Source organism: Actinoallomurus purpureus (assembly GCF_024055795.1).
Taxonomy (GTDB): domain Bacteria; phylum Actinomycetota; class Actinomycetes; order Streptosporangiales; family Streptosporangiaceae; genus Actinoallomurus; species Actinoallomurus purpureus.
On record NZ_JAMXMY010000009.1, the window covers coordinates 114242 to 171912 of the forward strand.

The following is a 57671-nucleotide window of genomic DNA, read 5'->3' on the forward strand; positions in this document are numbered from 1 at the left end:
GCCGCCGCCGATCACGTAAGCGCCTGGAGCCGTGCCTCGGCCGCCGAGGACCTCGGCGTCCTGCACGCCTGTGCTTCCGGTGATTCGGACCGAGAGGCGGCGGTCGACCGTCTCGGCCAGGCGCATGAGACCTACCAGGAGGTCGGTGCGCTGCGTGATGCGGCGCGCGTCCGCGCTCGCCTGCGCGGAATCGGCGTACGACGCCGCCACTGGACCCAGGCCGAACGCCCGGCCTCTGGACGGGAGAGCCTCACCGACTCCGAACGCGACGTGGCCATCCTCGCCGCCCAGGCACTGACCAACCCCGAGATCGCCGCCCGGATGTTCATCGCACGAGACACCGTGAAGTTCCACCTCAGGCAGGTCTTCCGCAAGCTGGGCATCGCCTCCCGAGTCGAACTCGCCCGCCTCCTCGCCGAACAACACAGCGCGTAAGTGCCGACGTGTGACGGCCCACGTGAGCGGCTGACGACCTTTCGTCAGAGCACGTACACAATGTGGTCTACTTGCCGGATACGTTGCCTCAAAGCACGGATACCCTCGTTCGCGGTGATGTCGTCGACCTGATCGACGGTGATGTCGGGATCGTCATAGGCCGCCGCGAGGGCCTGCTTTTCCCGGCCGACGGCCGCGACGGTGCCGCCCGCCTGTTGCATCCACAGTGTCACTGTCCGTGCCATACCGGGGCAACGGCCGATGACGAAAACCGGGGCTGGCATGTCACATGCTCCATTCGATCGCGGCAGACGTAGGAGTCGGCGTCCTGCCCGAGCGGCTGAAAAGACTTTTCGAGGAGTCATCAGGGAACGAGGATGAGACGGATCGGGTCGCCCGTCTTGTTCTCTAGCCGGTGGATCGCGTCGGTGGCGTCGGCCAGTGGGATGTGGTCGGTGATGGAGGGAGCCAGGTCGAGGCGGCCGTTGGAGGCCAGCCGCACGAGTTCGTAGATGTGCTCGGGCAGCGAACCATAGTGGCCGAAAACCTGCTTCTTCAGGTAGTTGAACTGCAGGCCTTCGCTGATGGTGAGCGGGTGGGGAGTGATGCCCACCAGGACCAGGGCGCCCTGCTGTCCCAGCACCGCGGCGGCCTGCTCGCGTGCGATGGGTGCACCGGCGCAGTCGAACGCGTAGTCCAGGCCCCGCCCGGCCGTGGCCTCGAGGACCTGCTCGGCGAAGTCGTCGGCGGCCGGGTCCAGAGCGAGGTCCGCACCGAAGGCCACGGCCCGCTTCCGTGCGCCGGGCAGCGGATCGACGGCGATGATCGGGGCGGCGCCGGCCAGGCGTGCGACGCGGACACTGTGCGCGCCCACTCCGCCCACGCCCCAGACGCCCACGGACTGGGCGGGCCGCACTCCCGCGGTGGACACGATGGCGGCGTAGGGGGTGGAGACCGCGTCGGGGATGATCGACGCTTGGTCGAAGGGAAGGTCGTCGGGGATGGGGACGACGGTGTCCTCGCGGGCGATGGCGTACTGGGCCCAGCCGCCGTCGTAGTCGATGCCGCGGGTACGGACCTGGGCGCAGGGGCGGCGGCGCGCGCAGTCGGCGCACTGTTCACAGCTCTGCCCGGCTTCCAGGGCGACGCGGGCGCCCGTGGTCAGGCCCCGCCTGAGGCCGGGGCCGAGCGTGTGGATCACGCCGGAGACCTCGTGGCCGATGGTCACCGCGTCAGAGGTCGCGAACAGCGGGGAGAGGGTGCCGTCGATGAGGTGGAGGTCCGACAGGCACACGCCGGCGGCCCTCACCTCGATGAGCACCTCGCCCGGGCCGGGCACTGGGATCGGGACCTCCTCCACGACGAATTTCTTCGCGGCGAGGTGGAAACGTCCGGCGAGCATGGTGTCCACGGTGATCTGCTTTCTGTGAGTAGTGATCCTTGGCGGTTCGAGGCGATGGGCGCCAGGCAGGCCCCGGAGTGCGTGACCGGGGCTGGGACCGTACGGCCGCCGATGTGCGCCGTACGGCCGATGAACGTCTGTCAGGCGAAGACGTCCTGCTGGTAGCGGCCGGCCGACTCGAGTCGGGCGAGCCACTGCCGGGCGGCCTCGTCGTCGCTGCCGGTGTGGCTGCGGTAGACGGCGGCGAGGGCTTCGCGGACGGCCGGCGCCATGTGGCGGCCGTCCCCGCAGGCGTAGATGAACGCGCCGTCCTCGATGGCCTGCCACACGGTGGCGGAGGCGGCGGTGACGGCGTCCTGGACGAAACGGGCCGGGTGATCGAGGACCGCGGAGAAGGCGGTGTGCACCTGGGCGATCCCGGCCTGCTCCCACTCCCGCATCTCCTCCCGGTAGAACCAGTCATGCTCCGGGTGGCGGCAGCCGACGAAGACCTGGGACGGCCCGACCTGTGCGCCGTTCGCCTGCTGCCAGGCACGCTCCTCTAGGAAACCGCGCAGCGGCGCGATGCCCGTGCCGGGACCGATGAGGATGAGCGGCGTGGCGGGGTCGGCGGGCAGGGCGAAGGCCGGAGAGGGGACGCGCACGTAGCCGTAGAACACTTCTCCGGGCTCGAGCCGCCCCAGGTACCGCGAGCACAGCCCGCGGTACCGACCGTCGCCGGACAGCGCGGGCCCTTCGACAACGCCGACGGTCAGCCGCACCTGGCGAGGATGGGCCAACGAGGAGGAGGAGATGGAGTAGAAGCGCGGGCGGATGGGCCCCATCATCTCCAGGAAGACCGCCAGTGGCAGTTCGACGGCGGGGAAGCGCTCTAGCAGGGTGAGCACCGAGACCCGCTTGCCGAGGATCTCCGTCCGGTATCGCTGCTCGGCCTCCTCGGCGTCGGCCGTATAGGCCTCCAGCCGCGATCGGGTCCGCGGGCATGCGGTGTGCTCCACCAGGATGCCCATCTGGGACCGGGTGGCCACGTCCTGCAGTTCCAGGAACTCGGTCAGCAGCAGTCCGGCGGTGACGGGTACGCCCACCGGCAGGTGCGTCCTGCCGCCCGCGCCCGGCTGGTCCACGCGGAGCACCTGGTCGCGGTCGACGCCGAGCCGGTCGAGAGCGCGGGCCACAAGCGCCGGGTCGTTCTTGGCGAAGACGGCCAGGTGGTTGCCGGTGGTGTAGCCGACGCCGTCGGGCAGTTCGACGGTGATGGACCTCGCGGACGGGCGCGGCGGCTCGATCCGGAAGTCCCACAGTCCGGTCGGGTCGCCGACGAGCTCCTCGTTGGCCACCACGGTCAGCGGGTAGGCGTGCTCGGAGACGATCGCGGGACGCACGTCCGCCTCGGTGAGGAGCCGGACCTGGTAGCGCGGGGCGCCGTCGTCCGTGGTGTCGGCGGCGTACTCCTCGGCCAGGGTCGCCCACAGGGTGCTCATCCAGGCGGAGGCCATGCCGTCGAAGTCGCCCGATGCGTCGACCTCGCCGCGGTCGATCAAAGGAGTGGCCCCGGCGGCCCGCAGCCCCTCCTCGACCCGGCGGGGGAAGGCCTGGTAGGTAGCCGCCCACTGGGTGTTGCCCACCCCCAGGACCGCGAACCGCACGCCGGACAGCGAGTCCTCGGGCAGCCCGGCGGCGATCAGGTCATCGAAGCGCTGCGCGTTGTCCGGGGCCTTGCCGTTGTAGCTGGCGGTGACGGCGATGAGCAGGCCCTCGGTGGGCAGGGCACCGGCCAGGTCGTTCAAGGTCGTCAGCGTGGTGTGGAAGCCCGAGCGGCCCGCGCGGTCGGCGATCGTGTGCGCCAGGTCCTCGGAGCTGCCCAGGTTGGAACCGTACGCGACAGTGAGCCCCACCCCGACGCCGCTGACCGCGGCCTCCTGCCGCTCGCCGTCGATCAGCTCGGCCGGGGTGTCCGGGACGACGTGGCGCTCGTGTTCCCGGCGCGGGCGGACCCGGACGGTGAAGTCCTTCGGCTTGAACGTCAGGGCCTCCTTGACGTCCATCCGATAGTCGGTGTGGTCGGCGAACGTGAACTTCTGCAGGAGTAGCGCGAGGGCCAGGCGGGCCTCGGTGAGCGCGAACTGCCGGCCGATACAGGCGCGGGCACCGGTGCCGAACGGGAAGTAGGCGTACGGGTGATGCCCGGCCTTGTTCTCCGGCAGCCAGCGGTCGATGTCGAACTCGTCCGGCCGTTCCCATGCCGTGGGGTGGACGTGCAGCCGCCGGAACAGCAGGTTGACCTTCTGTCCCTTCTTCACCGGGTAGCGGCCGCCGATGACGGTGTCCTCGATCGCCACCTTGCTGATCAGCGGGATGGGCGACCACAGGCGCAGTGTCTCGTCCAGGATGCGCGGGATGACGTCCAGCTTCGTGATCGTCTCGTAGTCCGGGACGCTGTCTCCCGGCAGCATCCGGTCCACCTCGGCGTACGCCTGGGCGAGCACGTGCGGGTTGCGCAGCAGCGAGTACAGGGCGAACGACAACAGGCCGCTGGTGGTCTCGTGACCGGCGATGAGGAACGTCAGCGTCTGGTCGCGGATATTGCCGTCGTCCAGCCGGTTGCCGGTGACCGGGTCGGAGGCCTCCATCATCAGGCTGAGCAGGTCCCGCTCACCGCTGGTGGCCCCCTGGCGGCGCTCCTTGATCACGCCGTCGACCAGGTCCCGCATCGTCGCGATGCTCTCCCGGTAGGCCCTGTCGTCGGTGTGCCGCAGCCGGGTGACCAGCGGCACCTCCTGCGAGCGCCGCATCGCCTCGGTCAGCGCGTTCTGCATCGCCGTCAGGAACGGGTGCAGTTCCTCGCTGCGGAAGGAGTTGAACCGGTAGCCGAACCCCGACAGGGAGATCGTGTCCAGCGTCAGCCGGGTGAAGTCGTCGGCCACCGTCACGGGCCGTCCATCGGCGCGCTGCCATTTGCCCGCCAGCTCCTGGGCGATCTCCAGCATCTGCGAGAAGTACGACTTCATGGCCCGCTGGCTGAACGCCGGCATCAGGATCCGGTGCGCCTCGCCCCACACCGGCTCGTCGTCGTTGGCGGTGAACAGCCCGGCACCGGTGAAGTCCCGGATCTGGGACAGCGGCGGGCGGATGAACTTGCCGAAGCGGGTCTCGTCACAGACCTCGGCGACCAGGTCCGGGTCGTAGACGAAGACCTGCTCCCGGCCGGCGATGTCCATGCTGAAGATGCCCTCCGGGTACCGGCGGGCCACCTCGGCGAAGTACTGGACGGGGCCGTCCGCGGGGATCTGCAGCGTGTTGCCGACGACCGGCGCGCCGCGTGGGCTCCGTATGGGGCGAATGTCGGTCATGGGTCACTCCTCGATGGCGAGTCCTGATGCGTTCGGTCCGCCTCCGCTGTGCCGACGGACGGTAGGAAGGCCGCCGGGATGATGGCACCCCAGCTTCCATACGCTGTATGGAACGACTTCAGTGCTACCATACAACGTATGGAAAGTCCAAGAAAGGCCCCCCGGGGGACGAGGAAGAGGGATGTGCCTCTCACCAAGGACGGCATCTACGCCGCGGCGCTCCGGCTCATCGACGCCGACGGAGTCGAGGCGCTCACCATGCGCAAGCTCGCCGCCGTGCTGGACGCGAACCCGATGTCGCTGTACCACCACGTGAAGAACAAGGACGCCCTCCTGCGCGGCGTCGCCGAGCATGTCGGGTCGCAGTTCCGCACGCCGGAGCAGGAGGACCTCCCCTGGCAGGGCCGGCTGCGTCAACTGGCGCTGGACTTCCGCGCGTTGGCGCACCACCATCCCAAGCTGATGAGGTACTCCTTTGCGCGTCCCGACTACATCCAGCCGGACGACCCGTTCTGGCAGGGACTGACCGACATCCTGGCCGCCGCCGAAGTGCCGGTCTTGCAGATCTCACAGGTGGGTGCCGTCGTGTCCGCGGTGTTCACCGGGTTGCTGGTCAGTGAAGTGACCGGAGCACTACAGCGATGGACCACCCTGCCCCCGGTGCCCGCCGGCCCTGACGCGGAAGAGGCACCCGTGCCGCCGGAGGCCGTGGTGGACGCTATGTTCGGCTGTGCGCTCGACGCCGCGATCGCCGGCGTGGAGAGCCATATCGCACGGGCCTGCGCCAGGACCGAAGAGGTGCCAGGCTGAAGCCGACGGGCCGGCCGCCGGCTTCGGTCAGAACAGCACCCCGGTGAGGAGGGTGGCCACCGCCATCAGGGCGACTGCGGCGCCGGTCTCCGTGACCGCGATGAGCAGACCCAGGTATTTGCGGCTGACGATCTGGGACAAGCTGATCAGGCTGTTCTCGTGGTGCTTCACGGCGGCGGCCCGATCGGCGAGTACCTCCCGTACGCCCGCCGGGCTGAGCCGGGCGTACAGCCGGATGTAGCCGATGTGCGGACAGATGACGGTGAGTAGCGTGAGGGTGGCGGCTGCGAGCATCAATCCGGCCACGCTCAGCAGGATGCGGGCCAGGCCAGGGCCATGACCGACCTTGGTCGCGATGAACGCGAGGCCCGCCATCGTGAGCGTGGTCAGGGTCGCGCACTTGGCGTCGACGCGCGCGAGCTCGCCCCGCACGGCCGTCAGCTCGGCGCTGAGCAGCGATTCGGCATCGGTCGGCGTTTCGATGCCGACCGGTGTATCGGCCATGGTCGGCCCCCTTCTCGTCGTCGATCTGTGTGTCCAGAGGCCAGCCATACCCTGTATGGAACCGTACCATACGATGTATGGCCAGCACTCGACACGGCCGAGAGATGCCCGTCTCACCGAAGAGGGCATCCCCACGGGGGCTGCCCTTCGTCCAGGAGGCGGTGCCGGTCACCGAGCTTCCAGACTTGGTCACGTGGAGGACGACCTCGTCGCCGCGGACCTTGCCGGTGTTCTTCACCCCGACCGCGAGGCACGGCTCACCGCCTGCTTCAGCGGCGCAGGAGTCGAGTATTTCCGCGGTCGGCGATGCCCCCGATCAGATCAGCTCGAGCCGACCGGCGAGGCGCTCGAAGGTGGCCGGTCGCATCATGCCTGTCCCCGGGTCCCCGTTCACTCGGGTGCACACTCCGCAGTGCGATCCGGAAGTGGGCCGTCACGGATCGCACACGTGTGCGGTCAACGGCGGCTTTGAGGTTCTGCCTACGTAGCCGGGGAAGGGTCCGATGAGTGGTTTTTGTTTCGCTCCTCGGGGGCCGGAGATCAGCCGGCACGGGGGTGAGCTGCCATGGCGGGTGTCTGCAAGGCGCGGTTCGCGAGGAATCTACCTGTCGAACTGACGAGTTTCGTGGACCGGAGGGGCGAGGCGGCCGCGGTCAAGCGGTTGCTTCGGCGCCATCGGATGGTGACCTTGACCGGTGGGCCGGGCGTGGGGAAGACCCGGTTGGCGTTGTGGGTGGCCAAGCAGATGCCCGACGTCTTTCTCGATGGCGTATGGCTGGTGGAGTTGGGCGCGCTCGATGACGCGCGGTTCCTGGGGCAGGCGGTCGCTGATGCGGTGGGGATGCCGGGCGAATCGGAGCCTGCCATGTGGGACGGGTTGACGCTGTTCCTGGCGGATAAGGACTTGTTGCTGGTGCTGGACGGTTGCGAGCATCTGGTGGACGCTTGCGCACGGTTGGTGACCGGCCTGTTGTCGGCTGCGCCGGGCCTGCGGGTCTTGGTGACCAGCCGGCAAGCGCTGGGAATCGCCGGTGAATGGCTGATGGAAGTGGCGCCGTTGCCGGTACCGTCAGAAGGTCGGCGATCGTCGCCGGCCCGCAACGACGCGGTGCGATTGTTCAACCAGCGAGCCGCGATCGCACGGCCGGGGTTCACCCTCACCAAGGCCAATGGTGCGGCGGTGGCTGAGGTATGCCGGCGGCTGGAAGGCATCCCGCTGGCAATCGAGCTGGCCGCGGTACGGGTGCGAGCGATGCCGGTCGAGGGAATCTTGGCCCGGCTGACGGAACACCCGTTGAAGACTTTGGGTGCGGGTGCGCAGGCGGCCATGCCGCGGCTGCAAACGATGTGGGCGGCGATCGATTGGAGCTTCCGCCTGTGCTCGCCGCCAGAGCAGCGGCTGTGGATGCGGGCGTCGGTGTTCAGCGGCGGGTTCGAACTCGACGATGCCGAGCACGTCTGTTCCGGCGCCGGGATCGACGCCGCGCAGGTGGTGGAACTCGTCGCCGGTTTGGTGGACAAGTCCGTACTGACCTGCTCGATGATCGAGGGGCTCGCCCGCTACCGGATGCTGGAGCCGATCAGAGAGTACGGCACCGAGCACCTGGCCCGTTCCGGCGAGATCACGCTCGTGCGGATGTGTCATCGGGATCACTTTGCCGAACTCGCCCGCCGGGCGGAGCAGCAGTTCCTGACTCCGGAAGAGCTGGAGGGGTTCGATCGGCTCGCACGCGAACACGCCAATGCGCGCGCGGCATTGGAGATCTGCATGACCGAGCCCGGACAAGCACGGGCCGGGCTGGAGATGGCCGGCAACCTTCAGACGTATTTCACCATGTCGGCCCACCATCATGAGGGACGTTACTGGCTCGATCGTGCCCTGTCGTTGAACCCTGAACCCAGCCCGGCACGGACCAAGGCCCTACAAGCCGACGCATGGCTGGCTCTCCTGCTGGCCGAATGGCAGACGGCGCGGTCGCTGATCGACGAATCCCTCGCCTTGGCCGAACGCTTGGAGGACGTTTCCGCCCAGACCCGTGGCAGCCTGTTTCGCGGCATCCTCGCGCTCGGCTGCGGCGACGTACACCGCGCGGTGGCGCTCCTGGAGGACGTCCTGCCACGGCTGTGGGCGCTCGATGACCGCGTGGGCGCGTGGAACACGCTGCGTTATCTGATGGACGGTACCGCGCTGCTCGGCGACGCCGGCCGTTGCCGTGTCTTCGGCGAGCAGTGCCTGGAGATGGCTGACAGAGCCGGCGCATCGGTCACCCGCGCACACGCCCTGGGACTTCATGGCGTCACCCAGTGGCTCACCGGTGACCATGAGCGAGGGACCCGTCTGATCCGGGAAAGGCTCGCAGCAACCGTGCCGCCCATCGACCGGTGGGGCATCGCGCACTGCCTGGAAGTCCTCGCCTGGAACGCCGCGGCCGAGAACAACCCAGAACGCGCCGCACGGCTGCTTGGCTGCGCCCACGCGATCTGGCGGTTCACCGCCGAACCCCCGACCAAACGGCACCTGACAGTCCACCACGGGATCTGCAACCGGCAGACCCGAGCGGCGCTGGGAGAGCAGACGTTCGGCAAACTCTTCGACGAGGGCACCAGGTTTCCCATCGACCAGGCCATCGCTTATGCGCTCACCCACGAGTCGCGAACACCGGACGTCCATGAGGAGCCGAAATCGTGACCGCCGGTACCCTGCTGGAACCCATAGCCGAGACGGTGTCGGTCCGGGAGGCTCTCGACTATGGACCACCAGGTTGTGGAGTTCTCTACTACGAGTAGGAGCCCGCCGGAGCCGTGTGAGTGCCGAATATTGCGTCACCTCATGCGACCTGGGCGTATTCGTGGAGGAGGCCGCCGAGCCGGTCTCGTCGGATGACCTTGATGTCGGCGTCGGCGGGATCAGGCAGTGCCTGCAGCGGGCTGGCCTGGTTCAGGGCGCGGTGTGGACGATGGGTGTTGAAATGGGCCTCGTACGCGGTGAGGACCTTGCGCAGGTGGCGTTCGTTGATGATGAGGATTCGGTCGAGGAGTTCGCGGCGTACGCTGCCCACCCACCGTTCCATGATCGCGTTCATCCGAGGTGCCTGCGGAGCAGTGAGTATCACGCGGATGCCCTCGGCTTTGAACACCTCATCGAACAGTCCGGTGAACTTGCTGTCCCGGTCTCTGATCAAGAAGCGGAAGTGGCCGGCCCGATCGCCCAGGTCGAGCATTAGGTTGCAGGCTTGCTGAGCCACCCAGTCGGCCGTCGGGTTCGCCGTGACTCCCAGCACGTGGACACGACGCGTGGCGTGCTCCACGACGGCGAAGCAGTACAGGCGGGCGAGTGCGATCGTCTCTACGCTGAAGAAGTCGCAGGCCAAGATTCCGGATGCCTGGGCTTTGAGGAACTGTGCCCAGGTCGGGTCACCGCGCCGGGGTGCGGGATCGAGCCCGGCCTTCTTCAAGATCGCCCAGACGGTGGCCGGGGAAACCTTCCGGCCCAGACCGGCGATCTCGCCGGCGATCCGGCGGTATCCCCGGGCCGGGTTCTCTGTCGCCAACCGCAGGACCAGGGTCTGGATCGTGGGCCGGGTGGGTGGTCGTCCCGGCCCGCGCTTGGGGTAGGTCCAGCGTCGTTTCACCAGGTCGGCGTGCCAGCGCAGGAGCGTCCGCGGGGTGACGAACAGGTGGTGCCGGCGGTGCCGGGGCAGTAGCCGCGCGAGCGCGGAAAGGATCGCCCGGTCCGCCCACGATGGCCGGGGAGCGGCGACCTGGCGGCGAAGGACCGCGAGCTGATGCCGTAAGGCCAAGATCTCTACGTCCTTCGACGCCTGTGATCGGGCGAGCAGCGCGATCCACCCGAACACACGCAAGGCGATCAGGTACAACAGCCGCAGAGCCATCCAGTGATCCTGCCGGAGCCGGGCAGCTGAGCGCGTCGAAACCCCAGATCAGGCCCGGTGACACGATATTCGGCACCCACACCCTGCCGATCGCGTGTTTTACCAAGATCACGGCACGCGAGCAGCCATGGAGCAACCACGGTCGCCAAACCGGCCCTAAACGGACACTGGGCGTTCCCGGTGGAACCGAGAACACCCAGGTCAGGACGGGTGCGCCGCCAGGGACTTGAACCCCGAACCCGCGGATTAAGAGGCCGCTCTCGTGTCGGATCAGTGCTCTCACGGTGTCCGGAACGCGGCGCCCGGCCTACCCACCGCGCGGTGGGTGGCGTGCCGTCTGATGCCGATCGTCAAAGGTTCGAGCCGCCAGTGGCGTCGATCCAGTCCGCGGTGACCCAGCGGGCGTCGTCCGAGGCGAGGAAGGCGACCACGTCCGCGATGTCCTCTGGCAGGCCGACGCGGCCGAAGGCCGAGCGGGCCGCCGCGGCCTCCTTCCCGCCCGGTGCCGCCAGCAACGCGGCGGTGCTGTCCGTCTCCACGACGCCCGGGGCCACGGTGTTCACCGTGATGCCGCGTGCGCCGAGTTCGGCGGCGAGGGTGCGGCCGAGGACGTCCACGGCGCCCTTGGTCAGCGCGTACGTGACGAATCGTGGCATCGCGACGCGGGTCGCGATGGAGGAGATGTTGATGATCCTGCCGCCCTCGCGCAGCACCGGCAGGGCCCGCTGGATGATGAAGAACGGCGCGCGGATGTTCACCGCCACGACCCGGTCGAACTCCTCTGGCGTCGTGCCCTCCAGGCCGCTGAACGAGACCTCCGCCGCGTTGTTCACCAGGATGTCGAGGCCGTCGAACTCCTCTTCGACGCGGCCCAGCAGGACCTCCGCCGCGTCCGGGGCGCTCAGCTCCGAGCGTACGGCGAAGGCCCGGTCTTCCCCGATCGCCGCCACGACATCCTTGGCCGCCGCCTCGTCACGACCGTAGTGGACCGCCACCCGGGCACCGTCCCGTCCCAGGCGGAGGGCGATCGCCCGGCCGATTCCCCTGCTCCCACCCGTCACCAGCGCGGTCTTGCCCGCAAGATTAGTCATGACCCGAAAAGTATCTTTTGCGGCGTCCGCTGCGCAGCTGTCTCGTTCACGTCCGCTGAGGCTGCGGTGTGTCAGGAGAGGAAAGCGGATGAGCTGCGCCGGCCCGATGCCTGGCTGGAGCGCAGGGCGACCGCCCGGAGGAGGGCATCCCGGCATGCCTCGATGGCAGGGTGCCGGCTGCGGCCGCGGCGTACGGCGGTGAAGAGGCGGCGTGCGCGCTGACCGCGGGGCAGCTGCCGCAGCGTGACGGTTGGGGGCTGTCCGCTCCAGACGAGGTCGGGAAGGAAGGCGGCGGCGTGTCCCTGCTCGACAAGGCGAAGGTGGAGCAAGAGGTCGGTGGTCTCGAACCGTACGTCGGGTTCGAAACCGGCGTTGCGGCACAGGGTCATGGCCCAGTGCCGCGCGGCTGTGCCTTCGGGTTCCATCACCCAGGGGTGGTCCGCGAGTGAGCGCAGCGCCGCCATCGGGCCGTCGGCCGGTTCGGGCAGTGCGAGGTGAAGGGGGTCGTTGAGCAGGTCTTCCTGGTCGAGTCCGGCGGGCCGCGGGTTGGGGTTACCGGGGTATTCCTCGGCGAGGACCAGGTCGAAGTCGCGGGCTTGCAGGGCGGGCAGGGCCTTTTCCGGTTCCATGTGAGTGACGTGGACGCGCAGGTGCGGGTGCAGTTCACGCAGCAGGCCGAGCGCGGTCGGGACCAGGGCCAGGGCGGCCGTCTGGAACGAGGCGATGCGCAGTGTGCCGGTCAGATCGGTCAGGGAGGCCGAGATCTCCGCCTCCGCCCGCTCCAGGCGTTCGAAAATCGCTTCGGTGTGGGCGACGAGGATCTCGGCCTGCTCGGTCAGCCGCACCCGCCGCCCGACCGGTTCCAGCAGCCGGACGCCGACTTCGGCTTCCAACTGCGAGAGCTGCTGGGAGACGGAAGAGGGAGCGTAGGACAGGGCTGCGGCGACGGCCGCCAGCGTGCCGCGGTGCTTGAGTTCGCGCAGCAGGCGCAGTCGGTGCAGGTCGAACATCGGCAGATCGCTTTCCTCACCGTCGCGAAACAACGGTCGGTTTCTCCGAAGATTATAGGTCGAAAACATCCGCTAGACCGATCGTAGGAGGGCATCGCACTCTGAACGTGTGTCTGAGAACGTGTCCTCCCTCCGTGCGCTGCCGTGGTTTGCGCGGCCCAGCGCCCGTACCTGGAGATGTGCATCCGCGCCCGTCGAGGTGCGGGGCTTCCACGCCGCGCTGCCCGACTACTCGCCCACACCGTTGACCGAACTCCCCCTGCTGGCTGGGGAGTTGGGGGTTGGCCGGGTCTTCGTCAAGGACGAGTCATGCCGTCTGGGGCTGCCCGCGTTCAAGGCGCTGGGTGCGTCCTGGGCGGTCCACCGCGCAGTTTCCGAGCGGGCCGTGAGCGGCAAAGAACCGGGCCCGGTCACCTTGGTGACCGCCACCGACGGCAACCACGGCCGGGCGGTGGCCCGCATGGCGCGCCTGCTCGGGCAGCACGCCCACATTTTCGTTCCGCAGGGTGTACACCCGCAGGCCGTGGCGGCCATCGTCGCCGAGCAGGCGCAGGTCACCGAGATCGCGGGGTCGTACGACGAGGCCGTACGCCTGGCGGCCAGGGCGGCTGCCGCGCCGGACGCGGTCCTGGTCCAGGACACCGCCTGGCCGGGCTATGAGCAGATCCCGGGTTGGATCGTCGAGGGCTACTCCACCCTCTGCGCCGAGATCGACGAGCAGCTGACGGCCGAAGGAGTCGTCGAAGGACCTGACCTCGTGTCCATACCGGTGGGCGTAGGGTCACTGGCCCAGGCCGTCGTCACCCACTACCGCAGCCGCCCGTCCGGGCGGGCTCCGGCGCTGTTGTCAGTGGAGCCGGAGGCCGCGGCTTGCGTCCTCAAAAGCCTCACCCTCGGTGAACCCGTCAGCGTCACCACCGGTGAGACCATCATGGCCGGGCTGAACTGCGGTACCCCGTCCAGCATCGCCTGGCCTTGCCTGCAAGGCGGGCTGGACGCCGCTGTCGCCATCCCCGACGCGGACAGCACCCGGGCGGCCGCCCACCTCGCCGCTCTCGATGTCTCCTCGGGTCCCTGCGGAGCCGCGGCGCTCGCCGGTCTCCGCGCGGTGCTCACCGGCGTGGGCTCCGAAGAACGCCGAACGGCGCTGGGGCTGGAGGTGACCTCGGTGGTCGTGCTGCTGAGCACCGAGGGCCCGGCCGCCAACCCGCACTCCACAGTGGATCGCTGAAGTCCGGATCTCTGAAAGACCCCTTTCGCGACCGCCCCCCGTTGCCGGGCACACACCACCACTCCGCAACCGCTCCACCGTTTCCGACCAGTCCTGGGAGACAGGCCATGACGAGCCCCACCTCCGACACGATCACCGTCAACGGCGACCGCCTGTGGCAGTCCTTGATGGACCTCGCCGAAATCGGCGCGTACGACGACGAGCGCACCGGCCTACGCGGTGTCAACCGCCTCGCCCTGACCGACGTCGACGCGGCCGGCCGTCGCTGGGTCATCGCGTGGATGGAACAGGCCGGTCTGGCTGTCCGCATCGACCGGATGGGCAACATCTACGGCCGACGCGAGGGCAGCGACCCGGCCGCGGCCCCGGTCCTGACCGGCTCGCACATCGACAGCGTCGCCACCGCCGGCGCCTTCGACGGTTGCCTCGGCGTCCTGGGCGGCATCGAAGTCGTCCGCACCCTCAACGAACGCGGCATCACCACCCGCCGCCCCCTCGAGGTGGGCATCTTCACTGAGGAGGAAGGTGTCCGCTTCGGCACCGACATGCTCGGCAGCGCCGTCGCCGCCGGCCGCCTCACCCTGGAGTACGCCCACGCCCTGACCGACCGTGACGGCCTCACCCTCGGCGGCGAACTCGCCCGCACCGGCTTCGACGGCCCCGCCGACGTCGGCCTCACCCCGCCGCACGCGTACGTCGAATGCCACATCGAACAGGGCCCCGTCCTCGCTGAGAACGGGGCCCAAGTCGGCGTCGTCACCGGCGTTCAAGGCATCTCCTGGCAGGAGATCACCATCCACGGCCGGGCCGCTCATGCCGGCACCACCCCCACCCACCTGCGCGCCGACGCAGGGCTCGCGGCCGCGCAGATCATCGTCCACCTGCGGGCCCTGGTCGACTCCGGCGCCTACGGCGACCTGCGCGCCACAGTCGGCCATCTCATCGTCCACCCGGACCTGACCAACATCGTCCCGGCCCGCGCCGAACTGACCGTCGACCTGCGCAACCCCGACGACGTCCAGATGGCCCGCGCCGAGGAGGCCCTCGCCGCGTTCCTGCGCGACCTGGAGGGCAGTCAGCCGGGCCTTTCGTTGACGACCCGGCGTATGGCCAAGACCGCCTACGTCCCCTTCGACGAAGGGGTGCAGAAGGTCGTCGCGCAGGCCGCCGACGACCACGGCCTGGCGCACATCTCCCTGCTCTCCGGCGCCGGCCACGACGCCCAGGAGATCGCCGCGCTCTGCCCCACCGCCATGATCTTCGTACGCGGCGAGTACGACGGCATCAGCCACAACCCCCGCGAATACTCCACCCCCGAGGCATGCGCCCACGGCGTCGACGTCCTGGCCACCACCCTCCTGCGCCTCGCAAACCAGGACTGACCGCTCACGGCCACACCACGTCCCACTTGGCGTGCCCACCGCGCCCGCCCCTGTCTCCCGGGAGCGGCGTCAGAACTTCGGAAGGCCTCTCCATGCTCCCCGAGACTCCCTCGACCGCAGCGGCTCCCGATCCCCTGGACCCCGAACCCGGCCGCCTGCTGGCCCGGCTGATCGCCATCGACTCCGTCAACCCGGACCTCGTAGCCGGCGGGGCCGGCGAGACCGTCATCGCCGACTTCTGCAGCGAATGGCTGGCCGCCCGCGGCTTCGAGGTACACAGCTTGGAAAAGCGCCCCGGCCGGCCCTCGCTCGTCGCGATCGCCCGCGGCACCGGCGGCGGCCGGTCACTCATGCTCAACGGCCACCTCGACACGGTCGGCATGGCTGACTACGACGGCGACCCGCTCGACCCGCAGATCCGCGATGGCAAGATGTTCGGCCGCGGAGCCTTCGACATGAAAGGCGGTATCGCGGCCATGATGGTCGCCGCCGCCCGCGCCACCGCCTGCGGCCCGCTGCGAGGCGATGTCATCCTCGCCTGCGTCGCAGACGAGGAGAACGGCAGCTCCGGCACCGAGGAAGTGCTGGAGTCCTTCACCGCCGACGCGGCGATCGTCACCGAGCCGAGCCATCTCGAAGTCACCCTCGCCCACAAGGGCTTCGCCTGGTTCGACATGCGGATCGAGGGCCGCGCGGCCCATGGTTCGCGGCCCGAGCTCGGCATCGACGCCATCGCCAAAGCCGGGCACTTCCTGGTCGCGCTGGAGGAACTGGGACAGCGCCTCGCGCAGGGCCCGGCACACCCCCTCCTGGGCACCGGCACGGTGCACGCCTCCGTCATCCACGGCGGCCGGGAGCCCTCCACCTACCCGGCGTACTGCCACATCACCCTCGAGCGCCGCACCGTCCCCGGTGAGAGTGCCGACAGCGTCGAGCGGGAACTGACCGCCGTGCTCGACCGCCTTGCCGCCACGGTCCCCGACTTCCGCTACCGGCTGACCCGCGGCCTGCACCGCGAGCCCTTCGAGGCCGATCCGGAGGCACTGATCTTCCGCACCCTGACCCGCCACGCGCAAAAGGCTCTCGGACGCCCACCCGTGGTGCGCGCCGAGCCCTTCTGGACCGACTGCGCCCTCCTGGACCGCGCGGGCATCCCCTGCCTGCTCTTCGGCGTCGACGGCGCAGGTGCCCACGCCGCCACCGAGTACGTCGACCTCGCCTCGCTGGACCGCCTCACCGACATCCTCACCGGCACCATCGCGGACTTCTGCTCCTGAGCCCCCGTACCGGACCCGGACCGGTACGGAACGAAACGGGCATCACCATGACCATCCGGACCTCTTCGTTGATCTCGTGATCTTGTCGGGTGATTATTCGAACGCTGGCGGCGGGGTAGGCGCGTGATACCAGTTGGTGACTGTCTGTTTATGTTCTATTGCACGGAGTAATCGACGGGTGTAGGTTCCCTAGGTGTTGGGCGGTACCGCACTCCACGAAAGGGAGTGATCCACCATGTCCATACCAACGAATGGCCTGAGCGACTTGCCCGTCGAGTCCATCGACGTGCTGCCCGCCGACACCATCGAGGTGCTGGAAGCCGGTCACGGTATGACCGAGATCGCCGCCTCCAGCGTTTCCTCCGCGCCTAGCTGCATCAAGGCCGAGTTCGACGACCCGATCTGACCGATTCACCGCGACGGGGACGCCCGGCCTGTGTGCCGGACGTCCCCGGGCGCGGGCTGGGCAATGACGCAGCCGCGGCGCTTTCTTGCGGTTGTGGCAACAGTCCAAAGGACCACAACGTGAAAGGGAGTGATCCACCATGTCCATACCAACGAATGGCCTGGGCGACTTGCCCGTCGAGTCCATCGACGTGCTGCCCGCCGACACCGTCGAGGTGCTGGAAGCCGGTCACGGTATGACCGAGATCGCCGCCTCCTCCTCCACCTCGAGCTTTGGAAGCTGCCTCAAGGCCGAGTTCGACGACCCGATCTGACCGATTCACCGCGACGGGGACGCCCGGCTGTGCGCCGGACGTCCCCGGGCGTGGAGGGTGGGGCTGGGTAATGGCGTCGGTGGCCGCTTTGTCGTGGTTGCGGGGAGAGATTGATGCGTCCGCGTTTGCTGGACGATGTGCGTTTTGTGGAATCCGATGATGGTGTTTACGTCTGCGGTGACCAAGGGGCGTGCACAATTACGGGGCGCCATAGTTATGTGTGGCTGTCTCGGCTGGTGCCGTACCTGACGGGAGAGCGCACGCTCGGGGAGCTGACCGAGTCGTTGTCGGCCGAGCGGCGGGCGCTGGTGGAGCGGCTGGTCGGGTTGCTGGCCGAGCAGCGTTTCGTGGTGGACGCTCGGGCTGATGAGCCGCACGCGCTCAGCGCGGAGGAGTCGGCCGTCTATGCGGCGGAGATCGCGTTCATTCGGTATGGCTTTGATTCGGCGGAGCATCGTTTTGAGCGGTTGCGACGGGCGCGGATCGTGGTGGTCGCAACCGGCCCTGCCGGTCCGGTCCCGGTGGCGCTGGTAGAGGCGGGGTTGGGGTCGGGCTGGCGGGACGTTCGCACGGTCGTCGCCGCGGATCTGTCGGCGGCGATCGAACGGTGCCGCCGGGACGGCGCGCAGACCGTGCGGGCTGCCGCGGGCATTCCCGATGACGCCGACGTCGTCCTGCACGTTCACAGTGGTGAGGCCGTGGATGACCTGTTGGAGGTCGCCCGGGTCTGCGAGCGAGGCGACATCGCGCTCGGGCAGATCTGGGTCCGCGAAGACGAGGCGTGGACAACGCCGGTCTCCGACGTTGAGGCCGCCTCATACTGGCGTCGGCTGACGGGCCTGCCGCACGATCCGGACGGCGAGGGCGTGGACTGGCTGACCGGTCCGGTGCCGGCGGTGGTGGCGGCGCAGGCGGCGTTGTCGTGTTTTGAGTATCTGACCGGGATGACGAGTCCGCCCGTACAGCCGGCCATGATCCGCGTCGATTTGCGTACTTTGGACACCCGGCGGCACCGCGTGTACCCGTTTGTCCAGGCCAGCGATTCGGGCGGGAGGAACAAGCCCGGTTCCTTGGTGTCCGGGAAGCGGCTTGAGGCCGAGGAACTACGCGAACGCGCGTCGAGCCATGTCAATCCGCGCGTCGGAGTTCTCGGGGGATTGGACGAGGGTGACCTGGTGCAGACGCCGCTGTCGATGTGCCGGGCGACCGTCTCCGACCCGCGCGGTGTCCTGCCGTCCTGGGCGCCGGCACCGCGGGTGGTCGGCTGGGGACCGGACCGGCAGACGGCACGGTTGCGGGCGCTACTGGCCGGGCTGGCCACCTACCAGGCCCTCGCGGAAGAGGAGCGGCCTGTGGTGCCGTACAGGGCGCCGATCGGGGTCGCCGCAGGTCTGTCGTGGTCTCAGGCGGTGGCGGCCGGGCTGGCCCAGCATTGTGAAGCGTTCCTGTGTCGGTCCGGCGATGGCGCCTTCCCGATCGTGCCCGCGCTGGCCGACCCGGAGGTAGGACGCCTGGTGGGATTGCTGGAGGCGGCGGGCGAGCGGCCGGAGATCCGTGACCTGACCACCGAACTCGGCGTGCCCGCCTACGCCGCCGGGAACGCGAGACCGGCGTGCGGGGCGAGCCCGGTGGCCGCGATGCGCCGGGCGCTGGAGCGGCTGCTGCTGGCCTGGCAGGCACGCACTGAACGCGGGCCGTGCTACGCCGACCCGGTCTCGTACTGGGGCGACGAGGAGGAGGCCGAGGCTGCCGTGGAGGTGTTCACCAGGGCGCTGGCCGACGTCGGGCGGGCGCCCGCGATCTCTGTGCTCGGCCGGGATCGTGAGGTGGCCCGGCTGCTGCCGTACGTGGTCCGAGTGGATTGCGATGAGTGAGGTCCTCGCCACCCGGCCGGCCCCTACGCCGCCGGTGTGTGGTTCCGGTGGACTGCGGGCGGCTCTGGAGGGCGTACCGGTGCCGGATGGTGTGTTCGTCGTCGCCACCGACACCGAGGACGCCGAGACGTATGCGATGGCGCGGGCGTATGCGCGTGAGCATGGGTTCGCGTGGTTGCCGGTGCGGGCCGATACCGGGTGGGTGCTGATCGGTCCGGCCGTACGGCCGGGGGTGCCGGGCTGTCCGACCTGCCTGTGGCGGCGCCGTGACGCGAACCGGCCGGATGCGGCGGCGCGGCGGGTGCTGGCCGAGCGGTACGGATCCGGGCTCGGCGGCGGGCCCCTGATGCCGGTGCTGTGCGAGGTGGTGGCAGCGCTGGTGCGCGACGAGGTGACCGAGGGCTTTCGGCGGACCGATGGTGGCCTGCTGCGGGTGTCGGCGCGGACCGCGGCGGTCACCTCGCACCGGCTGATGGCCGACCCACTGTGCCCGGACTGCGGGAACCGGCCGCAGGACCGGCCGGCGCGGCTGCGGCTGGGTTCGGTGCCCAAGCCAGACCCTGCGGTCTTCCGTAGCGGGCCGTTGCCGGTCGAGCTGGAAAGACATTTCGTCGACGCTGAGGTCGGGTTGATCGGATCGATGGGGATGGAGCGGCAGGGGGATCTGCCGACCGTGGTCGCCCGGCTCGCCCCCGGCCGCAAGGGTGATACGGCCCGCCACGGGTATGGTCGGGGCTTTGACGTGGGTTCGGCTCGGCGCACGGCGATCGCCGAGGCGCTGGAACGCTACGCGAGTGCGCGCCCACGGGGCCGTCGCCCTGTCGTGCGGGCGCCGTACGCCGACATCGCCGACCGCGCGCTGGATCCGCGCACCCTGGGCCTGTATCCCGATGCCTGGTACGAGGAGCCCGGCTTCGACTACGTCCGATTCGATCCCGATCGGGACGCGCGGTGGGTGTGGGGCTACTCCTTCGGCACCGACCGGGCGATCCTGGTGCCATTGACGGTCGCCTACCACAATGCCGCCACCAGGGCCGAGCCTGGTCCGACGTCTGAGACCTCCAACGGCGCCGCGCTCGGTGGCTGCCTGGCTGAGGCGATCTTCTACGGGCTGTTGGAGGTCGCCGAACGCGACGCGTTCCTGATGACCTGGTACGCCCGCCTACCCGTGCCGAAGATCGACCTGGACACCGCCGCCGATCGGCGGATCCGGGTGCTTGCGGCGAAGGCGCGCTACGACGCCGGGTATGAGCTGATGGCCTTCGCGATGCCGATGGAACAACGCGTCCCCGCGATCTGGGCCATGGCCCTCGACCGGACCGGACATCCGGGCCGCCCGCACGCCCTGTGCGCGGCCGGCGCCCATCCCGACCCCGAGCAGGCACTGCGTACCGCCCTGTTCGAGCTGCTGCCGTCGGTCACGGGACTGGGCGACCGCTACGACGAACAAGACTCCGCGGCCATGCTGGCCGACTCCGATCAGGTGCGGGAACTGGAGGATCACCGGCAGCTCTACTGCCATCCCGGCGCCGGTCACCGGCTGGCGTTCCTGCCCGCGCAGACGCCCGGGCGGCCCCTGGGAGAGCTCCTCGAGGGCTGGCCGCAGCACGACGACCTCACCGACGACCTCGCCGAACTGGTCGGCCGGTACCTGACCGCCGGCCTGGACGTGATCGCGATCGAGACCACCTGCCCCGAGCTGCGGGCCGGCGGCTTCGCCGCCGCCAAGGTCTTGGTACCGGGCACCCTGCCGATGACCTTCGGTCACCGCTACCGCCGCACCCATGGCCTGTCCCGCCTGCTGACCGTACCCCGCCTGCTCGGCCACCACGACCGCGACCTGCGCCCCGACCAGCTCAATCCGTTCCCGCATCCGTTCCCATGAAGAAAGCGCGACCAATGAATCCGCAGCCCGGCAAGGCGCCCGCGGCGCCGACGAGCCGCCCGGACACGCTCGCCGATGTCCACGCCGCCGCGCCGGGGACGGCCACGCGCCGGTATCTGCGGGCGATCGATGAACGCGTGGCGCGGCCGATCGACTGGAGAGCCGCCCCGGCCCGCTTCAAGCACTACCCGCATGCCCCACGCATCGTCCTGGACGATGGCCGGTGGCCCGGTGAGCTGCTGCGCGGCCTGCTCGGACTGACCCGCATCATCTGGAATCACTCCCACGATGAGATCGGCGAGCCCGTGCCGGGCCGCAGGCACGTGACCATCGGTCGGCCGGCGCCGTCCGGCGGGGACCTGTATCCGATCGAGGCCTACCCGGCGACCGCCCGGGGGCTGTGCCACTATGACGTGGCCCACCACGGGCTGGAGAGCATAGGAGAGGGCGACCACCGCCCTGCCTTCACCCGGCTCCTGGCCCGTTCACCGGCCGCCACCCCGGGCATGGTGCTGGCGCTGACCGCGGTGTTCTGGCGCAACGGCTTCAAATACGACGACTTCGCCTACCGGCTGGCCTGCCAGGAGGTCGGGATACTGGCCGCCCAGGCGCTCGCGCTGGCCGACCCGCTCGGCCTGGACGTCACTATTCACATCGACTTCGACGGCCAGGCGGCCGACCGGCTGCTAGGCCTCGACACCGCCGCCGAGAGCACCCTGGCCATCCTCACCATCTCCGAACGCCATGCCTCCGGCCATCCCGCCGTCCTCGCCCGCGACGGCCGCACGGCCGAACCCGCCGCGTTCACCGGCACTGGAACGGCGACCGTTGCACAGATCACCGAGGCGGCTGATGGGCGCGGGGAAAAGCGCGGCCGGGCCGGTACCCAAGCCGTCCGTCCGGCCGACCCGCCGCCCTCGGTCAGCGAACGTCTGCCGTACCTGGCCGCCTTGCACGCCGCCACCCTGCGGCCACGTCCCATTCCTGGCGGCCCCAGCGGCGATCCAGCGCCGCCTCCGCCGCAGGGGCCTGTCGTGGAACTCCCCCCGGCCGAGCCGGTACGCGCCGCGGACGGCATCGCCCACCGGGCGTCCGCCCTGAACGGGTTCCAGCCGAGGCCACTGGCCTTGCGGGAACTGGCACGGATCCTGGCCGCCACCGCCGCCGGATACCCCGGCGACCTACCTGCCACCCCGCACGGGCCACAGGCCACCGCGCTGTATGTGCTGGCGCGGCGCGTCACCGGGCTGGCCCCCGGCCTCTACCGCTACCGGGCTGACGGACACGCCCTCCTCAAGGCCGCCGGCCCGCAGGCGCTCACTGACATCGCTGGCGGCCCGCTCCGCGCCAACACCCGTGCCGCGCTGCGTACCGCCGCCGCGGTACTCATTCCGGCCGGTGACCCACTGGCCGGAGCCGCGCGGTTCGGTGACCTGTGGTACCGGCTCCAGCAGGCCGAAGCCGGACTGGTCATCCACCGCGCCACTCTGACCGCCGCCGCCCTCGGCCTGACCGCCCGCATCCACTCCGATGGCACCAACCCCGCCACCGACACCGCACTGGGCCTGACCATGACCCCGTGGCGATCCCTGAGCTTCATCCTCATCGGGTTCCCCCGCACCAGCCGGCCGACGCTGACCACACCGGCCAGGCGTCTCGCCGGTCAGCGCAAGGGGTGACGCGAATGTTGCCGGGGGCACGAAGTGGCTGAGGTGTTCGGCGTTAGGGTCGCCGGGCTATCGGTCCAGGGGCTGGACGGGCTGCGGTTCGATCGGACCTGGGCGCTGGCCGATGAGCTGATCGAAGAAGATGCCTGGCTTGCCACCGAGGGTGAGGCACTGTCAGGCGTGCTGTACGAGCTGATCGGCTGCGGTATCCGGCCGGAGGACAAGCCGTTTCTGGTCGGGTTGCGGCGCGCGGTGCATGCGGGCCGCCGCCCGGACCGGCCGCAACGGGTACTGGCCGGTCTACCGGACGAGGTCGCCGTCCGGATCGTTGCGTGGCTGGTACGGCTGGAACGACGCGACGAACTCCACCGCCAGATCCCCGGCGTGCTGGTCGATGAGCTGGCGGCCAAGACCACCGCACTGCGGGATTTGGCCGCCGAGGAAGGATTCCGGCGCGGCCTGGCCCACTCAAGTCCGGTGCTCTGCACGGAGCTGGGCAAATGGATCGCCGACCCTGCGACGCCCCCGCGGCGCCAGGTGCTGGCCCGGCTGGCCCGCTACGTCGCACGGGCGGCCACCAAGACCAGCCCGTACGCCACGTTCACCATCAGCGGCCTGGGCCGCTGGAGTGCCGGCGGCCAGGCTGTGCGAACACCACGTGAGCTGAGCGGGCAGGCCGTCGCCGAATTCGACCTGGCAACGGTGTGGCGCCTGTGGGAAGCCCTCGCCACCCGGCCCGCCCTGCACCAAGCCGTCACCGTGCGCGCCAACCCGAGCCTGACCGAAGAGGACGGGCGGCTGTGGTTCCTGGGCGCCGGACCAAGTGAGGCGGTCACGAGTGTGCCCGCCACCCCTGCCGTGCGCGAACTGCTCACCCGTGCGGCGCAGCACCCGTGTCCCCGGCTCGGCGCGCTCGAGGAGGCCGCGGACTCACCCGCCCTCGTGGACCGACTCATCCAGATCGGAGCGCTGGAGCGGCGCCGCCCATTTCCCGACCAGGCGGCCGACCCGCTCGCCGAACTGCTCGCCTGGATCGAGGCGACCCTGCCGGCCGAATCACCCGACCGGCCCTGGCTGCCCGCCTGGCTGCGGTCACTGCACCAAACCGTCGCGAACCTCCCCGGCGCCGCTGCCCCAGACGCGCACCGCGACGGCCTGGCCGCGATCGGTGAACTGACCCGCGGCCTGCTGGAGCGCCTGGGCGACAACGCCGGGCCTGCCGCCCGGAACCTGTGCCTGGAGACCGCCGTCTCCGGACATGACCTGGCCGTATGCGGGCGTGACGCATGGCGGCCGGTGCTGGAGGACCTGCAGGTGCTGCGCCGGTTCCTGGGCCTGTTCGACTCAGACCTGGCGCTCAAACTGACGACCGCGCAGTTCTTCTGCGACAGCTACGGCCCCGAGCAGACGGTTCCCTTCCTGCGCCTCTACCGCCACGCCCACACCCAGGCGCCCGCTCTGCGCGCCCTCCTGCATTATGAGTCCATCCCGGACACCGCGCGGCTGCGTGAAGTCCAGCGGTTGCGCCGGCAAGCACGGCAGATGCTGCGCGACGCGCCCGAGAACCAGCGCGGGACGATCACCGTCCAGCCAGAGCTGGTGGGCAAGGTCGCCTCCGCCTGGCCGCCCTACATCCGCCCGCCGGGGTCGATCTCCTGTTACGGACAAGCCGTTCTGCACGGCTCGGGAGGCTCGGGCGGACTGGAGTTGGTACTCAACACGGTCTACTCCGGCTACGGCCGCCACACGGGCCGGATCCGGCACCTCCTTGGCCGCGCCGGAGCCACCCCCCCGCCCGGCCCGGCCTACTCGGTCGCCGAAACCGCGGGCGCCTTCGGCACCAACCTCAACCTGCGCCCGCCCGGTGCCGCCATCGGCATTGACTACCCATTCACCGTCACACCGGACCGACTCCGCCTCGCCGACCTGTACGTACGCTACGACCCGCGCAGCGGGCGGCTGATCCTGATCGACTCGTGCGGCCGCGAGATCCGGCCCGCTCACCTGGGCATGACCAGCGAACTGGTGCTGCCGCCCGCCTGGGCGTTTGCGATCCGGGTCTTCGGCGAACCGCCGGTGGCCCTGCCGCCGCTACAGGGAGGCGGTCATGGTGAGGGGCCGGTGCACCGCCGACCACGGCTTCTGATGGGCTCGGTCATCCTGACCCGCGCCCGCTGGCAGATGCGCGCGGGCGAGTTCCCCCGCCCCGGCAAGGGTGAGGCCGAGGCCACCTATCTGGTCCGCGTGGCCCGATGGCTGGACCAGCACCAGATCCCCCGGCGTTTCTTCGCCCGGATCACCCCCGCCGCCGGCCCCGACCCGCGCGACAAGAACCGCAAACCGCTGTACGTCGACGCCGCCAATCACTTCCTGCTCACCTCCTTCGCCCGCTCCACCCCCGGCCCCGACGACGTGCTCGTGCTCGAGGAAGCCCTGCCAGACCCGGCCGACGCCCCCGCCTACGGCCCACACGCCCACGTCACGGAGTACGTCTTCGAAATCGCCGGAGACCCCGCGTGACCGCGCCGGCACCCGAAATGCCTCCCCGAAAGCGCCGCACCGGCTGGATCAGCGCACACATCTTCCACGCCGGTGACCTGGACGCGCTCATCACCCAAATGGTCGCGCCACTGGTGACGGATCTGAACCCGGACGGCTTCTTCTTCCTGCGTTACTGGGAAGGCGGCCCGCACCTGCGGCTGCGCCTGCTCGGCTCCCACCCGGACCAGGCCCGCCACGTCAAGCACGAGCTGACCCGGCGAGCTCGCGAACACCTGAACGCCCACCCGTCCTCTCGAACCCTCACCCCCGCCCAATACGAGGCAATGGGCTCCCAGCAAGCCCGCGCAGAGCGGCTGCCTGCCCACGACGGGCGCCTCCACCCCAATGACACGGTCGAGTTCATCGCCTACCGGCCCGAACACCACGCCTTCGGCAACCCCGCCTGCATGGCAGCGGTCGAACGGCACTTCACCGAATCCAGCCGCCTCGCCCTCGACACGCTTTCCGGCCATCCCGGTCCAGGACGCCGCGCGGCGATCGCACTGGCCGCCCTCACCCTCACCCTGGCCGCCTGCCAGGCCGACCCCCGGCGCATGCGGCTCGACCCGCCGCCAGCGATACGAGACATTTACGACGCCCGCCGCGAAGACCTGCGCCGACAGACCCGCCACCTGTGGACGGCCGCCCCCGGCGGACCTCTGGGCACCTGGTCTCATTCCATCCATACGCTGCGCCGCGCCCTGACCGACGCCGGTTGCGCACCCGAAGACGCCGACTCGCCGCTGGGCTTCCTCGCCCACGCCGCGCCCCCCGAGCACCGGCCGGTCGCCGAGGTGCTGCTGCGCTGCACCCACCTGCTCAACAACCGAATCGGCCTCACCCCCACCGCGGAGAACCGCGTGGGCATGCTGACCGCCCACATCCTGCACGACCTGTCCGCGATCGGAGACATCACATGACCACTCAGAACGCGACCACGCCGGAGACGGCCGCGCGGCGCGCCGGGCCGGTCTGGCACTCGGCACACATCTACTACCACGAACCCGACAAGACCGACCTGCTGCTGGATGCGATCCGCCCGCTGATGTACCGCCTGCGTGACGTGGCCCCGGCCGCGCACGTCCTACGGCACTGGCGCCGGGGCCCGCACCTGCGCCTCAACATCCGCGCCGACCCGCACACCTGGACCCGCACCATCCAGCCCGCCATCGACCACGAAATCGGCGACTACCTCGCCACCCACCCCTCCACCGCGCGACTGGATGAACGGGCACTGCTGGCCCAGCACAAACTGCTCGCCGACCTCGAACAAGAACACGGCCCGCTGACGCCCTGGTTTCCCGACAACAGCATCCAGTACGCCCCCTTCGACGACCGCCTGCACGTCCTGGGCGACGTCGAGGCGGTCGACCTGCTGACCGGCTTCTACACCGACAGCACCCCGCTGCTGTTCCAAATGCTCGAACACCTACGCTCCGGCCACGACACCGTCGAGTTGCTCGGCCTGGGCCTGATGCTGGCCAACTCCATCACGGCGATGCCGCCCATCACCCGCAGCTTCATCTCATACCGCTCCCACGCCGAAGGCTTCATCGCCCAATGCGCCGACGCCGACGCGACCCGCGCCCGCTTCGACACCGACTACCAGGCGCATCGCACCCAGCTCATCGACCGGGCCCGCGCCGTCATCGCCACCCTCGAAGACCCTGCCGCGCCCCCCGTCCCGTTCGCCCGCGAATGGGCCAACCTCATCGCCTGCTACCGAGACCGCGCCACCCCGCTGATCGCCGAGGGCAAGCTCATCCAGCCGCTCGTCTTTGACCAGAACAAGGCCGCCGAGTGGCCGAGCGAGTTTCACCGCATGATGTTCGGCAACCGCGCCTACCACCGCGCGGCATTTGAAGACCCCGAGTTCAGCCGCTACCGGCTGCTCATCAACTACACCTACCTGCAGATCAACCGGCTCGGCCTCACCCCGCCCCAGCGATTCCGGCTCTGCCACCTGGCCGCGAACGCCGTTGAAGAAGTCTGCGACGACAACGCCATCGCCGCCATCCGCGCCTACGTGACCGCCCATCCCAACCAGCCGGAGCAGACATGAGCAGCCCGGTGTCACGCCGCAGCCTGTTCAACTCATCTGAGCGGCAAGGCATGGAGGGCTCGGTGCCGGGCGGGATCGAGCAGAGCGCGGGTGATCTGAGCGGACGCTGCGCGATCCCGCAGAACTCATCCTGAACCCCAACGCGTCGAGCGAGCAGGAGCAGTGGCCCTGCGGCACGTCAGACGCATCAGCAGTCTCAAGACCACCGACACAAGGACGGTGCACCAGTGAACGAAGAACATGCGGTAGCCCGGACAGCGCTGATCACCGCCGCCGCACGCGCCGTCGAGTCCAACCGGCCCGACCCGCTCTTCACCGACGACCTCGCCGCCGCACTCGCCGGTCCCGAAGGTTTCACGCTCCTGGAACGCTACGAACACTCCCTCGGCCGCCGCGACACCTACCTGCCCGCCCGCACCCGCCATTTCGACGACCTGATCACCCACACCGTCCACGCCGAGAACATCGGCCAGGTGGCCTTGCTCGGCGCCGGCCTTGACACCCGCGCATACCGACTCGACTGGCCCCAGGGCGTCGTCGTCTTCGAAATCGACCGAGGCGAACTCCTCGAGGACAAGAACACCACCCTCACCGGTCTTGACGCACACCCGCGGTGTGACCGCAGAACCGTCCCCGCCGACCTGACCGGCGACTGGACCGGCCAGCTCCGCGCCTGTGGCTACCAACCCACCGCACCCTGCCTCTGGATCGCCGAAGGACTCCTCGTCTACCTCGACCCCAGAGCAGCCGAACACCTGCTCGCCACTCTCTCCCACATCAGCGCCCCCGGCAGCCGCCTCGCCGCCGACCTGGTCAGCAAAGCCATGGTGACCAGCATGACCCAGGTCGCAGACGCCGTCACCGAGACCGCCCAAGCCCAGTGGCGCTTTGGCGTGGACGAACCCGAACCGCTATTCGCCCGCTGCGGCTGGACAATCGAGCAACTGACAGCCCCCCACGGCTGGGAAGCCCAGGACGGCACCCCACCACCCGCCGTCTTCGCCACAGCCCGAAGCGCCGTAGGACGAACGCACATTCCGCCAACACGCGCACCGCTATCCGAGGCCCAAAGCCCCCGTTGACCCTCTCACCGGCACCTGCTGTCGGCGTACTCCTTGGCGTGCAGAGCTGGGTACGGATCTACGTGCAAAGCTGTTGAGCCGTCATGCTGGGCGAGTTCGATTCGATCCTTGTGCCTTGGGGGTTTGATGCGTGCAGGCGTCGTGGTCACCGCGCACCCCGGCGTGGAGGACCTCGCCGTGCGGGCCGAGGAGTTGGGCTTGCACAGCTTCTGGGTCAACGACACCCCGATGGTCCACGGCGACCCCTTCGTCGCCCTGGGACTGTGTGCGAAGGCCACCAGCCGCATCAGGCTCGGCATCGGCGTGACCTCACCGGCGCTGCGCTCGGCCCCGGCCGCCGCCAGCGGGCTCGCCAGCCTCAAAGTTGTTCAACTCGGCTGTTCGCAGGGTGCGTGAGGCCACGTACTTTGGGCCCGCAGGGCGGACCATCCGCAGTCCGGGCTGGTCGATCGCCTCCACATAAGCCGTGCCGGTTTCCTCACCCATCCCCCTGCGCTGCGGAGGTGCGCCCGGCGCGGCGGCGCCGATGTTCTGGCGCACCTCCGCGGGCTGTCGGCGATCGATGGTCAGGCGGGTGCGTTGAGGATGTTGTTGGTGAAGTGGCGGCCCCAGTGCGGGCGGCTGCCGTCGAGGTCGTACACGTCGTATTCCTCGGCGAGATCCCAGGATGTCAATACCTGTCCGCTCTTGCGTTCGACGTGGGGGTCGGTGGCCAGGGCGGTGATGACGCGGCCGATATAGCGAGGGGTTTCCGAGGCCAGGAAGTGCGGGTCGCGCTCGCCGGCGTCGCGCCAGTTGGCCTCGGAGACGCCGAACCCGTCGAGCATGGCTTCCGAGCGCAGGAATCCGGGGGTGACGGCGAGGGCGGTGATGCCGTGCGGGCGCAGTTCCTCGGCCTGGGCCAGTGCCAGGCGATTGACGGCGGTCTTGACCAGGTCGTAGGCCAGGTTCCCGCGGTAGTGGGCGCCGTCGCCGTCGGTCACCTCGACGATGAGGCCGCCGGGGTGTTCCAGCATGAGTGGTACCGCATGCTGGCTGGTGATCAGGTGCGTGAGTACGGCGCGTTCCCACAACGTCTGGACCTTGGCCAAGTCAAGCTGCCAGAACGGGGTTCCCCACTCGGTGAGCGGGTCCCCGCCCCACACATCGTTGACCAGCACGTTCAGGCGACCGTGATCGGCGCGAACCCGCTCGATGACGGCGGCGACGTCCTCGGGGCGGGTGTGGTCGCAGCGGATGGCGATGCCGGTGCCGCCGGCGTCGGTGACCAGCTCGGCGGTGTCCTCGATCGTCTCTACGCGGTTTAGGTCGGATCGGGCGGTGCGGGTGGAGCGGCCGGTGACGTAGACGGTGGCGCCGGCGGTGCCGAGTTCGACGGCGATGCCGCGCCCGGCGCCGCGGGTGGCGCCGGCGACGAGGGCGATCTGTCCGATGAGCGGTGGCGTCATTGGTGGTGTCTCCTTCGCAGATCAGGTGGGTCAGAAGCCGAGCGGCTCGTCGACGAGCACCACGCGGATGCGCCCTTCTTCGATGTCGCCGTGCAGCGTCAAGACCTTGTGGACGGTGCTGCCCATGCCGTAGGCCGAGCGGGCGCGGGCGTCCTCCAGCGGCAGGCTGTACTCGTGGACGCGCCGCATGGCGGTGTCGAGGTCAGGGACGATTTTCTGGGCGCCAATGATGAACAGCACGTTCTGGGCGCCGTAGGCCATTGAGGCCAGCTGGCTGCCGCTTGCGGAGGCGATGACAAGATCTCCGTCGTGGGTCAGCGCGTGGACGCTGCCGACCACCCACTGCGGGGCGGCGCCGAGGCGGCGCATCTCGCTCATCTGGGTCGTGGGGTCCATCGCCATCAGCTGTGGTCGGGTCGCGGTGTAGCGGCTGGATCTTTCGATCTCCTGGGACAGGCCGATCGCGTCGGCGGTCACCGAAGACGCGGTGAACACCTCAGCGCCGTCGGGCAGCAGGTCCAGCGCCGCCTGCCGTGCCGCGGCCGCATCGGGCACGCGGCGGACGTGGTAACCGCGGGCTTGCAGCCCTGCGGCCGCAGCCGCGACGGCAGCCTCGTCCGCAGGGGCCGCATAGGCGGTGTTGGGAGTCGCGGTCGTCATAGTCATCTCCTCTATCGGGGTCAGGCGACATAGTAAACGATTATTCGTTTAGTATGTTCCCATGACGATTGGACGGCCGCGAACGGTGAGCGACGAGCAGGTCCTCGCAGGCGCCGCGCGCGTGATCGCGCGTGTGGGTCCCGCACGGTTGACGCTGGCTGAGGTGGGCCGTGAGGTCGGATTGTCGGCGGCTACCGTGGTGCAGCGCTTCGGGTCCAAACGCGGAGTCCTGCTGGCGGTGGCCCGTCACGGGGCCGATACCTTGCCCCGCCAGGTGGCCGCGGCTCAAGACGCGAGTGCTCCCGCCGTGGCTCTGATCGATGTGCTCGCCGGCATCGCCGGTACCATGCGCAGCTCGGAGGAGTTCGCCAACCACCTGGCGTTCCTGCTGCTGGACCTCGCTGATCCGCAGTTCCAGCGGATCAGCCGCGACTACACCGCCGCTGTGGAGCGCGCCATCGGAGACGTCCTGACTGCCAGCCAAGCCGCCGGTGAGCTCATCTCAGGTGATCTCAGCCGACTACCGCGGGCGATTCACGCCGCCTACAACGGGGCGCTCGTCACCTGGGGCCTGGCCGGCAGTGGCAGCCCAGCCGAGCACGTCCGCGACCAGCTGACCCTGCTTCTCGGCCCACACCTCGAACCCACACGCCCAGCCCAGCGACCGCCGGCGCGATGACGACCACCACTCCCGGCGCCAGCCCGCAGCCGGAGGCGGCCGGCCGGCGACAACACCGCACCGCCACATCGACTCGGCCCCTGCACGTGCTGCGGGCGGCCAGCGTGTTGGGCGGGTTCGCGCAGTCCCTCGCTGGCACAGCCGGGTCGCTACTCGCCGGCGAGATCACCGGCTCCGACGCTGTGACCGGTCTGCCGTCGGCGCTGCTAGTGACTGGCTCCGCCCTCGCGGCCCTGCTTCTTTCAGGATTGGCGCGCCGCCGCGGTCGCCGCGCCGCGCTGAGCACCGGCGCGGCCCTGGCGGTCGCCGGATGCCTCGTGGTGACCGTCGCCGCCGTGTCCGCGAGCCTGCCACTGGTCCTGGCGGGCAGCCTGCTGCTCGGCGCGGGCAACACCGCGGTGATGCTGGGCCGGTACGCCGCCGCAGACCTCGCCTCCCCGACCCGACGCGGCCGGGCCATGGCGTCCGTACTGGCCGCGACCACTATTGGGGCGGTCGCCGGACCGAACCTGCTCGCGCCAGCAAGCAGCCTGGCCACCTGGTTCGGGCTCCCCCCGCTGGGCGGACCGTACCTGATCGCGGCGATTGGCTTCGCGGCGGCGACAGGCACACTCGCGATTGGGTTGCCCACCCCGGACTCCGCCGTCGGGGACGCGCCTGCCCCTGGCGTCGCCCCTGCTGTTCCCGTCGTGCTCAGCCGCCACCGCGTTGTGGGGCTGGCCGTCCTCGCGCTGGCCAACCTCGTGATGGTCGCAGTCATGACAATGGCACCGGTCCAGCTGCACCACCTCGGTAGCGGTCTCGGCGCCATCGGACTCGTCGTCAGCCTGCACGTTGCCGGCATGTTCGCGCCCTCGCCGCTCAGCGGACGGCTCACAGACCGCGCCGGCGGCCAGCGTGCGGCCTATCTGCGCCGCAACGGTTCTCGTCACCGGCGCCGGGCTAGCCGCAGCCGCCGCGGGCTCCCCACCTATCCTCGCCGCGGCGATGCTGCTGCTGGGGGTGGGATGGAACCTCGCCCTGATCGCCGGCAGCGCCCTGCTCACCAACGGCGTCCCCACCCGGCAGCGTCCACGACTGGAAGGGTACGGCGAGGTCGGCATGGGCATCGCCGCCGCTGGAGGCGGAGTCATCTGCGGACCCGTCATGGACACGGGCGGCTACTCCTCTCTCGCCCTCTCCGGAGCTGCCGTAGCCACCCTCATCCTCCCGATCGCCTGGAACTGGTCGACCCGACGGGCAACCCAATGAGCCACAATCCCAAGCAGCCCCTCCGATAACGAGCCGTCGACCAATCCGGACCACTCAGGCCAACTCGACCCGGACATCCACCGAGATCCAGAAACAACAGGCCAGATTCAACGAGACAACGATCGCCCTCAATCCCACCGAAGTTGGCCACCTACCAGCTCACGACCCCGACCTCCGGCCAACTTCAACGGGAACGGACACCCGGCGCACCCTGGGCATGCGGCCGACCACGGCAGCCACGCTGGAGAACTTCACCGCCGCACTGCAGGACCTGTGCGCCGGACGCTCGACCGAGTACCGCGAAGGTGACCGGGGCCGCGACATCCGGTTCCTGCACGCCGGGGCGCACGTGAACACCGCCGACCCGATCGAGTTCGTCGTGGCCGCGCTGGGCGGACCGAAGGCCGCCGCCGTCGCCGGCCGCCGCGGCACCGGCCGCCGCGGCACCGGCCTCATCTCCTTCGGCCTGCTGGACCCCGCCGCGTGGCAGGCGTTGCACGACGCCCGCCGCATGCCCCGCGACCCCGACTCCCGGGCGAACTCTTATGTGGTCACCGCGCTGCACATACTCGACGAGGACGAGGACCCTCACGGCGACGCGGCCCGGGACGCGACGGGCCACCTTGTCCTGTCGCTGCTGGCCTTCGCCGCCGACACACCCGCCTTCGTCGAGCAACTCGGCCCCGCCGAACGCGAGGCGGTGCGGCGACTCCTCGACCGGCGCGGCACCACCGCCACCGCGCCGGACAGGCACACCAAGCTCTACCCCAACTACCTCGGACGCATCGCACCGCAGGACCGGGACCTGGTCCTGCCTTCGCTAATGAACACCCTGGCCCTTGTCGGCACCCGCGGCGACCTCCTCGCCCGGATCACCACTCTGGAACAGGCCGGCATTGACGAACTCCTCATCCAGCCGGTGATCAACCCACCCACCGAAATGGCCCAGCTCGCGAAACTCCTCACCTGACTGGACCCGCCGGCCGCGCGCACGCGTGGAGACACGCGAATCCCTGCCGGTGAATGTGGACGAGACGGAAGGCCATGGAGGTCTTTGCTGATCAACTCTGCACGTTTACCTGTACATGGCTCTGCACAGGAAGCCGTACGCCGACACCTGCGCGCGTCATTGGCTTCGAGACCGGCGCATGTCTGGGCGACGGCCAACCGGCCTGGCTGAAGTGGCCGTCGGGTTGAACCCGACCGCGTACCGGGTCGTTTCATGGCGGCCGAGCACGCAGCGAGCACACGCGCCCGTCCTGCCCACGGCGGCGGAGGGCCGAACGCCGGCGATGCGCTCGAGGTAGTCGGAGCCAGGGGAGGGGCAGTCCCGGTACCGCGCCGCCGGCACCGACATCGTCATCGTCGCCGAAAATCTTGGCCACTCGCTTGAGCCCGCCCGCCGCTAAAGCCTTTTCACCAGCGAAGACCGGCGACGCGCGATCGAGCACCTCACGATCGATGAATAGAAGCCGCTGCGCCGACCCGCAGCGCGCAATCCGAGAGGAGAAGAAATGACGAAGAAGGCTCCGAAGGGCGGATGGCAACCGCCGGGGCGGCCCGGAGCCGATTTGCCGGAAATGACGTCTTAGTCCTGCTTTGTAGTGATGGGATAACCGCTACGATCTTCCGGACATTGACGGATCTGGGAGTGGGTCACTGTGCAACCCCCGCAACCGCCGTACGGCGGCCGGCCGCCAGCGTACGGGCCTCCGCCCGGCCCGCCCGGACCACCGATGCCGCCCGGGCCCCCGGGATGGGGGCCGCCCGGCCCGCGGCGGCCGAACAACAACGCGGCGGTCGTTATCGTCATTGTCGCGGTCTTCGTGCTGCTGATCGGTGGCGGCGCCGTCCTGTGGTGGGGGTTCGACGTCGGCGCCTCGTGGGGCAAGCGGGCTGCTGCGGCGCCCACGGTGCCGGACATGCCGACGCCGCCCAGCTATAGCCCGCCGTCGGTGCCCAGCTTCACGCCGTACTCTCCGCCCGACACGTACTCACCGCCGCCGCAGCACTACGGAGCCATTGCCGTGGCGCACGATGGCAGCGTCGGCAAATCCTGGGACTTCAGCACCGCGGCCGCCGCTGAACGGCGGGCATTGAATGAGTGCCCGCGCTCCAACTGCAAGGTCCTCGTGGGTTTCGTCAACGGCTGTGGCGCCATCGCATACAACTCCCGCACCAACAGGTACTGGGGCGGTCGTGGCGACACACGTATCGAAGCCGAGAAGGACGCCATATCCAACGCAGGCGGCGGCCGCTGGATCACCTGGGTGTGCACCACACGGTAGGGAGTTGCTGCGCAACGGCCGAATGAGTGCCATCGCTAAATTCGCCGCCGTCGCGACGATGCTGGTGATCCTCTCAGGAGGTGCCCGCGTAGCGGCCGAACGCCTGGAGGAGTTGGGCCTTGCTCAGATGGCTGTCCACTGAGGGATCGCTGTCGCTGAGCAAGACGCTGCCAGGGCAGCTGGGGTCCTCCCCGGTCAGCGTTACCTGGGAGAGCTTCCGATGGGTACGGAGTTCACGCAACGTCGCCCGCCAGATGGTCTTGTCCATGGGCTCGATCAGCGGCGGGGCCGAAGGAAGCTGCGGTGCCGTCGGCCGGGAACGGGTACGGATGGTGATCGCCGCAGCCGGCCTTTCGGCTGTGGCTCAACCATCCGCACAACGTAGCCGGGACATGACGCGCCTGCCATCGGTCCGGTCGGCGACCCGCCCAGTCATCCGCGGGCCATGCATTGTTGCGTCGACTACCGGAAGGGGGTGTGGGCCCGGCCTCTCAGCAGGAGGCCGCCGTGGGCGGTGGACGGGCCCCAGATGGCGCCTCCGGCGTAGCTGACGTCGTAGCCGAGGAGGCCGCCGAGCAGGCCGCCGCAGGTGGCTTTGCCTGCGGCATCGGTGACCATGTCGCAGGCCGTGCGGCCGCCGGCGCTGAACTTCACGGCTCGGCCCGCGATCGGCTTCCCGGTCGCGGTGTCGGTGAGGGTCGCCGTCGCGGAACCGAGCGAGATGCCTCCGGCCCGCATCGTTGTGGCGTACGGCGTCGGCGGGCTCATCCTGAGGGAGGCCGCGACCTTGACCACCCCGGAGGGACTTTTGCTCGCGTCCGCCGACCAGAGATGCTCGACCGCCGAGTCGGCGTTTCCCTGCGCGTTGAGGCAGTCAGAGCGCGGGGCACTGATGTCTCGGGTGTTGTCGGTGACGTATCCGCCGAGCGGGGCGAAGATCGCGTCCGGCCAGCACAGGTACTTCACGGAATCGGGCACCGCTTGGGGATCGTCGGAACCCGACAGCGCTACGGCCAGGCTGGGGGGCCCGCTGTTGACGTGATCGTCGACGACGACGGTGTCGCCCGCCGCCGTGCTGGTCTGCTCCACGCCGATGGTCGGGTCGAACGGCCCGTAGGGCACGCCCGCCGTCCGGGGTTGGATGACGGGTCCGTCATCGGCGCCGATCTCGGTGTCCCACAGATACTGGATCTGGTACTGGTGCCGAGGCGTGCTGAAATCACTGATCGTCGTGGTGACGGTGACGCGCGAGTTCGCCGCGGTATCGCCGGTGACCGAGACGGCCTGAGCCAGGGAGAAAGGTCCGGGTTGCCAGTGGGTCGTCGTGGTGGTCCCCGTGGTCTGCTGGAATGACACCCGATCGTCGAGCGAAACCTCGTTCGAATGGGTGAGCATCCGGCCCTGTACATAATCCACGCCCGCAGTCACATCGCGGACGATCATGTAGCTCGTCCCGGGCGCTCCCTGGCCGAACAGCACGTCGCGGCCCGCGCCCGAAGGATTGTTCGCGCCGGTCATGACCGTGAACTGGCCTACCCCGGCACTGCTTCTCGCCGAGGTTTCATAGACCTGGAAGATACCGTTCCCGAACCCTCCGGCCGGGAGGGTGGACCCGGCACGTCGCGCCAGCGCCTTCGACGTGCGCAGAACGCGTGACTTCACCTGCGCAGCCCGCTGTGGCTCGGCCGCCGTCGCAGAATGCCGTCCGCCCGGACGGGTGTCGGCATCGGCCGTGGAATGTGCGGCGACCGCGCCGGAGCAGCCGAGGGTGGCCGCGACCGCAAGGCGCGAAAACCAGAGGCTTCGTCTCATCGATTTGGTTCCTTCGCTGTCAGATCTCAATGGCGTCTACGTAGACGAGCCGGGTGCCCTGGTCGGACAGCCGTTCACGCTCCTCGACCACCAGTCGCATCTGCCGGCTGCCGCGGCCCGCGGGCAGCCTGATGTCGCTGCCCCACTGGCCGCCGGAGGGCGCGAGCTCGACCTCTGAGTCCGTTCTCCAGCCCACGGCCCCGACCGGCTTCGGGTCGGCCACCTGAACCAGGACCTTCAGCTGCGATTTCTTGTCCGTGGCCGCCGTGTAGGTCGTGCCCGCGACGCCGACATGAACGAGAGTCGCGTCAGAGGCGTTGAAGACCATCGACAAGGTGCGGTCCGGATTGAGCTGGGCGAACTGGGCCAGCACGATCGGTGATATCTCGAGGCCGCTCAAGGAGTTCGGCTGGAAACGCGCCAGCGCGAGCCGAACAAACGGATTGTAGGAATTATCCTGCGCCATCGTTATGTCGCAGTACCACATCTGCCGATCCTTGTCGTAGGCAATCGCGTGCGGAGCCACGGCGACCGTCTCGGTGAGCTCCTTGAGAAGGTCCGACTCGGCCAGGCGATATCCCGGCTTCGGACCACGCGCCAGCGGAAATTCACTTATGCCGGGGGCGACCGTTGTCGGCGCGGAGGCGAATATCGGGTCCTGCCCGCGCAAGGTGACGTACTGTCGGAGGTTCGCTGGCAGATCGCCCTTCCCCTCGAACAGGACAACGCCCAGAATCTCGCCGTCGCCCGACGAATACCACGGGCGGCGGAGATATACGCGCAATCCGCTTCCGCGCCGGATGCTGGAGATCTTCGTGTTGTCGGCCGTCTTCTCCCAGCCGAAGGTGGGAACGATATAGGCGATGTCGGGAACCGACGGCCGTGCCGAGGATCGGACGTTCACCACGATCGGCTGCTGTGCCTCGGTGTTCGTCCTGGTCACCGAGCCCTCGACGAATTCGACCGCTACGGTGGCACCATCGGCGATGGCCGATCCCTGGCCCGACCGGGCCAACGTTCCGGCCGCGTGGTTCACGACGTAGTCCCCCACCACCTCGCTCGACGAGCTGAAGTCCTGCTTGAAGACCTTGTTGGTGAGGAGGTCGGTGACGGTGAGGGTTCCGACCGCGATGCCGCCCTTGGCCAGCGTGACCGGTGTGGTCCCCGACAGTTCGACCTCGGTCTTGCTCACGAAGAACTCCACGTAGCGCGACGAGCCGGTCGCGCCGAAGGTGACCTGGCGGTGGACGGTGTCGTGAAACTCGTGGAGGTCGTTGAGGGGGAGCCGGTCACCTTCGGGATCATCCGCCGCCGCCACGAGCTTCACGACGTGCGCGCTGCCCTTGCGCAGGGTCGGCTCGGGGCTGCCGGGGTCGTCGAGCGACTCGGTCCACGTCGCCTCGATGTCCACGTGGTGCGTGCTCGCCCGGTGGAACTTCAGCACGTCGATGATCCGTGCCGTGGTGTCGCCCGGCTGACGTACCGCTACCGGCTTGACGTAGGTGGGCGGTGCGATGGGCTGGATGACGGCGTGGGAGAGCCGCAGCGTCTTCGGCGGGGTCAGTTGCCAGAGCTGCCCCTGGGCGGCGAGTTTACGGAGGTCCTGAACGGTCAGTCCGCCGCTGGGAGTCCGCCCGCTCTGAACGAACCAGTTCCAGACTCCCAGCAGGTCCACGTCGGCGTCGTTCATCCGGCTGGAGTAGGCCACGTCGACGGTCTCGCCGGCAGGGAGCCGAACCGTCAAGACGCGGGACACACGATCGTAATTCGGTTTTCCCGTGCCGTTGATCAGGCGGATCCGGAAGGCATTGGGCCCTCCCAGCGGGAGAAGATTCGCGAAGTCAACGGAGAAGATCTCGTCGGCGTCCATCCCGGGGAGCCCGCGAAAGGCGACGCCGCGGGCGAGCACATCGGTGATGTAGGGGACCGCGAGCACCGGGTCGGAGTGGTAGTGGGTATCGCCCCAGCCGTCCGGATCAGCGGTGCCGCCGGAGTTCAGCGATCTCCTGTCGCGTTCGGCGATATCAGAGTAGGCGGAGACGTCCATCCCGCCCGGATTGAGGGGCGAAGCCGGCACGTCGTACAGGCCGTGGTGCTCCGCCATCAGCTGGCTCATCCTCGGCTGGACGACGTGGCGCTGGCAGTCCCCCTTGGCCGGAGCGTCGTAGTTCCCTCTGATCACCATGAGCAGTGCCGACTCTCCTGTGGTCCGCGGAGCGGTCGGCAGGAGCACGGGCGCGGTGACCGCCTCGAACCTCAGGTACTTGACCATGGGGGAGCCGGCATCCGTGGCCGGGTCCTCCGGCCCTCGGCTGTTGCCGGTGATGTCCACTGTGCGCGCTCGGAACCGGTAGCTCCGGCCATAACGCAGCTTGGGCAGTCCGGTCGCGTGGAAGGAGGTCTTGAGCTTCACCGGACCGGTGGCGTCACTGTCGGGGCCGACCGTCGTCTGTCTCCCGTTGATCGTCTCCTGCGTGCTTCCCGGACGGTTGGTCACCAGGCTGTAGCCGCTCCAGTTGAACATCGACTCGTGCAGGTAGATCGTCGGATCATCGACCCGCTGGGTGTGCGCGAGGTGGACGACGCCCTCGTCCTCGGCGGTGATCGCCATTCCGTTGACGTCGTAGGTTCCCTTGCGGCGGCACAGGCTGTACCAGAGTTTGGACGTGTCGTCCCAGACGTCGACCCGGACCCCGTAGGTGAGGTCCTCGGCGGAGAAGGGGTCCGTGGCGAGCCTGGTGAGGTTCGCGGCCCTCGTCGTGGTCTTCGTCAGCGTCTGGTGGAGCTGCTTGGCACGGCCGAACTGAACGATGGAGAAGCCGCTGCTGCGCAGGGCCGGCACGGGTGCGGGCGCCCCGCCGGGATCGCCGCTGTCATGCGGGCGGGCGGCGGTCGCCGGCTTGTGCGATTTTCTGAGCCCGAATATCGGGGCCGTGTTGCGGGTGTTGAGGGTCGTGCTGAACGTCGTCAGCAGGGCGGCGGCCGCATCGGCCTCGACCTCGATGACGCCGTATTGATCCGTGTTGAGCGCGAGGAAGCCGTCCTTCGTCGTCGTGCCCGCGGGCTTCGCCGCGAACGCGGTCTTGGTCAGCGTCGCGGCCACCACGGGGTAGATCGGGTCGTAGGACGCGGCCCCAGGCCAGGCGACCTCCAGGGTGAGGTTGACCGGGTCGCTGGGAATGGGAACTCCGATAGCGGCCGGGTCCACGGTGAGATCGACGATCAGGCCGAGCGAGCGCTGCAGCATCGGATACTGCGCAAAAGAGCTCAACGCCGTGTGAAAGTCCAGATCGCCGGGATTCTGGATGATGTTCATGTGGGCGGCAAGGGAGTGGGTCTTCGGTGCGGGATTGGTGTTGTCTTTTCTGTTGTGAAACAACTCCGCGAGGAGAAAATTGATCTCCGCCGCGGAGAACCCCGGCAGTGAGCCTCCCAAGAAAAAGCCCTTGGCCAGTTCAGTGTTGATCGCTTCGATGGCTTTCAGTCGCCGTTGGGGGGACATGTAAATGTCGGTGACGGGTTCGCCCTCCGTGAGGTGCTTTCGGGCAGTTCCGCCCCCCTCGTTTGGAAAGTAGTCGTTGACGGTCGCAGGCGCGGTCGGATTGAACGCCATCGTCAGGGTGTGCTCGGAATAGGCCATGGACCGGGCCGCGACGCTCGGCCAGGAACGAATGGGCGGAACGCCCGCGGCGGCCAGCGGAGCGGGCCGTGCCGCGACCGGTGTGTCCTTGGTGAAGAGCCGCTGCCACAGATCCAGCCGAGGGGCCGGGCCGGCGATGGTGGCGGGCACCTTATTGCCGCCCTGAAAGGTCACCGAGTACGCCGGCTTGACCTGGGGCCACGTCAGCCAGTCGGTAAAACCGCTCAGCGTCGTGGCACCCGACAGGCGGGGGGCGACGAGAACGGATATCCGCAGCATTCCGTTGGCATAGCCGTTCGGCACGGGCGTCCACACGATTTGCGACGCGGCCATATCAAAACTCCTCGCGGTTCAGCGTCAGCCGGCGAATGAGGCACAGTAGAGAGCCCAGTCGTCCCTACTCATCAGATCGCCGAAGGTATGGCTCCGATCCGAGAGGGCGCGGGCCGACGCGTGCGTGGCGACGGTGTCCGGCGAGCTGCCGCCGCCGAAGACCTTGGTGAATTCGATTCCCACGCTCACGTGCCAGAACGTGATGTCGATGGAGACGGTCAGGTGCGCGTGGAACCAGACGGATCCGACTCCGGCCACGTTGACGTATTCGATGTCGGCGTAGAGCTCCGCGGTGATGTTGATCAGACCGAGGACGCTCAGGCGGCCGGTGGCCCGCAGGTAACCGCCCAGGTGAACCTCGGAGTAGGTCCCTACCAGAGGCGCATCCCTGTCCTTGACCTGCATGCTGAAGAAGACACCGAGCTCGATGAGGAGCCGGCCGGCGGCGACGACGAGGTCGAGGGCCACATTGCCGATGACCTCGATCGATGCTTCGAGCTTCTCCAGCCTCCTCGTACTGGCCTCCAGGAGGAAGTGCCCGCCGCCGCCGAGACCGTAGACGCTGACCTTGAATTTGTCGGAGGGGGCCCCGAAGCCGAGCGACGCCCGCAACGGGCCGCCTTTCCCCGTCGCACTGCCCGTTACCGGCCCGCCCAGCGCGAACGGCTGGAAGGGGAGGATCACGCCGACATCAACGTGGATTCCTTCGAGCGTGAAGAGACCCAGTGCGAGATCGGGGAAGTTGAGTGAGACGCCGACCCCGATCTTGGTCATGTCGAAATCGGTTATTTTGAAGCCGAGTCCGAACTTCTTCGTGGCGGCGAGGCGCGAACCGGCACGCGCGGCGACGCGGCGTTCCCCGGCGCGCGCGGCCGAATCCGAGTCTGAGGGGGCCAGGCCGATGAGCTTCATCAGTCCGCTCAGGAAATCCAGCGGCGCGGAGAGCTCGATGGATTTGATGTCCGGATCGCATTTCGCGCCGGGGCCGAGCTGATAGGTGAATACGAACTTGTTGAACGTGACGACGATGGGGGTCAGATCGATCTTGAAGTCCGTCACACTCGCGTCGACCTTGGCGATCGCCTTGTCGACCGTGTCGGCGTCCTTGTTGTCGAAAAGGATCTGATTGGTGACGACCAGCGAGACCTTTGTCAGAACGCCGCTGAACCCCGTTATCACCTTGAAGGGAGGCGGCGGTTTCGCCGTCACCGTCTCCTCGAAGGTCATGGTGATCGTCTGGCCGATCGGCGCATACTGGTAATGTATTTTGCCGTCTTTGTCCTTTGGGAAATCAAAGACCTTATGTATTTTAGGTCCGTGGCTCTTGATGTTGCCTTCATCGAAGAGCAGGCCCAGGGCGATCTCGCCGAACAACCCCGCCTGCGAGACGAGGTCTTTGATGTTGGGCGGGAAGGACTGATCGAACTTTATCTTTCCGCTGTCCTGGACGGTGTCGATCGAGTCTTGCAGCCCGAGGGCCACGCCGGAGACCCTGGAAAGACCGCCGACCATCATATGCGGGGTGGCGACGCCGCCGGCATTGAGGCTGTTTTCGACCGAACGCAAGACCGGCTTGTCGTCGCTCCGGTCCCCCCGGCTCAACCGGTCAAGAGCGGCGACCGAGTCCTGCACCCGTACGAATATCTCCGGGTCGTTTCCAGCGGCGGCCAGCGCCTTGTTGAACCCGAAGTCATGCTCGAGGTATTTCGGATCCGGCATGAGGAGCACCGGGCCGCCGGTGCCGATGACGGCGTCGACGGCCGGGACCTGAGCCTCGCCGGCGAGCAGCCTCGGGTAGAACACCGGCGAGTCCACGTGGGCGTGGTCCTTGCCGTCCGAGGGCTGACCGGGTTGAAGCGGGGGGAGCACGGTGCCCCGTGGTCCTTCGACGCCCCAGTACCAGCGGACCGTCGGGAAGCTCGCCGTCCCCGGCGTCTCCTCCTTCGCGTAGGCCACGGTCTGGCCGCGCAGGTCGATCACCCGGCGGGCGTCCGCCTCCGGCCCGACGATGTCGGCGTAGGTGCCGAACTTGCCGAGCACGCTCTTGAACAGCGGGTCGCCGGTGTTCCGGGCGGGATCCGCCGGCATGAACGCCATCGGCGAGGTGAACTCGATCCGCCGACCGGCCACGTCGGTGGCCACGAGGGCGAAGACCACGTCGGAGTGGCCACCGCCGGGCTTGAGGGCGTTGATGTCCTGGATCCAGAACGCCGGGGACGTCGCGTCGGGCGGCCCGCCCTGAAGCGGGTCGAGCTTCTCCGGCAGATCCGGAAGCGTGGTGTTCTTGATGGTGACGTCGGTGAACGGGAACGCGCGCCCGCCCCAGTTCTGGAACGGCGCCGCATAGGTCTTGACGCGCTCGGTGATCCGGATGAACAGGCGTTGCTTCAGGTAGGCCACCCCGGTGTCCGCATCGACCTGCCGCTTGGTCTCGGAGATCAACTCCGCGCGATGCCCGAACGGGAACAGGAAGCCGTACTCCTCGACGACGACCTTGTTGTCACGGCCCAGCCAGGAATGGTGCTCCCAGCGCTTGAGCTCGAACCCGACCGTCGGGACCCATTGGACGTCGAAGTCCAGCGTGGCGCCCACTGCGCTGAGCGCGAGCAGGTTGGCGTTGACCCGCTTGTACGCGCCGAGCGTCGGATTGCCGGCCAACTGGACGATCTGTGTCGGGGGATCGACGAAATGTGGCGGAAGCAGGTCGCGGTAGACCGAGGCCTCGTCCCCGGCCGGCTGGTCGCGGTACACGGCGCGCAGCTTCGGAACGGCGACGTCGGCCGGCGCCGGGAGGCCGATCGACTCCTGTGGCCTCCCCTTCGGGCCGCGCGGCGACAGCCGTGTGTGCCACAGTTCCGTCCGGTCACCGTGGGTGACGGGCGTGGCGGAATGCGCCCAGGTGGACGTCGGCTCGGGGGACTCCCACCCAGGAGTGAGGTGCAGCCAGTCGACCAGCAACAGGTCGGTGTGCAACGCATCGGGAGGCGATCCGTTGGGCGGTCCGGTGGGAACCTGCATGATCCACTGCCACCACTGCAGCAGGCCTTCCTCGGTGTAGGGGAGGAGCTTGACCGTCTCCGGTACGACGAACACGATCCGGCTGGGGCCGACCCCCTTGCTGCGTACGGTGCCGGCCGCCGGGTGCGGATTGCTCGAGTCCTCCAAGATGGTCTGTTCCATCACGTGCTGGGACTCGAAGCGGACCACGACGTAGGCGAAGATCGAGGAGTCCACGCGGCGCAACTGTGGCGGGTCGGTGTCGAACGTCGGCGCCAGGTTGTAGAAGTCGAAGTCGAGTACGAGCATGTCCTGTGGACGGACCAGGTGCAGGGTCGCCGTCGGCGCGCCGGCCGCCCCGGCCGACAGCGCCCGCGGAACGAGGCGCGGACGCGCGCCTGAACCAAGCCCGACGACCATCATCGCGCCGCCGGCCGACAGCAATACCGTGCGCCTGGAGACAGAACGCCGCAGGGGAGATCGGCCGGAATTCACCTGCTCAGACATCGGCCGCCCGCCTCGCTGAGGACGCATACCAAGAAACCATCGAAAGCGACTCCCCCCGGCCCCGTGAGTCAAAACGATATGTCAGCCGACAGATTGAACCCTTGACTCCGATCCGGACAAGTCTCAGTGGAATTGTTGCCACATCCGGCCAGCGCGGCGGATTCGAGTGATCATCGCAACGGTGACAGATGGTCATGGTGCCAGAGCTGGACTGAAGATCTCGGCAGGGACGCGCCATCCCAGAGTCTTGGGGGCCGGTGGCTGAGGCGTTGGTCACGTCAACGAAGGTGGTGTGTGAGCCGATCTCCCGGTGACCATCGACGTTCACCGCCGTGGCGACCAGTACGTGAAAGTTCAGGGTGCGGTCGCCTTCGCGGACCTTTTTAACTTACTTTGTACAGGTATTCGCCATCAGCCCTCGCTGACGGGCGGTTACGCAGATGCCGGAGCCGGAGTGGAGCGATGGTCGGCAGCAAAACTCCCTGTCCTTTACCTCAGGATTTGGGGTATTCCCCTGCCCCACCCAGTGCGACGGCTGGGCATCGAGTTTGACCACAGACCGGAAGCAACAAACCGGTTGGGTCGCTACGCGACCCAACCGGCCTCACGAAAGATCGCCCGTCAGGCGCGCTGACCGTGATGTCGGTGTACTCACGGTCAGTCGACGTGACATGGACCGAGCTCTGCCCCGGGCCGGACCGGCACTGTAGCCCCGGGCGCCTGTTCGTAGCCGAGAGGGACGCCCGGGGCCGGTCGTGGACCGGTGGTCAGCTCAGGGTGCTGATCGCCGCGGTGGCGAACGCGTGGTCCTGTTCCGGAGCCCCGCCGCCAACGCCTATCGCACCGATGAGCCGACCATCGCGGTGGACGGGCAGGCCACCGGCAATGAACAGCAGCGGCCGGTCGAGGGCGGTGGGCAGGGTGTGGAAGGGGCCGCCGGGCTGGACGGCGTCGACCAGGTCCGCCGTGGGTGCGTCCAGTTGGAGGGCCGTGAACGCCTTGCGGGTGCTGGTCTCGCCGGAGATCAACACAGCCCGGTCGTCACGGCGGAAGGCCAGCATGTGGCCGCCGGCGTCGAGCACGGTGACGCTGATGGCCACCCCGGCCGCCTCGGCGGCTGAGCGAGCGGCGTCGACGAGCGCTTCGGCGTCGGCGGTCGTCAGCGGAGTGATGGCTGCAGCATGGGCGATGGTGCTCACGGTGATTTCTCCTTCGCGGATGAGAGGGATAGGGGTGTGGCTGGTCAGTGGTGGACTGGCGGGGAAGCGGGCCGTCGTTCGACGGCCGTACCTGAGTCGGTGGCCAGGCCGTGGGTGGCGCCACGACGCTCAAGGGCGCCTGAAACGACGGCGAGCACCAGGGCAGAGCCGGTGAGCAGAGCGCCGATCCAGTTGGGTGCGGTGTAGCCGAAGCCGGCTGCGATCACCATGCCGCCCAGCCAGGCCGACAGCGCGTTACCGAGGTTGAAGGCGCCGATGTTGACGGCGGAGGCAAGAGTCGGGGCACCCGCAGCCTGGTCCAGGACACGCTTTTGCAGCGGCGGGACGGTGGCGAATCCGAGTGCACCGATCAGTGCAATGGTGATCGCGGCAGCGATCTTGTGGTGTGCGGTGACCGTGAAGAGCGCCAATACGAGGGCGAGGGCGCCCAGCGTGACGTAGAGCATGGGCATCAGGCGGCGATCGGCGTAGCGGCCGCCGAGCAGGTTGCCGCCGACCATGCCTAGTCCGAACAGGACGAGCAGCCATGTCACGGAGGCGTCCCCGAAGCCGGCGATATGGGTCATCATCGGCGCGATGTAGGTAATGGCGGCGAATACGCCGCCGAAGCCGAGGACGGTCATCGCCATCGCCAGGAGCACCTGGGTGTTGCGGAAGGCGTTCAGTTCGTGGCGCAGATGGACGCCCTGCGGGCGGGGCTGCTCCGGCACGAGCCTGGCGATGCCGGCGAATCCGGCGACGCCGAGTGCGGCGACGATCAGGAACGTGACGCGCCAGCCGTAGTGCTGGCCCACCAGCGTCCCCAGGGGCACGCCCACCACATTGGCAACGGTCAGTCCGGTGAACATCGTCGCGATGGCGCCTGCCTTCTTCTGCGGCGGGACCAGATCGGCCGCGACCACTGAGCCGATGCCGAAGAATGCCCCGTGCGCCAGCGAGGTGACGATACGGCCGGCGAACATCACGCCGAAGGAGGGGGCGAGCGCGGAGGTCAGGTTGCCCACAGTGAAGAGCGCCATCAGAAGCATCAGCATGCGCTTGCGGGTGATGCGGGTGCCCAGAACCGTCATCAGCGGCGCGCCGATGAGGACGCCAAGGGCGTAACCGGTGACCAGCAGGCCTGCGGTCGGGATCGTGACTGAGTAGTCGGTGGCGACCTCGGGCAGCAAGCCCATGATCACAAACTCTGTAGTGCCGATCCCGAAGGCCCCGATGGCCAGGGCCAGGAGTGCGAGGGGCATGGGTGACCTTCCCACGGATGTTGCTTAGACACCTAACACGCGCCAACAATAATTGCACGAGCGTCTAATTGCAAACGCCTGATGTTGCGGGCGTGCTCTATCGTGGATCGTGCGCGGATGCCAACGCTTGTCGCAGCAGGAGGACCCATGATCGCCACGGATGCCGCCGACGCCGGGCTTGCCCATGGCTGGTACGCCCTCTCGGTGCTGCACGACCGGATCGAGACGCACATCGAACGCGCGCTGCAGAGCCGGCACGGGCTGAGCGCGCGCGAGTACTCCCTCCTTGACGTCCTCAGCCGCCAGCACAACGGGGAGGGCGGCCACCTACGCATGCACCAGGTAGCCGACGCCGTGGTCCTCAGCCAGAGCGCCGCCACGCGGCTGGTCTCACGCCTCGAGGACCGAGGGCTCCTGTCCCGCTACCTATGCCCGACCGACCGCCGCGGCATTTACACCGACGTCACCCCGGACGGCCTTGCCCTGCTCGCCGAGGCCCGTCCTACCCACGACACGGCGCTCCGCGAAGCCCTCGGCCGCGCCGCCGGCGATCCCAAGCTGCAGCCGCTCGTCAAGGCCGTCGAGGCACTGGACAGCTCAACGGCACCGTAACGAGAATCCGTGGCGCCGCCAGCGCCACCGAGCATCCCGTGTTCACGCGTCGAGCGTCTTCTTCAGTGCGGCTAGGCCCTCGGTGTAGATGCCGTAGAACAAGGTGATCGCTTCTTCTTCGCTTGTCCCTGCCGGTGTGAAGGTCCCGGACCACTCAACACGGCTCTGCCCGCCGGGCACCTCGTGCACGGTGAGGGTAGAGCGGTAGCCGGTGACAGGGAACGGGGCCTGGAGAATGGAGTAGCTGTACGTGCGCGCTTGGTTGTCGAACGCTTCGAGGCGTTCGGCGATGACGCGGCCCTCCTCGTCCGTGAGGCTGCGGACGCGGCCGCCCTCGCTGAGCGTGCTCGCTGGAATGTAGGGCAGCCAGTCAGGCAGGGAGCCGAAGCCGCCGATGAGCTGCCAGACACGCTCGGCGGGCACAGGGATGTCGATGGTCGCGGTCGTAGTTGCCATGGTCGTCTCCTGAACAGGTGAGGTAGAGGTCAGGCGCTGGGTACGGGGGCGTCCTGAGCGATCAGCCCCTCAGTGCGCAGAGCCGTCCAGAAGGCCGCCGGGACCCTCTCATCGAGCGCGGCGACGTCCTCTGCGATGCGGCTCGGCTTGGAAGCGCCGGGGATGGTCGCGGCGACCGCGGGATGAGCAAGGGAGAACTGCAGCGCTGCCGCCTTGATCCCGACGCCGTGCTGCGCTGCGAGTGCCTTGACGCGCTCCACCTTGGCGATGACCGCGGCGGGGGCCTTCTGGTACTCGAAGTGCTGTCCGCCGGCCAGGACGCCGGAGCTGTACGGTCCGCCGACGACGATGTCGACGTTCTGGGCCTCCGCGGCCGGCAACAGCCGCTGCAGAGCGCGCTCGTGGTCAAGCAGCGTATAGCGGCCGGCGAGGAGGAACGCATCCGGCTTCGGCTCCTCGAGGTCCAGCGTCAACTCCAGGGGCTCGACCCGGTTGACACCAAGGCCCCAGGCCCTGATGACGCCTTCGTCGCGCAGCCTCTGCAGCACCCGAAATGCGCCGGTGCGGGCTGTTTCGTAGGCAGCGAGCCACTCGTCGCCGTAGAAGTCCTGCGCGACGTCGTGCACCCACACGATGTCGAGGCGGTCTGTCCTCAGTCGCTTGAGGCTGTCCTCGATGGAGCGCAGCGTGGCGTCGGCCGAGTAGTCGTTGATGATCTTGTTGGTGCGTCCGTGTTCGAATAGGCCGCCCTTCTCTCCCAGGTCGCGGGCGGAGGGGTCCTCGATCTCGTCGAGGATGACGCGGCCGACCTTCGTGCTCAGGACGAACTCGTCGCGGGGGCGGCCGGCCAGCGCTTCACCAAGCCGGATCTCGGACAGGCCCGCGCCGTAGAAGGGTCCGGTGTCGAAGTAGCGGATGCCGTTGTCCCAGGCAGCCGCCACGGTGGCGGCGGCCTCCTCGTCGGGTATGGCCCGGAACATGTTGCCCAGCGGTGCGGTACCGAAACCCAGGCGGCCGGGCAGGAAGGACTTGATGGACATGGTGCGGATCCTTGCTGTACGAGCTGCGACGGATGTGCCTCTGCGCCGTGTGCGCGGTCCGTCGGTCTGACGCGTTCGAGGCTAGGATCTAAAGTTGAGACTGTCCAAGACTTACTTGGACACACTTGAGTCCTTCGAGGTCTTAATGCTTGACTTGCGGCAACTCCGCTACTTCGTCGCCGTCGCCGAGACCGAACACGTCGGCCAAGCCGCCGAGCGGCTGCACATCTCCCAGTCGCCGCTCAGCCGGCAGATCGCGCAGCTCGAGCAGAACCTGGGTCTTACCCTGTTCGAACGTGGCCAGCAAAGGATCCGGCTCACCCGTGACGGCCAGGTCTTCCTGGCCGAAGCCCGCGCGCTGCTGCGGCATGCGGATCGTCTGGAGAACTTGGGCCGTCGGCTTGGCCGTGGAGACGAGGGCGGCCTGTGCATCGGCTACGTCACAGACGCCATGCACACCGGCATCCTGCCCCGCGCACTACGCGCTCTGCACAACAAACGCCCCGGCGTCCACATCGCTCTGTACAACCTTCCGCCTACCGAGCAGCTTGAAGGCCTGCGGCAGCGCAGCCTCGACATCGCGTTCGTCCATGAACCTCCGACCGCGGATGACGCTGACCTACTGGCCGCACCGCTGCTCGAGGACCCGCTGCTACTCGCCCTGCCCGCAGGGCATCCACTCGCCAACCAGGAAAAAGTGACTCCCGGGGACCTCGATGGTCAGCCGTGGATCGCAGTCGAGAACGCCCAGGACCCCGCCTGGCGGGACACGTTCATCGCCGCCTGCACGGCAGGCGGCTTCACGCCCGACATCCGCCTCGATGCCGCCGAGCCACTGACCGCGCTAGGCCTGGTCGCCTCTGGGCTCGGACTCGCACTCGTGCAAAAAAGCATGGCCCGCGCCACCACTGAGGATGTCACGGTGCGCCCGCTTCCCTGGCACGACACATGCGTCCAGCTATGGGCCGCATGGCACCGAGTCGACCTGCGGCCCCTGGTGGCAGGATTCCGCGCCACCGTCCTGCGCACAAGCAGCACCGCCTAAAAGGTGTCGCTGAACCGCCCCGGATTATGGACACGGCACTAGCCGTTCCAGCTCGATCAGCAGCGCCTGCTGGGGGTTGAGGGTGGGCATGGGGACTCCGGCCGTGGCCAGGACTGTGCCGGGCAGGGTGATCCAGTCGGTACGTGCCGCGTCGAACCAGGCTGGGCCGCTGTTTTGGTGGAGGCTCGCGTCGCCGAGGTCCCGCCGGATGCGCACGCGGTACGAGGCCGCCGGGTCGAGGCTGGGAAACCGGACGCGCCCGGACTGTCCGGCGGCTGAGGTGGCGAGGCGCGCCCACACGTAGAGAGCGCGCGTACCGTCGCCGGCGACCACACCGTGCAGCAGCGTCGCGGGGTCCTCGAGGTCGGCGTGGACCGTTCGGCCGGTGTGCAGCAGATCGCGTGCCTCACGGTAGAGGCCCGCCCACTCGCGCAGCGTCCGCAGGTCCCCGGCGTTACACCGGGTGAGGTCCCACTCGATGCCGGCGTGCGCGAACAGCGAGGTGATCAGGCGGAATGGTGTAGCGGTCACGCGGTGGGTCGTGTGCGATTCAGCGCCGCCGACGTGTGAGGCGATCAGTTCGGGTGGCAGGAGCAGTGATGTCCACTGCTGGATCACCTCACGTTCGATCGGGTCGTTGCAGTCGGAGGGCCAGACGCGGTCGGTGCGTTCGAGAATGCCGAGGTCGATGCGACCGCCTCCACCCGCGCAGCTTTCGATCTCCAGGCCGGGATGGTCGGCCTTGAGGGCGTCGATGAGCCGGTAGAGCGCGACTGTCTGCTCGTGTACGGCGGGCCGGTCGCCGTCGGGGTCGCGCCAGACTGCCTCGTGCAGGTCGCGGTTGTGGTCCCATTTGATGAAGTCGATGCCGTAGGTGCCGATCAGCTTCCGCAGCTGCTCGTGCAGGTACGCCCATGCGTCCGGATGTGCGATGTTCAGGACGTACTGCTGGCGCGAGGACGGTCCGAGTCCCGCGCTGGGCGCGAGCAGCCATTCGGGATGCACGCGGGCCAGGTCTGAGTCGAGGTTGACCATCTCGGGCTCGAACCAGAGCCCGAACTGCATACCGTGTTCGCGGATCCGGTCGACGAACGGGTGCAGCCCCTCGGGCCAGGCGTCGGTTGAGACGCTCCAGTCGCCGAGACCCGCGGTGGCATCTCGGCGGGCCCCGAACCAGCCGTCGTCGAGGACGACACGTTCGACGCCGACCTGGGCGGCGCGGTCGGCGAGATCGAGCAGCCGGTCGAGGGCATGGTCGAAGTAGACGACTTCCCATGTGTTGAGCACCAGTGGGCGGGGCGACGTCGGGTGCTGCGGGCGGCTGCGCAGGGCGGTGTGGAAGCGATCGGCAACACCATCCATACCTGCGTCAGACCAGGCGTACACGACACGGGGCGTCTGATACCCCGCGCCGGGCATGAGCCGCACCTCGCCGGGTGTGAGCAGTTCGCCGCCGCCGAGGACACCGCGCAGCGCACCCGCGCCCTCGGGGAGTCGTTCGGCGAGCCAGTGCTGGTTGCCGCTCCACGCCACGTGGCTGGCCCAGACTTCGCCGTGCCGGAAGCCGAACCCCGACGTTCCGGCGAACATCAGGTACGGCGAGTCGTGTCCGGGCTTGCCCCGGCGCACATGCCGGGCGTGCGTGCCGTCGATGAACGCCGTGCGTTGCGGTGAACGCTCACGGCACCACTTGCCGGACAGCTCCAGGATTTCGTCCGCCCGCCCGGGTACTGGCATCAAGCTGAGCAGCCCGGTCAGGTCGTACGGGGTGTCGTCTGTGCGTGATCCCTCGGCGACGCGCCGGAGGGTGAGGCTCGTCTCGAGCAGGCCGGCGTGGGTGAGGCGGTGGTGGAGGTCGATCTCCACCGGAGTCACCGAGTCGCGCAGGCGTACGGAGAGCGCCCCACCCACGCCGTCGGCGGGTACCTCGACGTCCCAGTCGACGGTCTTCGGACGGGGGGTCGTGCGCGTTCCGCCGAGATGCCCGGCGATGGCGGGAGTGCCGGACCATGCCTCGTACTCGGTCGGGAGCATCGAGAAGACTCGCGGGGTGTCCGGCGCGTTGTTGAGCACCGCGGCCGCCGCCGTGAGGGAGAGGGCGGCGAGGCCGGCCTCGTCGAGCGGTCCGAGGTCGGCTCCCCAGTGCAGGACCTGAGGCGTGGGCGCGCTGAGGTCATAGACCACGGAGACGGCCGCGGCTCGCAGGTGGACGATCTGGTTCGGCGTCTTAGTCATCGATCTCCGCTCCACATTTATTGACGCCGTTATTTAAACATGGACCGGACGCCGCCAAGATCCGTGGCCTCGATGGCGCGGTCTGTCGGTAGTGCGCCTGCTCCTGCGTCGATGAGTTCGACCTCTCGCATTGTTGCGTGTGAATTACTTGACACTATGAAGTAACGAGCTCTAGGCTCCCCCGACATCTGGTTCCGGTCCTGTGGCTGAACGCCGCGGGTTGCGGACGCATCGGAGATGGGTGAGGCGATGACCGTCACAGAGGCTCGACTGGGCGAGAAACCCCGCGCGCGTGACGGTGCCCGTGCGCCGACGCGGAGGGACAAGCGCCGTGCGGTCCCCTCACCGGTACACCGGCACGACGCGCGCCTGGCCTGGGTCCTGATCGCTCCCGCGCTCGTCGGCTTCATCCTCTTCGCCGTCTACCCGACTCTGCGCGGCATTTACCTGAGCTTCACGAGCTTCCATGTGCTGAGCCCGCCGCAGTGGACGGGTCTGGAAAACATCCGCCGGCTGCTGCGCGACGGGGTGTTCTGGAACTCGCTGCTCGTGACGGTCTACTTCGTCGCGCTCTCCGTCGTCATCGGAACGTTCTTCTCTGTGCTCACCGCGGTCGTGCTCCACCGGCTCACACGCTCGACGGTGATCCGCGGACTGATCATCCTGCCGTTCATGATCTCCGGAGTCGTTGCGGCGACGACCTGGTCGTGGCTGATGAATCCCCAGCTCGGGATCCTCAACACGGTCATCACCCACATCATCGGCCACCCGATCCTGTTCCTCGGTTCCCGAGCGTGGGTCATTCCCTCGGTGGCCCTGATCAGCGTCTGGAAGTCGATGGGCTACAACGCGATCATCATCTTCGCCGGGCTGCAGACCATTCCGTCGTCGATCTACGAGGCGGGGCGTATCGACGGCGCAAGCGAGACGAAGATGCTCCGCCATCTCACGTTGCCGCTGCTGCGCCCGATCCTGGCCATGGTCCTGATCCTCACGGTGATCGGGTCGTTCCAGGTCTTCGACATCGTCCAGGTGACGACCAGAGGCGGGCCCGTGAACGCCTCCAACGTCCTGCAGCTGTACATCTATCAGCAGGCCTTCGGGCAGTTCAATTTCGGCTATGCGGCCACGATGTCAATGGCCCTCTTCGTCATGCTCATGGTCATCACCTTCTTGCAGGTGCGGCTGCTGCGCGCCAGCGAATCGGACATGAGCTAGGAGAGGTGAAATGAGCTCAACGACGCTTTCCGGAGCCGGTATGAAGCCGAGACGGCTAAACTTCTCCATCGGGCGCGGCATGGCATGGGCCTACATCACCGGCGTCATCGTGGTGACGGTGTTCCCGTTCTACTGGATGCTTCGCACGGCGCTGTCGAACAACTATGCGCTGAACACCCACCCGACGTCGCCTTGGCCGGTGCAATTCACGGTAGGCGCCTTTCGACGCGTCCTGGGTCTCGCCACGACCAGGGAGGCGCTCGCGCAGGGCGGCTCGGGAGCGTCGATCAACCTCGGCCGCGCCCTGCTCAACTCGGTCATCTACGCGTCGATCTCCACGGCGTCGATCGTGTTCTTCTCGCTGCTCGCGGCGTACGCGTTCGCCCGCCTGCGGTGGAAGGGCCGCGAGTTCATGTTCACGCTGTTCCTCGCGGCGCTGATGGTGCCCGGCATTCTCACCCTGCTGCCGAACTTCATCCTGATCAAAAATTTCGGTCTGCTGAACAGCCACGCGGGGATGATCCTACCCGGCGCGCTGTTCTCCGCATTCAACATCTTCTTCCTGCGGCAGTTCATGCTGGGGCTCAGCAACGAAATAGAGGAGGCGGCGTTCATCGACGGGGCGGGACCGCTGCGCGTCCTGTTCCGGATCACGCTGCCCATGACGTCGGGCCCGGTGACCACGCTGTCGATCCTGGGCTTCATCACGATGTGGAACGACTATTTCTGGCCCCTGCTGGTCACCTCGGACAACAGCGTGCAGCCGCTCACAGTCGCCCTTGCCGTGTTCAAGCAGAGTTCGCCACAGGACCAGCCCGACTGGGCCGGCCTGATGGCCGCCACCTTGGTGGCCGCGCTGCCGATGCTCGTGCTGTTCATGGTCTTCGGCAGGCGCATCGTCAACTCCATCGGTTTCACCGGCATCAAGTAACCGGCTCCGACCGGCCCCGCGACCGGCCACCGAAGCACTCCGAAGGTCCCGTGCGAGCAGCGCGAGGCACGTGGTCACCAGTACTATCGAAAGAAGCAACGATGAAACTCAGCCGACTGATCCCCGCCGCGGTTGCGACGCTGACCCTCCCGCTCGCCGCCGCATGCTCGTCGAACGGCGGCAGCGGAGGCGCGTACACGGTCAACTGGTGGACGTGGGATGAGCACCAGGCCGCCGCCTACCAGCAGTGCGTGCCGGCCTTCGAGAAGGCCAATCCGGGTATCACGGTGAAGATCTCGCAATATGACTCCACCGACTACTTCACCAAGCTCACGGCCGACTTCGTCGCGGGTAACGCGCCGGACGCGTTCATGAACAGCGTCCAGTACTTCCCCACCTATGCTAACCAGCACGCACTCGAGCCGTTGAACCCGCACCTCTCCGCTAATGGCCTTCAGCAATTCAGTGAGGGCGTCGACATTTGGAAGGGCAAGGACGGCGAACAGTACGGGCTGCCGATGGACTGGGCCACCTCGGGCCTGTACTACGACAAGGGCGCGATCGCGAAGGCCGGGTATACCGACAAGGATATCCAGAACATGACCTGGAACCCCGGCAACGGTGGCACTTTCGAGAAGATCGCTGCACATCTGACAATCGACGACCACGGGGTACGCGGCGACCAACCCGGTTTCGACAGCAAGCACATCAAGGTCTATGGCTCCGGCGTGCTGGGGGCCGCCGACATGGTCGGCCAGACCTCGTGGTTCCCGTTCGCGGCCTCGACCGGCTGGACACAGGGCAATGACAAGCCGTGGGCCACGAAGTTCAACTTCACCGACCAGCGGTTCATCCAGTCCATGGACTGGATCAAGTCGATGGTCGCCAAGGGCTACGCCCCGGCATACAAGCAGTTCAATGTCGGTGGCCAGGCCAGCATCAGCGACAGCCAGCAGCTCGGCAGCGGCAAGGTGGCGATGACACTCGGAGGCTCCTGGGAAGCGGCCGCCTTCGCCAACCTCAAGGGCATCAAGGTCGGCCTGGCGCCGACCGTGCTCGGTGCCGTCGGCCGGCGGGCGTTCAGCAACGCCAACGGCAACGTGATATGGGCCGGTAGCAAGAACAAGAGCGGCACCTGGAAATGGATCAGCTACCAGGAGTCCGCCACCTGCCAGACCAAGGCGGCGTTGTACAACGCGTCGTTCTTCCCTTCGATAAACTCCGCGATGGACGCGCTCGTCGCACAGCAGAAGAGCAAGGGAGTCGACCTGAGCGTCTACACCACCATGGCGAAGGATGGCGACCTCGTGCTGCAGGCGCCCTATGAGAACGGCTCCGACATGCAGGCGAAGCTGACGCCGCTGTTCGAGGCCTACTTCGATGGCAGCAAGGGCGACGGCGTCTGGGCCACCGCGGAGCAGACGAGCAAGCAGGTCATCGCGGAGAACCAGTAGGAGGACGGCTATCCGCCCGCCTCTTATGCGTGGGTGCCCGTCGTCAGCCGGGTACCCACGCTTCTCAGGATGGGAGGATGTGACGATGCACCAGATCCGCGTGCGCGGCCCCGGGGGGCTTGTTGTGAGAGGCAGCGATGTCCCAGGCGATCGATGAATCCGCCGGCGGCACCCATGCCCTCCGGCTCGCCACCCCGGCGGCTGTCGACGTGTTCACCCGGATCCTGACACACGGGCCCATCACGCGAATCGACATCACCCGCCAGACCGGTCTTTCACAGGCGGCGGTGACCAAGGCGGTCACGCCCCTGATCGCACACGGGTTCGTCACCGACGCGGCGCCGGTCCGGGCCGCCGACGCCGCGCCGGGCCGTCCGGCACAGCCCCTGAGCGTCGTACCCGAGGCCATGCTCGCGCTCGGCGTGAAGATCAACGCCCATGAGATCATCGGCGTCGCGACGACCATGCGGGCGACGATCCTGCACACCATCGATCGCCCGCTGGCCGACTGCGGCGTCACGACAGTGGTCGACAAGATCACTGATGTCGTCGCCGAGCTCGTGCACAGACTGGGCGCGGACGCCGCCAAAATCATCGGCATCGGTGTGTCCGCCTCGGGGGATGTCGACTCCCAGCGCGGCATCGTACGCAAGTCGCCGCTGCTGGGCTGGGCCGGTGTGCCGCTGGGGGAACTGCTGCAGACACGGCTCGAACAACCCGTTTTCATTGACGGCGATGTGCGGGCGTTGACGATCGCGGAGGAGTGGTTCGGCGTCGGCGTCGGTGTTGACTCGTTCGCGATCGTGACCATCGGGGCCGGTATCGGATGCGGGTTGTACGTCAATGGCGATGTCGTCTCCGGAGCCAATGGGGTGGCCGGCCAGATCGGTCATCTGCCATTCGGCCCGCACGACCGAATTTGCAGGTGCGGTCGGAGTGGTTGCGTTGAGACCGTCGCCTCGTCCAGCGCGATCCTCGCCGCGGTGCGTGACGGGCGCGGCGACCCCGAGCTGACGCTCGCTCAGGCCGTCGAGCTGGCCCGGGACGGCGATCCGGTCGCGTCCAGTGCTTTCGGCGAGGCGAGCAGGATCCTCGGAATGGCCATCGCCACCATGGTCAATCTGGTCGGCCCGGAGCTGGTGCTCGTCATGGGTGAGGCGGCTCCGGATTACGACGTCTACGAGACGCAGCTTCGGGAGTGCCTTGCCGAACACGCCTTCGGCGCCGCCGCGGATTGCCGCATCATCACGCGCGTACACCGGATGGACGCATGGGCGCGTGGGGCGGCTGCCTCGGTCATCCGTACTGCGGTGCACCAGCAGCTCCCACGTCGCGCGTAGGCGCGGCGGGAAGGCCGGGGGCGCCGGCCGCCCGGCCCGGTCGCGCGTACGGTCAACGTGTGCCCAGCACCAGATCGTTCGCGCTGCGCAGGATCGGGTACCGCAGCGCCGGCACCAGCCGTGCCGCGTCGACTCCCCGGACGATGATCTCCCGCTCGTCGCCCGGCAGCAGCGTGATCAGCATCGTGTCCGCCTGTGCCTGTGGTGCGATCTGATCGGCGAGGACGCTCAGGTCGCGTACGAGCACGTCCGCCTTCAGCCGTACGCGCGCACCGCCAGGGGCCGGCTCGACCGCGGTCACGAGGTTGGGCCGTGGGTAGTCGAAGTCCTTGTCCTCCACGAAGAACCACAGGGCGCGCCGTCCCGACTCGCTTTCGGCAACGACGAACTCGCGCCGTGGTGCGCCCGGTGTGCATACATCGGTGCTGAGGGCGAGAGCGTCCGCGTCGTGGCCCTTGGTGGCGACGCGTGCGTCCTGTCGCGCCAGGATGGTCCCGTCGACGTCCATCCGGCGGATGGCCACGGACTCCGACCAGCCCAGGCCCGAGTCGTCGACGGCGAACAGTTCAAGACCTGTGGCGCGCGGCTGGATCGTCAGCAGGCGTGGCGCGTACGCGTCCCGTAGCGCATACCACGCCGGCTTCAGTCGTTCCTCGCCGTCGACCACCGCCCAGGAGGTCACCGGCCAGCAGTCGTTGAGCTGCCAGACGACGGTGCCCATGTTGAGCGGCCGCAGGGACCGGAAGTGCTCGATGGCGTACGTGATCGCGCGTGCCTGGTTGATCTGCATGGCGAAGTGCCAGTCGGCCATGTCCGCGGGCTCGACGAAGTGTGGGGCCAGGCCGCGTGAGAGCTTGCCGTTGCCGTCGTAGGCCTTTTGATGATGCAGCACGCCGGGGGAGTCGGGGCGCAGTGGATCGTCGTGCACGGCGCCGACCAGTGTGGACCACGCGGGCGGCCCCTGCCAGCCGAACTCGGCGACGAAGCGTGCCGGATAGTCGCGGTAGACGGAGTAGTCCTTCTCGTTCCAGGCGTCCCACAGATGCACC

47 protein-coding genes, 1 tRNA gene and 1 pseudogene (2 of these 49 running past the window's edge) are annotated in these 57671 nt (G+C 68.4%); 29 read left to right on the top strand and 20 right to left on the bottom strand.

The features are described 5' to 3' along the window. Positions 1-435, top strand: partial view of a helix-turn-helix transcriptional regulator gene (locus NE236_RS18315; protein ID WP_252843230.1) — the 3' portion only. The gene continues 357 nt to the left of window position 1, outside the view; the window shows 435 of its 792 coding nt (coding positions 358-792); the start codon falls outside the window, past its left edge; it ends in the stop codon at positions 433-435. A gap of 44 nt (positions 436-479) precedes the next feature. Here NE236_RS18315 and NE236_RS18320 read toward each other — a convergent pair whose 3' ends face one another. From NE236_RS18320 to NE236_RS18330, 3 genes are all read right to left on the bottom strand, one after another. Next, a complete protein-coding gene (locus NE236_RS18320) occupies positions 480-668 on the bottom strand; it encodes a hypothetical protein (RefSeq protein ID WP_252843231.1) in 189 nt (62 codons plus the stop codon). A gap of 131 nt (positions 669-799) precedes the next feature. Further along, positions 800-1837, bottom strand: a complete 1038-nt coding sequence (locus NE236_RS18325) for a zinc-binding dehydrogenase (protein ID WP_252843232.1) — start codon at positions 1835-1837, stop codon at positions 800-802. A 140-nt stretch (positions 1838-1977) separates the two neighbouring features. Continuing rightward, positions 1978-5187, bottom strand: coding sequence for a bifunctional cytochrome P450/NADPH--P450 reductase (locus NE236_RS18330; RefSeq protein WP_252843233.1), 3210 nt, complete (start codon positions 5185-5187; stop codon positions 1978-1980). Between the two features lie 183 nt (positions 5188-5370). On the opposite strand from NE236_RS18330, the gene NE236_RS18335 reads away from it, so the two are divergent. Then, complete coding sequence (locus NE236_RS18335) at positions 5371-5997, top strand: TetR/AcrR family transcriptional regulator (protein ID WP_252843234.1); 627 nt, start codon at positions 5371-5373, stop codon at positions 5995-5997. Between the two features lie 27 nt (positions 5998-6024). Here the strand turns inward: NE236_RS18335 and NE236_RS18340 are convergent, their stop codons facing one another. After that, positions 6025-6501, bottom strand: coding sequence for a Pycsar system effector family protein (locus tag NE236_RS18340; RefSeq protein WP_252843235.1), 477 nt, complete (start codon positions 6499-6501; stop codon positions 6025-6027). A gap of 565 nt (positions 6502-7066) precedes the next feature. On the opposite strand from NE236_RS18340, the gene NE236_RS18345 reads away from it, so the two are divergent. Beyond that, positions 7067-9190, top strand: a complete 2124-nt coding sequence (locus NE236_RS18345; protein ID WP_252843236.1) for an ATP-binding protein — start codon at positions 7067-7069, stop codon at positions 9188-9190. A 139-nt stretch (positions 9191-9329) separates the two neighbouring features. Here the strand turns inward: NE236_RS18345 and NE236_RS18350 are convergent, their stop codons facing one another. The 4 genes from NE236_RS18350 to NE236_RS18365 form a co-directional block, all read right to left on the bottom strand. Then, positions 9330-10394, bottom strand: coding sequence for an integrase core domain-containing protein (locus NE236_RS18350; RefSeq protein ID WP_252843237.1), 1065 nt, complete (start codon positions 10392-10394; stop codon positions 9330-9332). A 211-nt stretch (positions 10395-10605) separates the two neighbouring features. Beyond that, positions 10606-10696 (bottom strand) — tRNA-OTHER (locus NE236_RS18355). A gap of 48 nt (positions 10697-10744) precedes the next feature. Next, a complete protein-coding gene (locus tag NE236_RS18360; protein ID WP_252843238.1) occupies positions 10745-11485 on the bottom strand; it encodes an SDR family oxidoreductase in 741 nt (246 codons plus the stop codon). A 71-nt stretch (positions 11486-11556) separates the two neighbouring features. Further along, positions 11557-12495 (bottom strand): LysR family transcriptional regulator, encoded by a 939-nt coding sequence (locus NE236_RS18365; RefSeq protein ID WP_252843239.1) that lies wholly within the window; start codon positions 12493-12495, stop codon positions 11557-11559. Between the two features lie 109 nt (positions 12496-12604). On the opposite strand from NE236_RS18365, the gene NE236_RS18370 reads away from it, so the two are divergent. The 14 genes from NE236_RS18370 (at position 12605) to NE236_RS18435 (ending at position 28611) form a co-directional block, all read left to right on the top strand. Next, positions 12605-13726: a diaminopropionate ammonia-lyase gene (locus NE236_RS18370; RefSeq protein ID WP_252843240.1), complete on the top strand. Its 1122-nt coding sequence runs from the start codon at positions 12605-12607 to the stop codon at positions 13724-13726. A gap of 107 nt (positions 13727-13833) precedes the next feature. After that, positions 13834-15108, top strand: a complete 1275-nt coding sequence (locus NE236_RS18375) for a Zn-dependent hydrolase (RefSeq protein WP_252843241.1) — start codon at positions 13834-13836, stop codon at positions 15106-15108. Between the two features lie 92 nt (positions 15109-15200). After that, the gene (locus NE236_RS18380; protein WP_252843242.1) at positions 15201-16385 is read left to right on the top strand and encodes an ArgE/DapE family deacylase; all 1185 of its coding nucleotides are present in this window, start codon (positions 15201-15203) and stop codon (positions 16383-16385) included. A gap of 235 nt (positions 16386-16620) precedes the next feature. After that, positions 16621-16791 carry a thiomuracin/GE37468 family thiazolyl RiPP peptide gene (locus NE236_RS18385; protein WP_252843243.1) on the top strand — a complete coding sequence of 57 codons (171 nt, stop codon included), beginning with the start codon at positions 16621-16623 and terminating at the stop codon, positions 16789-16791. Positions 16792-16930: 139 nt separating this feature from the next. After that, positions 16931-17104 carry a thiomuracin/GE37468 family thiazolyl RiPP peptide gene (locus NE236_RS18390; RefSeq protein WP_252843244.1) on the top strand — a complete coding sequence of 58 codons (174 nt, stop codon included), beginning with the start codon at positions 16931-16933 and terminating at the stop codon, positions 17102-17104. A 218-nt stretch (positions 17105-17322) separates the two neighbouring features. Further along, positions 17323-18978, top strand: coding sequence for a YcaO-like family protein (locus tag NE236_RS18395; RefSeq protein WP_252843245.1), 1656 nt, complete (start codon positions 17323-17325; stop codon positions 18976-18978). Beyond that, entirely contained in the window at positions 18971-20863 is a 1893-nt protein-coding gene (locus NE236_RS18400; RefSeq protein ID WP_252843246.1) for a TOMM precursor leader peptide-binding protein, read from the top strand. Before NE236_RS18395 ends, NE236_RS18400 begins: the two co-directional genes overlap by 8 nt. A gap of 14 nt (positions 20864-20877) precedes the next feature. Beyond that, entirely contained in the window at positions 20878-22542 is a 1665-nt protein-coding gene (locus tag NE236_RS18405) for a SagB family peptide dehydrogenase (RefSeq protein WP_252843247.1), read from the top strand. Between the two features lie 24 nt (positions 22543-22566). Beyond that, complete coding sequence (locus NE236_RS18410) at positions 22567-25050, top strand: lantibiotic dehydratase (protein WP_252843248.1); 2484 nt, start codon at positions 22567-22569, stop codon at positions 25048-25050. Continuing rightward, positions 25047-25991, top strand: coding sequence for a thiopeptide-type bacteriocin biosynthesis protein (locus NE236_RS18415; RefSeq protein ID WP_252843249.1), 945 nt, complete (start codon positions 25047-25049; stop codon positions 25989-25991). Before NE236_RS18410 ends, NE236_RS18415 begins: the two co-directional genes overlap by 4 nt. Then, the gene (locus tag NE236_RS18420; protein ID WP_252843250.1) at positions 25988-27133 is read left to right on the top strand and encodes a thiopeptide maturation pyridine synthase; all 1146 of its coding nucleotides are present in this window, start codon (positions 25988-25990) and stop codon (positions 27131-27133) included. Before NE236_RS18415 ends, NE236_RS18420 begins: the two co-directional genes overlap by 4 nt. After that, entirely contained in the window at positions 27130-27267 is a 138-nt protein-coding gene (locus NE236_RS18425; RefSeq protein ID WP_252843251.1) for a hypothetical protein, read from the top strand. The genes NE236_RS18420 and NE236_RS18425 overlap by 4 nt, the downstream gene beginning before the upstream one ends. 93 nt (positions 27268-27360) lie before the next feature. Next, positions 27361-28215, top strand: coding sequence for an SAM-dependent methyltransferase (locus NE236_RS18430; RefSeq protein ID WP_252843252.1), 855 nt, complete (start codon positions 27361-27363; stop codon positions 28213-28215). 126 nt (positions 28216-28341) lie between these two features. Further along, the gene (locus NE236_RS18435) at positions 28342-28611 is read left to right on the top strand and encodes an LLM class flavin-dependent oxidoreductase (RefSeq protein WP_252843395.1); all 270 of its coding nucleotides are present in this window, start codon (positions 28342-28344) and stop codon (positions 28609-28611) included. 170 nt (positions 28612-28781) lie between these two features. Here the strand turns inward: NE236_RS18435 and NE236_RS18440 are convergent, their stop codons facing one another. Together NE236_RS18440 and NE236_RS18445 are read right to left on the bottom strand one after the other, a co-directional pair. Continuing rightward, the gene (locus NE236_RS18440; protein WP_252843253.1) at positions 28782-29663 is read right to left on the bottom strand and encodes an SDR family oxidoreductase; all 882 of its coding nucleotides are present in this window, start codon (positions 29661-29663) and stop codon (positions 28782-28784) included. 30 nt (positions 29664-29693) lie between these two features. Then, positions 29694-30323 (bottom strand): LUD domain-containing protein, encoded by a 630-nt coding sequence (locus NE236_RS18445; RefSeq protein ID WP_252843254.1) that lies wholly within the window; start codon positions 30321-30323, stop codon positions 29694-29696. A gap of 61 nt (positions 30324-30384) precedes the next feature. On the opposite strand from NE236_RS18445, the gene NE236_RS18450 reads away from it, so the two are divergent. The 5 genes and pseudogenes from NE236_RS18450 (at position 30385) to NE236_RS18465 (ending at position 34541) form a co-directional block, all read left to right on the top strand. Further along, positions 30385-31002 (top strand): TetR/AcrR family transcriptional regulator, encoded by a 618-nt coding sequence (locus NE236_RS18450; RefSeq protein ID WP_252843255.1) that lies wholly within the window; start codon positions 30385-30387, stop codon positions 31000-31002. Further along, positions 30999-31901: pseudogene (locus tag NE236_RS45085) on the top strand (MFS transporter); the annotation flags it as partial. The gene NE236_RS18450 and the pseudogene NE236_RS45085, both read left to right, overlap by 4 nt. A gap of 88 nt (positions 31902-31989) precedes the next feature. Then, entirely contained in the window at positions 31990-32253 is a 264-nt protein-coding gene (locus tag NE236_RS18455) for a hypothetical protein (RefSeq protein ID WP_252843256.1), read from the top strand. Between the two features lie 217 nt (positions 32254-32470). Next, positions 32471-33223 carry a 5,10-methylene tetrahydromethanopterin reductase gene (locus NE236_RS18460; protein WP_252843257.1) on the top strand — a complete coding sequence of 251 codons (753 nt, stop codon included), beginning with the start codon at positions 32471-32473 and terminating at the stop codon, positions 33221-33223. Between the two features lie 856 nt (positions 33224-34079). Further along, on the top strand, positions 34080-34541 hold the full coding sequence (locus tag NE236_RS18465; RefSeq protein WP_252843258.1) for a DUF4189 domain-containing protein: 462 nt from the start codon (positions 34080-34082) through the stop codon (positions 34539-34541). A 73-nt stretch (positions 34542-34614) separates the two neighbouring features. Here the strand turns inward: NE236_RS18465 and NE236_RS18470 are convergent, their stop codons facing one another. The 4 genes from NE236_RS18470 to NE236_RS18485 form a co-directional block, all read right to left on the bottom strand. Beyond that, positions 34615-34809: a hypothetical protein gene (locus tag NE236_RS18470; RefSeq protein WP_252843259.1), complete on the bottom strand. Its 195-nt coding sequence runs from the start codon at positions 34807-34809 to the stop codon at positions 34615-34617. A 194-nt stretch (positions 34810-35003) separates the two neighbouring features. Continuing rightward, positions 35004-36203: a hypothetical protein gene (locus tag NE236_RS18475; RefSeq protein WP_252843260.1), complete on the bottom strand. Its 1200-nt coding sequence runs from the start codon at positions 36201-36203 to the stop codon at positions 35004-35006. A gap of 169 nt (positions 36204-36372) precedes the next feature. After that, positions 36373-40326: a hypothetical protein gene (locus tag NE236_RS18480; protein ID WP_252843261.1), complete on the bottom strand. Its 3954-nt coding sequence runs from the start codon at positions 40324-40326 to the stop codon at positions 36373-36375. Positions 40327-40350: 24 nt separating this feature from the next. Then, positions 40351-43830, bottom strand: coding sequence for a hypothetical protein (locus NE236_RS18485; protein ID WP_252843262.1), 3480 nt, complete (start codon positions 43828-43830; stop codon positions 40351-40353). Between the two features lie 310 nt (positions 43831-44140). On the opposite strand from NE236_RS18485, the gene NE236_RS18490 reads away from it, so the two are divergent. Then, on the top strand, positions 44141-44464 hold the full coding sequence (locus NE236_RS18490; RefSeq protein ID WP_252843263.1) for a hypothetical protein: 324 nt from the start codon (positions 44141-44143) through the stop codon (positions 44462-44464). A gap of 133 nt (positions 44465-44597) precedes the next feature. On the opposite strand, the gene NE236_RS18495 is transcribed toward NE236_RS18490, so the two are convergent. Both NE236_RS18495 and NE236_RS18500 read right to left on the bottom strand, forming a co-directional pair. Beyond that, a complete protein-coding gene (locus tag NE236_RS18495; protein WP_252843264.1) occupies positions 44598-45029 on the bottom strand; it encodes a GlcG/HbpS family heme-binding protein in 432 nt (143 codons plus the stop codon). A gap of 44 nt (positions 45030-45073) precedes the next feature. After that, positions 45074-46291, bottom strand: a complete 1218-nt coding sequence (locus NE236_RS18500) for an MFS transporter (protein WP_252843265.1) — start codon at positions 46289-46291, stop codon at positions 45074-45076. Positions 46292-46438: 147 nt separating this feature from the next. Here NE236_RS18500 and NE236_RS18505 point away from each other — a divergent pair, with 147 nt between their 5' ends. Beyond that, positions 46439-46903 (top strand): MarR family winged helix-turn-helix transcriptional regulator, encoded by a 465-nt coding sequence (locus NE236_RS18505; RefSeq protein ID WP_252843266.1) that lies wholly within the window; start codon positions 46439-46441, stop codon positions 46901-46903. A 42-nt stretch (positions 46904-46945) separates the two neighbouring features. Here the strand turns inward: NE236_RS18505 and NE236_RS18510 are convergent, their stop codons facing one another. After that, positions 46946-47359 carry an SRPBCC family protein gene (locus tag NE236_RS18510; RefSeq protein WP_252843267.1) on the bottom strand — a complete coding sequence of 138 codons (414 nt, stop codon included), beginning with the start codon at positions 47357-47359 and terminating at the stop codon, positions 46946-46948. Between the two features lie 29 nt (positions 47360-47388). Next, positions 47389-48399 carry an aldo/keto reductase gene (locus NE236_RS18515; protein WP_252843268.1) on the bottom strand — a complete coding sequence of 337 codons (1011 nt, stop codon included), beginning with the start codon at positions 48397-48399 and terminating at the stop codon, positions 47389-47391. Positions 48400-48493: 94 nt separating this feature from the next. Here NE236_RS18515 and NE236_RS18520 point away from each other — a divergent pair, with 94 nt between their 5' ends. Then, a complete protein-coding gene (locus NE236_RS18520) occupies positions 48494-49444 on the top strand; it encodes a LysR substrate-binding domain-containing protein (protein ID WP_252843269.1) in 951 nt (316 codons plus the stop codon). A gap of 24 nt (positions 49445-49468) precedes the next feature. Here the strand turns inward: NE236_RS18520 and NE236_RS18525 are convergent, their stop codons facing one another. After that, on the bottom strand, positions 49469-51679 hold the full coding sequence (locus tag NE236_RS18525; RefSeq protein ID WP_252843270.1) for an alpha-galactosidase: 2211 nt from the start codon (positions 51677-51679) through the stop codon (positions 49469-49471). Positions 51680-51928: 249 nt separating this feature from the next. On the opposite strand from NE236_RS18525, the gene NE236_RS18530 reads away from it, so the two are divergent. From NE236_RS18530 to NE236_RS18545, 4 genes are all read left to right on the top strand, one after another. Next, positions 51929-52897, top strand: coding sequence for a carbohydrate ABC transporter permease (locus NE236_RS18530; RefSeq protein ID WP_252843271.1), 969 nt, complete (start codon positions 51929-51931; stop codon positions 52895-52897). A gap of 109 nt (positions 52898-53006) precedes the next feature. Then, positions 53007-53828: a carbohydrate ABC transporter permease gene (locus NE236_RS18535; RefSeq protein ID WP_252843272.1), complete on the top strand. Its 822-nt coding sequence runs from the start codon at positions 53007-53009 to the stop codon at positions 53826-53828. 101 nt (positions 53829-53929) lie between these two features. Continuing rightward, the gene (locus tag NE236_RS18540; RefSeq protein WP_252843273.1) at positions 53930-55282 is read left to right on the top strand and encodes an ABC transporter substrate-binding protein; all 1353 of its coding nucleotides are present in this window, start codon (positions 53930-53932) and stop codon (positions 55280-55282) included. Positions 55283-55419: 137 nt separating this feature from the next. Beyond that, positions 55420-56622, top strand: coding sequence for an ROK family transcriptional regulator (locus NE236_RS18545; protein ID WP_252843274.1), 1203 nt, complete (start codon positions 55420-55422; stop codon positions 56620-56622). Positions 56623-56674: 52 nt separating this feature from the next. On the opposite strand, the gene NE236_RS18550 is transcribed toward NE236_RS18545, so the two are convergent. After that, on the bottom strand, positions 56675-57671 hold the 3' end of the coding sequence (locus NE236_RS18550; RefSeq protein ID WP_252843275.1) for a glycoside hydrolase family 2 protein. It continues 1460 nt past the right edge of the window; the window shows 997 of its 2457 coding nt (coding positions 1461-2457); its start codon lies off the right edge, out of view; its stop codon occupies positions 56675-56677.

Bases quoted from the DNA above. Each gene is read 5' to 3' on its own strand.
- NE236_RS18470 (WP_252843259.1), bottom strand. From the start codon at position 34,809: ATGGACAAGACCATCTGGCGGGCGACGTTGCGTGAACTCCGTACCCAT.
- NE236_RS18460 (WP_252843257.1), top strand. From the start codon at position 32,471: ATGCGGCCGACCACGGCAGCCACGCTGGAGAACTTCACCGCCGCACTG.
- NE236_RS18500 (WP_252843265.1), bottom strand. From the start codon at position 46,291: ATGCCCCTCGCACTCCTGGCCCTGGCCATCGGGGCCTTCGGGATCGGC.
- NE236_RS18325 (WP_252843232.1), bottom strand. From the start codon at position 1,837: ATGCTCGCCGGACGTTTCCACCTCGCCGCGAAGAAATTCGTCGTGGAG.
- NE236_RS18360 (WP_252843238.1), bottom strand. From the start codon at position 11,485: ATGACTAATCTTGCGGGCAAGACCGCGCTGGTGACGGGTGGGAGCAGG.
- NE236_RS18485 (WP_252843262.1), bottom strand. From the start codon at position 43,830: ATGTCTGAGCAGGTGAATTCCGGCCGATCTCCCCTGCGGCGTTCTGTC.
- NE236_RS18435 (WP_252843395.1), top strand. From the start codon at position 28,342: ATGCGTGCAGGCGTCGTGGTCACCGCGCACCCCGGCGTGGAGGACCTC.
- NE236_RS18480 (WP_252843261.1), bottom strand. From the start codon at position 40,326: ATGGCCGCGTCGCAAATCGTGTGGACGCCCGTGCCGAACGGCTATGCC.
- NE236_RS18400 (WP_252843246.1), top strand. From the start codon at position 18,971: ATGAGTGAGGTCCTCGCCACCCGGCCGGCCCCTACGCCGCCGGTGTGT.
- NE236_RS18330 (WP_252843233.1), bottom strand. From the start codon at position 5,187: ATGACCGACATTCGCCCCATACGGAGCCCACGCGGCGCGCCGGTCGTC.
- NE236_RS18425 (WP_252843251.1), top strand. From the start codon at position 27,130: ATGAGCAGCCCGGTGTCACGCCGCAGCCTGTTCAACTCATCTGAGCGG.
- NE236_RS18525 (WP_252843270.1), bottom strand. From the start codon at position 51,679: ATGACTAAGACGCCGAACCAGATCGTCCACCTGCGAGCCGCGGCCGTC.
- NE236_RS18390 (WP_252843244.1), top strand. From the start codon at position 16,931: ATGTCCATACCAACGAATGGCCTGGGCGACTTGCCCGTCGAGTCCATC.
- NE236_RS18405 (WP_252843247.1), top strand. From the start codon at position 20,878: ATGAATCCGCAGCCCGGCAAGGCGCCCGCGGCGCCGACGAGCCGCCCG.
- NE236_RS18505 (WP_252843266.1), top strand. From the start codon at position 46,439: ATGATCGCCACGGATGCCGCCGACGCCGGGCTTGCCCATGGCTGGTAC.
- NE236_RS18380 (WP_252843242.1), top strand. From the start codon at position 15,201: ATGCTCCCCGAGACTCCCTCGACCGCAGCGGCTCCCGATCCCCTGGAC.
- NE236_RS18455 (WP_252843256.1), top strand. From the start codon at position 31,990: ATGCTGCTGCTGGGGGTGGGATGGAACCTCGCCCTGATCGCCGGCAGC.
- NE236_RS18420 (WP_252843250.1), top strand. From the start codon at position 25,988: ATGACCACTCAGAACGCGACCACGCCGGAGACGGCCGCGCGGCGCGCC.
- NE236_RS18440 (WP_252843253.1), bottom strand. From the start codon at position 29,663: ATGACGCCACCGCTCATCGGACAGATCGCCCTCGTCGCCGGCGCCACC.
- NE236_RS18530 (WP_252843271.1), top strand. From the start codon at position 51,929: ATGACCGTCACAGAGGCTCGACTGGGCGAGAAACCCCGCGCGCGTGAC.
- NE236_RS18365 (WP_252843239.1), bottom strand. From the start codon at position 12,495: ATGTTCGACCTGCACCGACTGCGCCTGCTGCGCGAACTCAAGCACCGC.
- NE236_RS18375 (WP_252843241.1), top strand. From the start codon at position 13,834: ATGACGAGCCCCACCTCCGACACGATCACCGTCAACGGCGACCGCCTG.
- NE236_RS18545 (WP_252843274.1), top strand. From the start codon at position 55,420: ATGTCCCAGGCGATCGATGAATCCGCCGGCGGCACCCATGCCCTCCGG.
- NE236_RS18450 (WP_252843255.1), top strand. From the start codon at position 30,385: ATGACGATTGGACGGCCGCGAACGGTGAGCGACGAGCAGGTCCTCGCA.
- NE236_RS18345 (WP_252843236.1), top strand. From the start codon at position 7,067: ATGGCGGGTGTCTGCAAGGCGCGGTTCGCGAGGAATCTACCTGTCGAA.
- NE236_RS18510 (WP_252843267.1), bottom strand. From the start codon at position 47,359: ATGGCAACTACGACCGCGACCATCGACATCCCTGTGCCCGCCGAGCGT.
- NE236_RS18445 (WP_252843254.1), bottom strand. From the start codon at position 30,323: ATGACGACCGCGACTCCCAACACCGCCTATGCGGCCCCTGCGGACGAG.
- NE236_RS18385 (WP_252843243.1), top strand. From the start codon at position 16,621: ATGTCCATACCAACGAATGGCCTGAGCGACTTGCCCGTCGAGTCCATC.
- NE236_RS18515 (WP_252843268.1), bottom strand. From the start codon at position 48,399: ATGTCCATCAAGTCCTTCCTGCCCGGCCGCCTGGGTTTCGGTACCGCA.
- NE236_RS18340 (WP_252843235.1), bottom strand. From the start codon at position 6,501: ATGGCCGATACACCGGTCGGCATCGAAACGCCGACCGATGCCGAATCG.
- NE236_RS18350 (WP_252843237.1), bottom strand. From the start codon at position 10,394: ATGGCTCTGCGGCTGTTGTACCTGATCGCCTTGCGTGTGTTCGGGTGG.
- NE236_RS18540 (WP_252843273.1), top strand. From the start codon at position 53,930: ATGAAACTCAGCCGACTGATCCCCGCCGCGGTTGCGACGCTGACCCTC.